The 57,671-nt window shown below is 71.5% G+C and carries 45 protein-coding genes, 3 pseudogenes and 2 riboswitches (2 of these 50 cut by a window edge); of the genes and pseudogenes, 22 read left to right on the top strand and 26 right to left on the bottom strand.

All coding sequences use genetic code 11. From position 1 onward, the window contains the following. From AC4OXY_RS32815 to AC4OXY_RS32785, 7 genes are all read right to left on the bottom strand, one after another. On the bottom strand, nucleotides 1-919 hold the 5' portion of the coding sequence (locus AC4OXY_RS32815; RefSeq protein WP_356034565.1) for an ABC transporter ATP-binding protein. Its footprint begins 179 nt before the window's first position; only the first 919 of its 1,098 coding nucleotides appear in the window; it begins with the start codon at nucleotides 917-919; its stop codon lies beyond the left edge, outside the window. Further along, the gene (locus AC4OXY_RS32810) at nucleotides 916-1,914 is read right to left on the bottom strand and encodes an ABC transporter permease (RefSeq protein WP_356034562.1); all 999 of its coding nucleotides are present in this window, start codon (nucleotides 1,912-1,914) and stop codon (nucleotides 916-918) included. Before AC4OXY_RS32810 ends, AC4OXY_RS32815 begins: the two co-directional genes overlap by 4 nt. Nucleotides 1,915-2,024: 110 nt before the next feature. Then, nucleotides 2,025-3,809, bottom strand: coding sequence for an ABC transporter substrate-binding protein (locus tag AC4OXY_RS32805; protein ID WP_376289381.1), 1,785 nt, complete (start codon nucleotides 3,807-3,809; stop codon nucleotides 2,025-2,027). A 70-nt stretch (nucleotides 3,810-3,879) separates the two neighbouring features. After that, entirely contained in the window at nucleotides 3,880-4,887 is a 1,008-nt protein-coding gene (locus AC4OXY_RS32800) for an ABC transporter permease (RefSeq protein WP_356034557.1), read from the bottom strand. Between the two features lie 273 nt (nucleotides 4,888-5,160). Beyond that, nucleotides 5,161-6,006 carry an enhanced serine sensitivity protein SseB C-terminal domain-containing protein gene (locus tag AC4OXY_RS32795; RefSeq protein ID WP_356034554.1) on the bottom strand — a complete coding sequence of 282 codons (846 nt, stop codon included), beginning with the start codon at nucleotides 6,004-6,006 and terminating at the stop codon, nucleotides 5,161-5,163. A gap of 165 nt (nucleotides 6,007-6,171) precedes the next feature. Continuing rightward, nucleotides 6,172-6,963 (bottom strand): enhanced serine sensitivity protein SseB, encoded by a 792-nt coding sequence (locus AC4OXY_RS32790; RefSeq protein WP_356034551.1) that lies wholly within the window; start codon nucleotides 6,961-6,963, stop codon nucleotides 6,172-6,174. A 67-nt stretch (nucleotides 6,964-7,030) separates the two neighbouring features. Further along, a complete protein-coding gene (locus tag AC4OXY_RS32785) occupies nucleotides 7,031-7,675 on the bottom strand; it encodes an AAA family ATPase (RefSeq protein WP_356034549.1) in 645 nt (214 codons plus the stop codon). 163 nt (nucleotides 7,676-7,838) lie between these two features. After that, nucleotides 7,839-7,935, top strand: a riboswitch (glycine riboswitch). After that, nucleotides 7,936-8,049, top strand: a riboswitch (glycine riboswitch). A gap of 42 nt (nucleotides 8,050-8,091) precedes the next feature. Here AC4OXY_RS32785 and gcvT point away from each other — a divergent pair. From gcvT to AC4OXY_RS32760, 5 genes are all read left to right on the top strand, one after another. After that, nucleotides 8,092-9,219, top strand: a complete 1,128-nt coding sequence (gene gcvT / locus AC4OXY_RS32780) for a glycine cleavage system aminomethyltransferase GcvT (RefSeq protein WP_356034546.1) — start codon at nucleotides 8,092-8,094, stop codon at nucleotides 9,217-9,219. 137 nt (nucleotides 9,220-9,356) lie between these two features. Then, nucleotides 9,357-9,743: a glycine cleavage system protein GcvH gene (gene gcvH / locus AC4OXY_RS32775; protein WP_356034543.1), complete on the top strand. Its 387-nt coding sequence runs from the start codon at nucleotides 9,357-9,359 to the stop codon at nucleotides 9,741-9,743. Between the two features lie 4 nt (nucleotides 9,744-9,747). Further along, nucleotides 9,748-11,013, top strand: a complete 1,266-nt coding sequence (gene glyA, locus AC4OXY_RS32770) for a serine hydroxymethyltransferase (protein WP_376289388.1) — start codon at nucleotides 9,748-9,750, stop codon at nucleotides 11,011-11,013. A 114-nt stretch (nucleotides 11,014-11,127) separates the two neighbouring features. Further along, on the top strand, nucleotides 11,128-12,495 hold the full coding sequence (locus AC4OXY_RS32765) for an L-serine ammonia-lyase (protein WP_491991519.1): 1,368 nt from the start codon (nucleotides 11,128-11,130) through the stop codon (nucleotides 12,493-12,495). Between the two features lie 10 nt (nucleotides 12,496-12,505). Further along, on the top strand, nucleotides 12,506-14,326 hold the full coding sequence (locus AC4OXY_RS32760) for a hypothetical protein (RefSeq protein WP_491991518.1): 1,821 nt from the start codon (nucleotides 12,506-12,508) through the stop codon (nucleotides 14,324-14,326). Between the two features lie 51 nt (nucleotides 14,327-14,377). On the opposite strand, the gene AC4OXY_RS32755 is transcribed toward AC4OXY_RS32760, so the two are convergent. Together AC4OXY_RS32755 and AC4OXY_RS32750 are read right to left on the bottom strand one after the other, a co-directional pair. Continuing rightward, entirely contained in the window at nucleotides 14,378-16,801 is a 2,424-nt protein-coding gene (locus tag AC4OXY_RS32755) for an XRE family transcriptional regulator (RefSeq protein ID WP_491991517.1), read from the bottom strand. A gap of 108 nt (nucleotides 16,802-16,909) precedes the next feature. Then, a pseudogene (locus AC4OXY_RS32750) lies at nucleotides 16,910-17,098 on the bottom strand (SAM-dependent methyltransferase); the annotation flags it as partial. A 205-nt stretch (nucleotides 17,099-17,303) separates the two neighbouring features. Between AC4OXY_RS32750 and AC4OXY_RS32745 the strand changes: the two are divergent. Further along, nucleotides 17,304-17,858, top strand: a complete 555-nt coding sequence (locus AC4OXY_RS32745) for a glycoside hydrolase family 25 protein (RefSeq protein WP_376289394.1) — start codon at nucleotides 17,304-17,306, stop codon at nucleotides 17,856-17,858. A 7-nt stretch (nucleotides 17,859-17,865) separates the two neighbouring features. On the opposite strand, the gene AC4OXY_RS32740 is transcribed toward AC4OXY_RS32745, so the two are convergent. Both AC4OXY_RS32740 and AC4OXY_RS32735 read right to left on the bottom strand, forming a co-directional pair. Beyond that, nucleotides 17,866-18,528: an NADPH-dependent F420 reductase gene (locus AC4OXY_RS32740; protein ID WP_362822414.1), complete on the bottom strand. Its 663-nt coding sequence runs from the start codon at nucleotides 18,526-18,528 to the stop codon at nucleotides 17,866-17,868. Between the two features lie 111 nt (nucleotides 18,529-18,639). Further along, nucleotides 18,640-18,795, bottom strand: a pseudogene (locus tag AC4OXY_RS32735) (zinc-binding dehydrogenase); the annotation flags it as partial. Between the two features lie 23 nt (nucleotides 18,796-18,818). Here AC4OXY_RS32735 and AC4OXY_RS32730 point away from each other — a divergent pair. The 3 genes from AC4OXY_RS32730 to AC4OXY_RS32720 all read left to right on the top strand — a co-directional run bounded on the left by AC4OXY_RS32730 (nucleotide 18,819) and on the right by AC4OXY_RS32720 (nucleotide 20,801). Further along, complete coding sequence (locus AC4OXY_RS32730; protein WP_491991516.1) at nucleotides 18,819-19,637, top strand: AraC family transcriptional regulator; 819 nt, start codon at nucleotides 18,819-18,821, stop codon at nucleotides 19,635-19,637. Nucleotides 19,638-19,860: 223 nt separating this feature from the next. After that, nucleotides 19,861-20,016, top strand: coding sequence for a hypothetical protein (locus AC4OXY_RS32725; RefSeq protein WP_356034523.1), 156 nt, complete (start codon nucleotides 19,861-19,863; stop codon nucleotides 20,014-20,016). Further along, nucleotides 20,013-20,801: an ABC transporter ATP-binding protein gene (locus tag AC4OXY_RS32720; RefSeq protein ID WP_491991515.1), complete on the top strand. Its 789-nt coding sequence runs from the start codon at nucleotides 20,013-20,015 to the stop codon at nucleotides 20,799-20,801. Before AC4OXY_RS32725 ends, AC4OXY_RS32720 begins: the two co-directional genes overlap by 4 nt. Before the next feature lie 47 nt (nucleotides 20,802-20,848). On the opposite strand, the gene AC4OXY_RS32715 is transcribed toward AC4OXY_RS32720, so the two are convergent. The 8 genes from AC4OXY_RS32715 to AC4OXY_RS32680 all read right to left on the bottom strand — a co-directional run bounded on the left by AC4OXY_RS32715 (nucleotide 20,849) and on the right by AC4OXY_RS32680 (nucleotide 28,455). Then, a complete protein-coding gene (locus AC4OXY_RS32715; RefSeq protein ID WP_356034518.1) occupies nucleotides 20,849-21,061 on the bottom strand; it encodes an EF-hand domain-containing protein in 213 nt (70 codons plus the stop codon). Between the two features lie 59 nt (nucleotides 21,062-21,120). After that, nucleotides 21,121-22,023: a MerR family transcriptional regulator gene (locus tag AC4OXY_RS32710; protein WP_491991514.1), complete on the bottom strand. Its 903-nt coding sequence runs from the start codon at nucleotides 22,021-22,023 to the stop codon at nucleotides 21,121-21,123. A gap of 76 nt (nucleotides 22,024-22,099) precedes the next feature. Next, nucleotides 22,100-23,287, bottom strand: coding sequence for a YncE family protein (locus tag AC4OXY_RS32705; protein ID WP_356034512.1), 1,188 nt, complete (start codon nucleotides 23,285-23,287; stop codon nucleotides 22,100-22,102). Further along, nucleotides 23,287-24,105: a polysaccharide deacetylase family protein gene (locus AC4OXY_RS32700; protein WP_402070019.1), complete on the bottom strand. Its 819-nt coding sequence runs from the start codon at nucleotides 24,103-24,105 to the stop codon at nucleotides 23,287-23,289. Before AC4OXY_RS32700 ends, AC4OXY_RS32705 begins: the two co-directional genes overlap by 1 nt. An 85-nt stretch (nucleotides 24,106-24,190) precedes the next feature. Then, a complete protein-coding gene (locus tag AC4OXY_RS32695; protein ID WP_071379738.1) occupies nucleotides 24,191-24,694 on the bottom strand; it encodes an ATP-binding protein in 504 nt (167 codons plus the stop codon). Nucleotides 24,695-25,004: 310 nt separating this feature from the next. After that, nucleotides 25,005-25,772, bottom strand: a complete 768-nt coding sequence (locus AC4OXY_RS32690; protein ID WP_356034507.1) for an enoyl-CoA hydratase/isomerase family protein — start codon at nucleotides 25,770-25,772, stop codon at nucleotides 25,005-25,007. A gap of 79 nt (nucleotides 25,773-25,851) precedes the next feature. Beyond that, a complete protein-coding gene (locus AC4OXY_RS32685; RefSeq protein WP_356034504.1) occupies nucleotides 25,852-27,087 on the bottom strand; it encodes a L,D-transpeptidase in 1,236 nt (411 codons plus the stop codon). A gap of 156 nt (nucleotides 27,088-27,243) precedes the next feature. Then, nucleotides 27,244-28,455, bottom strand: a complete 1,212-nt coding sequence (locus tag AC4OXY_RS32680) for a L,D-transpeptidase (RefSeq protein ID WP_356034501.1) — start codon at nucleotides 28,453-28,455, stop codon at nucleotides 27,244-27,246. 220 nt (nucleotides 28,456-28,675) lie between these two features. Here AC4OXY_RS32680 and glgX point away from each other — a divergent pair, with 220 nt between their 5' ends. Further along, nucleotides 28,676-30,922 (top strand): glycogen debranching protein GlgX, encoded by a 2,247-nt coding sequence (gene glgX / locus AC4OXY_RS32675; protein ID WP_491991513.1) that lies wholly within the window; start codon nucleotides 28,676-28,678, stop codon nucleotides 30,920-30,922. 31 nt (nucleotides 30,923-30,953) lie between these two features. Here the strand turns inward: glgX and AC4OXY_RS32670 are convergent, their stop codons facing one another. The 4 genes from AC4OXY_RS32670 to AC4OXY_RS32655 all read right to left on the bottom strand — a co-directional run bounded on the left by AC4OXY_RS32670 (nucleotide 30,954) and on the right by AC4OXY_RS32655 (nucleotide 34,551). Then, entirely contained in the window at nucleotides 30,954-31,598 is a 645-nt protein-coding gene (locus AC4OXY_RS32670; RefSeq protein ID WP_376289407.1) for a response regulator, read from the bottom strand. Next, entirely contained in the window at nucleotides 31,588-32,838 is a 1,251-nt protein-coding gene (locus AC4OXY_RS32665) for a sensor histidine kinase (protein ID WP_356034495.1), read from the bottom strand. The genes AC4OXY_RS32670 and AC4OXY_RS32665 overlap by 11 nt, the downstream gene beginning before the upstream one ends. A gap of 61 nt (nucleotides 32,839-32,899) precedes the next feature. After that, nucleotides 32,900-33,634, bottom strand: a complete 735-nt coding sequence (locus AC4OXY_RS32660; protein WP_356034492.1) for an ABC transporter permease — start codon at nucleotides 33,632-33,634, stop codon at nucleotides 32,900-32,902. Then, nucleotides 33,631-34,551: an ABC transporter ATP-binding protein gene (locus AC4OXY_RS32655; protein ID WP_491991512.1), complete on the bottom strand. Its 921-nt coding sequence runs from the start codon at nucleotides 34,549-34,551 to the stop codon at nucleotides 33,631-33,633. Before AC4OXY_RS32655 ends, AC4OXY_RS32660 begins: the two co-directional genes overlap by 4 nt. 182 nt (nucleotides 34,552-34,733) lie before the next feature. Here AC4OXY_RS32655 and AC4OXY_RS32650 point away from each other — a divergent pair, with 182 nt between their 5' ends. The 8 genes and pseudogenes from AC4OXY_RS32650 to AC4OXY_RS32615 form a co-directional block, all read left to right on the top strand. Continuing rightward, complete coding sequence (locus tag AC4OXY_RS32650) at nucleotides 34,734-37,145, top strand: ABC transporter transmembrane domain-containing protein (RefSeq protein WP_491991511.1); 2,412 nt, start codon at nucleotides 34,734-34,736, stop codon at nucleotides 37,143-37,145. After that, nucleotides 37,142-39,037, top strand: coding sequence for an ABC transporter ATP-binding protein (locus AC4OXY_RS32645; protein ID WP_491991510.1), 1,896 nt, complete (start codon nucleotides 37,142-37,144; stop codon nucleotides 39,035-39,037). Before AC4OXY_RS32650 ends, AC4OXY_RS32645 begins: the two co-directional genes overlap by 4 nt. A gap of 27 nt (nucleotides 39,038-39,064) precedes the next feature. Then, nucleotides 39,065-40,849, top strand: a complete 1,785-nt coding sequence (locus AC4OXY_RS32640; RefSeq protein ID WP_491991509.1) for an ABC transporter transmembrane domain-containing protein — start codon at nucleotides 39,065-39,067, stop codon at nucleotides 40,847-40,849. Continuing rightward, nucleotides 40,846-42,612: an ABC transporter ATP-binding protein gene (locus AC4OXY_RS32635; protein WP_491991508.1), complete on the top strand. Its 1,767-nt coding sequence runs from the start codon at nucleotides 40,846-40,848 to the stop codon at nucleotides 42,610-42,612. The genes AC4OXY_RS32640 and AC4OXY_RS32635 overlap by 4 nt, the downstream gene beginning before the upstream one ends. 281 nt (nucleotides 42,613-42,893) lie before the next feature. Beyond that, nucleotides 42,894-44,957 carry a M4 family metallopeptidase gene (locus tag AC4OXY_RS32630; RefSeq protein ID WP_491991507.1) on the top strand — a complete coding sequence of 688 codons (2,064 nt, stop codon included), beginning with the start codon at nucleotides 42,894-42,896 and terminating at the stop codon, nucleotides 44,955-44,957. A 251-nt stretch (nucleotides 44,958-45,208) separates the two neighbouring features. After that, nucleotides 45,209-46,858 carry a M4 family metallopeptidase gene (locus tag AC4OXY_RS32625; protein WP_356034474.1) on the top strand — a complete coding sequence of 550 codons (1,650 nt, stop codon included), beginning with the start codon at nucleotides 45,209-45,211 and terminating at the stop codon, nucleotides 46,856-46,858. 71 nt (nucleotides 46,859-46,929) lie between these two features. Continuing rightward, nucleotides 46,930-47,451, top strand: coding sequence for a DUF1990 domain-containing protein (locus tag AC4OXY_RS32620; RefSeq protein ID WP_356034471.1), 522 nt, complete (start codon nucleotides 46,930-46,932; stop codon nucleotides 47,449-47,451). Nucleotides 47,452-47,570: 119 nt separating this feature from the next. Further along, a pseudogene (locus tag AC4OXY_RS32615) lies at nucleotides 47,571-47,720 on the top strand (DUF6881 domain-containing protein); the annotation flags it as partial. A gap of 226 nt (nucleotides 47,721-47,946) precedes the next feature. On the opposite strand, the gene AC4OXY_RS32610 reads toward AC4OXY_RS32615, so the two are convergent. After that, the gene (locus AC4OXY_RS32610) at nucleotides 47,947-48,831 is read right to left on the bottom strand and encodes a hypothetical protein (RefSeq protein ID WP_356034468.1); all 885 of its coding nucleotides are present in this window, start codon (nucleotides 48,829-48,831) and stop codon (nucleotides 47,947-47,949) included. Beyond that, complete coding sequence (locus tag AC4OXY_RS32605; protein ID WP_491991506.1) at nucleotides 48,831-49,241, bottom strand: ATP-binding protein; 411 nt, start codon at nucleotides 49,239-49,241, stop codon at nucleotides 48,831-48,833. The genes AC4OXY_RS32610 and AC4OXY_RS32605 overlap by 1 nt, the downstream gene beginning before the upstream one ends. Nucleotides 49,242-49,421: 180 nt before the next feature. Here AC4OXY_RS32605 and AC4OXY_RS32600 point away from each other — a divergent pair, with 180 nt between their 5' ends. After that, the gene (locus AC4OXY_RS32600) at nucleotides 49,422-50,255 is read left to right on the top strand and encodes a helix-turn-helix domain-containing protein (protein ID WP_356034462.1); all 834 of its coding nucleotides are present in this window, start codon (nucleotides 49,422-49,424) and stop codon (nucleotides 50,253-50,255) included. Nucleotides 50,256-50,263: 8 nt separating this feature from the next. Next, the gene (locus AC4OXY_RS32595) at nucleotides 50,264-50,440 is read left to right on the top strand and encodes a DUF397 domain-containing protein (protein WP_356034460.1); all 177 of its coding nucleotides are present in this window, start codon (nucleotides 50,264-50,266) and stop codon (nucleotides 50,438-50,440) included. A 9-nt stretch (nucleotides 50,441-50,449) separates the two neighbouring features. Here the strand turns inward: AC4OXY_RS32595 and glgP are convergent, their stop codons facing one another. Beyond that, a complete protein-coding gene (gene glgP / locus AC4OXY_RS32590; protein WP_356034596.1) occupies nucleotides 50,450-53,068 on the bottom strand; it encodes an alpha-glucan family phosphorylase in 2,619 nt (872 codons plus the stop codon). 1,043 nt (nucleotides 53,069-54,111) lie between these two features. On the opposite strand from glgP, the gene AC4OXY_RS32585 reads away from it, so the two are divergent. Together AC4OXY_RS32585 and treS are read left to right on the top strand one after the other, a co-directional pair. Beyond that, a complete protein-coding gene (locus AC4OXY_RS32585) occupies nucleotides 54,112-56,205 on the top strand; it encodes an alpha-1,4-glucan--maltose-1-phosphate maltosyltransferase (RefSeq protein WP_491991505.1) in 2,094 nt (697 codons plus the stop codon). Continuing rightward, a protein-coding gene (treS, locus tag AC4OXY_RS32580; RefSeq protein ID WP_362818827.1) for a maltose alpha-D-glucosyltransferase crosses the window boundary here: on the top strand, nucleotides 56,202-57,671 show its 5' portion. The gene runs 249 nt beyond the window's last position; the window shows 1,470 of its 1,719 coding nt (coding positions 1-1,470); the start codon lies at nucleotides 56,202-56,204; its stop codon lies off the right edge, out of view. Before AC4OXY_RS32585 ends, treS begins: the two co-directional genes overlap by 4 nt.

Here is a 57,671-nt window from a genome sequence, read left to right as displayed (position 1 = left end):
TGTTGATCAGCGAGGGCGGGGAGCCCTTGACCGGGATGAGACGCTCCTGCTGGTCGCGGTCCAGACGCGGCATCGAACCGAGCAGACCCCAGGTGTAGGGGTGGCGGGGCTCGTAGAACACCTTCTCGGCCGGACCGCGCTCCACGCAGCGGCCGCCGTACATCACCAGGATGTCGTCGGCCAGTTCGGCGACGACGCCCAGGTCGTGGGTGATGATGATGACCGCGGAGCCGAACTCCTTCTGCAGATCGCGGATCAGGTCCAGGATCTGCGCCTGGACCGTCACGTCGAGCGCGGTGGTCGGCTCGTCCGCGATGAGCAGCTCGGGGTTGTTCACCAGCGACATGGCGATCATGGCGCGCTGGCGCATACCGCCGGAGAACTCGTGCGGGTAGCTGTTCACCCGCTTGTCCGGCTGCGGGATGCCCACCCGGTCGAGCATCTCGACCGCGCGCTTCTTCGCGGTCTTCTTGTCGACGTCGTGGTGGATCCGGTACGCCTCCACGATCTGCGCGCCGATCGTGTAGTACGGGTGCAGCGCCGACAGCGGATCCTGGAAGATCATCGCCATGTCGCGGCCGCGCAGCTTGCGCACGTGGTCGGGGTCGGCGGACAGCAGCTCGGTGCCGTTCAGCCAGATCTCGCCGGAGATCTGCGCCTTGCGCTTGCCGTACTGGCCGGCGGTGTGCAGGCCCATGATGCCGAGCGAGGTCACGGACTTGCCGGAGCCCGACTCGCCCACGATGCCGAGGGTCTTGCCCTTCTCCAGCTGGAAGCTGAGGCCGTCGACGGACTTCACCAGACCGTCGTCGGTCGGGAAGTGCACCTTCAGGTCGCGCACTTCGAGGAAGGAGGTCGGCGCGGGCGAGGCCTCCGTGGGCTCGCCCACGGCTGCTCCGGTCTTGCTGAGTTCGGTCATGCGAGCCTCACTCGGGGGTCGATCACGGCGTACAGCACATCGACCGCGAGGTTGGCGATGAGCACCGCGAGGGAGGTGATCAGGGTGACGCCCAGGATGATCGGCAGATCCTGGTTCTTGATGGCGGTCAGCACGGCCTGGCCGAGGCCGGGGATGCTGAACGTGGTCTCGGTGAGGATCGCGCCGCCGATCAGGGCGCCGAGGTCCATGCCGAGCATGGTCAGGATCGGGGTCATCGTCGAGCGCATGGCGTGCTTGCCGATGACGACCTGCTCCTTGAGGCCCTTGGCGCGGGCGGTGCGGATGTAGTCCTCACCGAGGATCTCCAGCATGGTGGCCCTGGTGATACGGGCGTACATCGCCGCGTACAGGAAGGCGAGGGTGATCCAGGGCAGGATCATGCCGCCCAGCCAGCCGGAGAAGCTGTCGCTGATCGAGACGTACTGGCCGTTGATCCAGTTCAGTCCGTAGCTGAAGATCGCCAGCGAGAGCAGACCCGTGAAGTAGATCGGCAGCGAGACACCGCTGAGGGCGACGACCATCGCGCCGCGGTCCCACAGGCTGCCCCGCTTGAGGGCGGAGAGCACACCCGCGGCGACACCGAAGACCAGCCACAGCACGGCGGCACCGAGCGCGAGACCCAGGGTCACCGGGAAGCGGTCGGTCAGCACCGGCCAGACGGCCTGCTCACTGCGGAAGGAGTAGCCGAAGCACGGCGCGGCACAGTGGGTGACATCGCCGCCGGCCGCGTAGGTGCGGCCCACGAATATGCCCTTGAAGAAGTGCCAGACCTGCGAGTAGATCGGATCGCTCAGACCCAGCTTCTCGCGCACCGCCTCGACGGCGTGCGGGTCCGCCTGCTTGCCCACGAAGCTCGTGGCGATGTCCACGCCCGCCCACTTGGGGACGAGGAAGAAGATGCTGAAGACCACCAGGATGATGACCACCAGCATCACTACGGCGGCGAACAGCCGCCTGATGAGGTAAGCGAGCACAGCTAACGGCCCGCCGCGGACCGCGGGCCCCCGGAGATCTTCCGGAGGGCCCGCGGCTCGCCGCGCCGGCCTTCACCTGCCTTTCGTGCCGTTCGGCGGGTGTGCCGGGACTACTTCGTGGACTTCAGGCCGAGGTTGACGAAGTCGTAGTAACCGCTGTACGCGTTCGTCGTGTACACGTTGCCCAGACGCGAGGAGCGGATGTTGAGCAGCCGCTCGAAGGTGAAGGGCAGGTAGTACGCGCCCTCCATCACCTTGTGGTTGATCTCCGTGGAGATCTGCGTCTTCTTCGCCTCGTCCAGCGTGGTGGTGTACTGGTCGAAGAGCCCGTCGATCGTCTTGTCCTTGATCAGGGCGTAGTTGTTGTTACCGCTCTGCAGGATGTACTTGCTGTCCCACAGCGGGATGCCGTAGCCCTGGACGGTCGGGAAGTCCGGACCCCAGCCCATGATGATGATGCCGAGCTTCTTCTTCTCGACGTTCGACGGGGAGCCGATGATGCCCGGGCTCTGCGAGCCGTCGTACTGGTAGATGTCGGCGTTGATGCCGACCTTCTTCAGCGCGGCCTGCAGGGACTCGGCGGTGGCGACTTCCTGCGCCTTGTTGTTGCGGACGGCGATGGTGGTCGAGAAGCCGTTCGGCTGACCGCAGGCCTTGAGCTCCTGCTTGGCCAGGTTGACGTTGCCGTTCTTGTTGGCACCGGAGATCTGGTACGGGTCGTACTTCTGGCCCTCGCCACCGGCGACCGACGGCGGGAGCATGTTGGTGCCGATGTCACCACCGGCGATCGGGCCACCGCGGGCGGTCTGCAGCGACACGTGGTCGGCGGCGTAGATCACGGCCTTGCGGCAGTGGAGGTTGTCGAACGGCTTGACGCTCTGCGGGAAGACCGCGTAGCGGATGAAGCCGGAGACCGGGTTGTCCAGGTTGTCCTTGTGCTGCTTCAGGGCGATCTGGCGGCCCTGCGGGCCAAGGCCGGTCTGCGAGGCGTCGATGTCGTAGTCGCCGTCGATCAGGCGCTGGTCCGAGTCGGCCTGGTTGGTGGAGATGTCCAGGGTGATCTTGTCCGGGTACGCCTTGCGGACCGGGTCCGAGGACGCCTTCCAGTTGGTGTTGCGGACCAGGACCAGGTTCTTGCCCGGGCTGTACGACTGGAACTTGTACGGGCCGGAGGAGAACGGGTGCAGGCCGTACTTGGACTTGGTGTCCATGTCCTGGCGGACCGGCGAGGCCGTGGTCATCGCCAGCACCTGGAGGAAGTCCGAGTTGGCCGTCGGCAGGTGGAAGACGATCGTCTTCGCGTCCGGCGTGTCGATCGCCTTCAGGCCCAGGTGGTCCTTCGAGGTGTCCTTGTACGGACCCTTGTAGGTGTTGTTCGGGTCCAGCATCTGCTGGAGGTAGACCGGACCGCCGGACAGCACGTCCTGCGCCCAGGAGCGCTCGATGCCGTACTTGATGTCCTGGGAGGTGATGGCCTTGCCGTCCTCCCAGGTGATCCCGTCACGCAGCGTGAAGGTGTAGGTCTTGCCGTCGGCCGAGACCTTGCCCGCGTCGGTGGCGAGGTCCGGGGTGAGCTTCGCGCCCTCGGCACCCGGCTCCGTCTTGTAGGTGAGCAGCTGACGGCTGTAGTAGCGGGAGAAGTCCCACATGAAGCCGTAGTAGCCGCGCGTGGTGTCCCACGAGTCGGCGTCCTGCGTGCTCACGAACTTCAGGGTGCCGCCCTTCTTGACCTGGTCGGCCTGGGCAACCTTGTTGTTCGCCGCGTCGAAGCCGGCCGCGCCGTTCTTCGAGCTGCCGTTGCCTCCGCCACACGCCGCCGTGGTCAGCAGCCCGGCGACCACTGCGGCAGCGGCAAGGGCCTGCTTGCGCCGCCCTGAGGTGCGTTGGGTAGTCACGATCTCGGATCCTCCGGAATTGATGAGAGACCCCGTGGCTGAGCTCACGGGATGCTTGGGGTACGGCACTTCAGCGGGAGCCCTTCGGGTCGAGCGCGTCCCGCACGCCGTCGCCGAAGAGGTTGAAGGCAAGAACCGTGATGAAGATCGCCACGCCCGGGATCACCATGTACATGGGGTCCGAGTCGTAGTAGTCGATCGCACTCGACAGCATCTGCCCCCAGGAGGACGTGGGCGGCTTGACGCCCACGCCCAGGAAGCTGAGCGCCGCCTCGGTGAGGATGTTCGTGGGGATCATCATCGTCGTGTACACGATGATGGGCGCGACGAGGTTGGGCAGCAGCTCCTTGAAGAGGATGTAGAACTGCCCGGCGCCGAGCGAGCGGGCCGCCTCGACGTACTCGCGCTCACGCAGCGAGAGCGTCTGGCCGCGGACCACCCGGCCGATGTACGGCCAGCCGAAGAAACCGATGACCAGGATCATCACGAACACCCGCACGCCCGTGCCGGTGAGTCCCAGCATCTGGTTGGGCATGACGGAGACCAGCGCGATGATGAACAGCAGCTGCGGGAAGGCGAGCAGGCCGTCCATGACCCGGCTGATCAGGGAGTCCACCCAGCCGCCGAAGAAGCCCGCCAGGACGCCGAGGACCGTGCCCAGGATGACGGCGACCACGGCGGACAGGAAGCCGACGAGAAGCGAGATCTGCGCGCCGTAGAGGATGCGGGCGAAGATGTCGCGGCCGTTGACCGGCTCCACGCCGAGCAGGTGGTCACCGCCGATGCCGCCCAGTGAGCCCTTGGGGGTGCTGAACAGCGGGTCGATCAGGTCCTGGTGGTAGACGTCCGGGTCCTGGCCGACCAGGCTCGTGATGACGGGCGCGAGCAGCGCGATCACGATGAGGAGCAGCACCACGACGCCGCCCGCCAGGGCGAGTTTGTCCCGCTTCAGGCGCTCCCAGGCGATCCGTCCCAGGGAGCGGCCCTGAACGGCCTTCGCGTCCGCGGCGGCGACCGCCGCTTCCTCGGCCGCACCGGGCGCCGCTTCCGCGGCCGGCTCGTGCAATGGTGCCGTCATTAGGCTGGGACCCCTCTCAACCGGTGGTAACCGGCCCGCACTTGCCGCTGGTAGCGGCATCATTCAGTCCGTCGTACACACAGGGGCGAGCCCCTTGAAGGGGGAGTCTTCAATGCCCGCGCGACAAGCCGCCAGCCTTGGCAGCGAATGGATGCGTAACCGTGATGCAAGCAGGCGTTTCCTGTTATGCGGACAGTTAGTCGCAGCAAGCGGACGGTGAGCGGAGGTCGCCCGGGGCGGGTTGGCGGCCGTACGGCGAGGTCGGCGGCGGGGTCAGTAGCCGCCGGGCACCGGCGGATAGCCGTAGCCGGGAGCAGGGGCCTGCGGCTGGGGCGGTGACTGGAGCTGCGGCTGGGGCTGGGGGTGCGCCGGGGGTACGGCGGCGTGGGCGTCGCGGTCGTAGAACGGGCGGGCGTTGGCCCGCATCCACATCACGACCGGGTCGTAGTCGTCGGTCATCGCGACCGTCGACACCGGCAGGCCCTCGGGGACCGCGCCGACGGACTGCTGCATCATCGCGCGCACCGAGTCGACCGCGGCCGGGGAGGTGTCGTACACGTCCAGGCCGATCACGAGGTACGGCGCCCCGAGCGCGGGCTGCACCCAGGCGCGGCGCAGGGAGCGCAGGGCCGGGGTGCGGTGGGCGTTCTGCGCGAGCAGGGCGTAGAACTGCGGGACCTCGATGCCGGGTTCGTCGACCCGGAGCGGGCCGGCGGGCTGGCGGTCCAGGCCCGTGGCGATGCGGCGCAGGTCCAGCCAGGGGATGCCGACGCCGCCGCCCGGGGCGTGCGGGTTGACCCACAGGCCGTAGTGGTCCGGGTAGAGGGTGCGGGCCACGTCGAGCCCGTCCACGACCTCGTAGGAGCGGTTCCAGCCGCTGGCCGACAGTTCCTGGGCGGAGGTGACGCAGGGGGCGTAGGGGAGGCCGTCGACCTCCATCGTCCCGTACTGGGCGTCCGGGGAGCCGGCCTGGCCGTGCCACAGCAGCATCCAGATCTGGCCGGAGGAGGGGGTGGCGAGGGCACGCAGCAGGGCCTCGTAGGCGTCGTAGCGTCCGGGCGTGACCTGGCGCAGCGTGTGTTCGACGCTACCGAGGCCGCCGCTGTGGCTCGCGCTCACCTTGTCGTGCCCTTCTGTTTTCCGTGCCCCGTGTGTGGAGACAGCTTAAGCGCCTGCCGGGGTGCCGCTTCGGGTTCGTTCGCGGGTGCGGGTGCGTTGCGGTTTCTCGCGCCCGCGCGGCGGAGCCGCATATCGGACACAGTCCCGCGCCCCCTTGGGGCGCCTTCAGTGGCCGTACTGATAGAAGGGCCTGACATTCCCCCGCAGCCATTCCGCCACCGGGTCGTCCGTGACGTCCAGGAGGACCAGGCTGACCGGCCAGGCGACCGGGATCCTGCCCAGGGCGCGGCCCAGGGCCTCCATCGGGAGGGTGCGCAGGTCGCCCTCCCACCGGGAGAGCTCCACGCCCACGAACATCACCGGGTCGTCCGTCTCGACGGCGGCCAGGCAGCGGCGGGCGGTGCGGACCACGCCGGTCTCGGCGAACTCGGCGGACGCGGCGGCGAGGAAGTCGACCGGGTCGTCCTGCCAGTCGGGCTCGAAGAGGCGGACCCGGCCGCCGGTGTCCGGGCCGTCGAGGGGGGTACGGCCGGCGCGGCACAGCTCGGCCACGGCGGCCGGCGGGAGCGGGATGCCGACCAGCGCGTCCGGGTTCACCGCGATGCCGACCTGCGCGGGCAGGCCCCGGGCGAACTCGACGGCCGGGGCGATGGTGTACCCCATGTGGGAGCCGGCCGCCTGGCGCAGCTGCTCCTCCGAGCTGAAGACGGGCACGTAGGCCTGGCCGTCGATCTCCAGCGTGGGCAGGTCCAGCGGGCCGCTGCCCGGGCCGCCGCCGTTGGGCAGCGGGATCCACAGGAAGCTGCGGCCGAGGACCTCGATGATCCGGCCGGCCGCGGTGGGCACGCCGAGGGAGGCCGCGAGCACCTCCTCCAACTCGTTGCCGGGCCAACCGCCGTGCGGGTGGGGGTGCGCCTGTGCCGGGAAGTCCGCGGGAATGTCCGCCGGGAAGTCCATCTGCCTACCGCCTGCTGGGAACCACTGCTGTGACCATGAAGGCTAGCGGGTTGCTGTGACCGTCCCCTCACCGTGGGAACGCGATCCGGCGCAGGGCGTCCGCCGCGGGGCGGTCCAGCAGGGTCGCCGAGCCGACGCCCGCCGGCAGCGCGCCCCGCTCGACGGCGGCGAGCAGCCGGGCCGTCGTACGGCGGTGGCGGGTGAAGGCGTAGCGGGAGACGCCCCGGCCGCGCTCGCGCTGGCCCTCGCGGGCCGTGCCGGGGGTGACGTCCAGCAGGAGCAGGTGCAGGGTGCCGCCGCGGCGGCGGGCCTCGCGGGCGAGCCAGCCGCGCACCCAGCTCCGGGTGCCGCAGTCGTGCACGACGACGCCCTCGCCGGTGCGCAGGGCGCGGCGCAGGCGCGCGTAGTGGGCGAGGCGGACCAGGGGGCGGTAGAGCGCGTAGGGGAGGAAGCCGGGCAGGCGGGCGGCCCAGCGGTCGCGGGTGTCCTGGGAGTCGATCCGGCGGCCGGGGACCGCGCGGCGCATCAGCGTGGACTTGCCGCTGCCGGGCAGTCCCGTGATCACCACCAGGTCCTCGGCGCGGAAGAGCAGGGCGTGCGGGCCGCGGCCGGCCCGGTCGCGCAGGTCCCGGACGACCGGGGCCGGGGCGCGGCGCTGCTTCGGCACCGCGACGCCGCTGGTGACGGTGGCGTACACCGGGGTCCTGTTCACCGTGTCGGTCCTCCCCTGTCGGTTCAGTAACAGCTCTGCCCGTGAAACGTAAAGAGAAGGTAATGGACCGAGGTCGGCAGTACGGTCCGCGTGCTGCCACAGGCCGGTTACAAAAGCCCGCTCGGCGTGCAATGATGTGGCCGCCAACTGCATACCGGCCGCTTGAATCCGCGCGGGAGAGTCCCCAGCCGCTGCGCTGGGGCGCCGAAGGAGCAAGTCCCTCCCTTGAATCTCTCAGGCCCCGTTACCGCGCGGGCGAGGCACATCTGAAAAGCGGGCCGCTGCCGGCAGTGGCTCCACCCACGGTGCAAGCCGTGATCGTCCCCGTGGCGGTCGTGGCGAACCTCTCAGGTTCCGATGACAGATGGGGAGGAACGTTCCTCGCCCGTTCCGCTGTCCTGGGAGACGACCGACCGATGAGCAGTACCGAACCCACTGAGCTGCGCCATACCGCGCTGGACGAGCTCCATCGCTCGCTCGGTGCGACGATGACCGACTTCGCCGGCTGGGACATGCCCCTGCGCTACGGCTCCGAGCGCGACGAGCACGTCGCGGTGCGGACCCGGGCCGGCCTGTTCGACCTCTCCCACATGGGCGAGATCACGGTGACCGGCGCCGAGGCCGCCGCCCTGCTGAACTTCGCCCTGGTCGGCAACATCGCCTCCGTCGGTGTCGGCCGCGCCCGCTACACCATGATCTGCCGGGCCGACGGCGGCATCCTGGACGACCTGATCGTCTACCGGCTCGCCGAGACCGAGTACCTGGTCGTGGCCAACGCCTCCAACGCCCAGGTGGTGCTGGACGCCCTCACCGAGCGCGCCGCGGGCTTCGACGCCGAGGTCCGCGACGACCGGGACGCCTACGCGCTGATCGCCGTCCAGGGCCCGGAGTCCCCCGGCATCCTGAAGTCGCTCACCGACGCCGACCTGGACGGCCTGAAGTACTACGCCGGCCTGCCCGGCACGGTCGCCGGCGTCCCCGCCCTGATCGCCCGCACCGGCTACACCGGCGAGGACGGCTTCGAGCTGTTCGTGAAGCCCGAGCACGCGGTCGAGCTGTGGCAGGCGCTGACCGAGGCGGGCGAGGGTGTCGGCCTGGTGCCGTGCGGCCTGTCCTGCCGCGACACCCTGCGCCTGGAGGCGGGCATGCCGCTGTACGGGCACGAGCTGAGCACCTCGCTCACCCCCTTCGACGCCGGTCTCGGCCGTGTGGTCAAGTTCGAGAAGGACGGCGACTTCGTCGGGCGCGAGGCGCTCACGCGGGCCGCCGAGCGCGCCGCGTCCGAGCCTCCGCGGGTGCTCGTCGGGCTGATCGCCGAGGGCCGCCGCGTCCCGCGCGCCGGGTACGCCGTCGTCGCCGGCGGCCGGGTGATCGGCGAGGTCACCTCCGGCGCCCCCTCCCCCACCCTGGGCAAGCCGATCGCCATGGCCTACGTCGACGCGGCCCACGCGGCGCCCGGCGCCGAGGGCGTCGGCGTGGACATCCGCGGCAGCCACGAGCCGTACGAGGTCGTGGCACTGCCGTTCTACAAGCGCCAGAAGTAGAGACTGGGCGCGGTCGCGTCCCCCGCGGGCCCGATTCCGTGGCGGGTACGTGACCCTGCGCACAGTTGCCCGCTCACCAGCGGTTTCCGCAGTCCCCCCTTCATCAGCACTCCCGCGCGTACAGGAGAATTCAGGCCATGAAGAACCCCCAGCAGCTGCGCTACAGCAAGGAGCACGAGTGGCTGTCGCCCGCCGAGGACGGCGTCGCGACGGTCGGCATCACCGAGTTCGCGGCCAACGCGCTCGGCGATGTGGTCTACGCCCAGCTCCCCGAGGTCGGCGCCACCGTGACCGCGGGTGACTCCTGCGGCGAACTGGAGTCGACCAAGTCGGTCTCCGACCTGTACTCCCCGGTCACCGGTGAGGTCGTCGAGGCCAACCAGGACGTCGTCGACGACCCGGCGCTGGTGAACTCGGCCCCCTTCGAGGGCGGCTGGCTCTTCAAGGTCCGCGTCTCGGCCGAGCCGGCGGACCTGATGAGCGCCGACGAGTACACGGCCTTCAGCGCCGGCGAGGAGTCCTGACCGTATGACTGTCCTGAACACTCCCCTGCACGAGCTGGACCCGGAGATCGCCGCCGCGGTCGACGCGGAACTCGGCCGCCAGCAGTCCACGCTGGAGATGATCGCCTCCGAGAACTTCGCGCCGCTCGCGGTGATGGAGGCACAGGGCTCGGTCCTCACCAACAAGTACGCCGAGGGCTACCCCGGCCGCCGCTACTACGGCGGCTGCGAGCACGTCGACGTCGCCGAGCAGATCGCCATCGACCGGGTCAAGGAGCTGTTCGGCGCCGAGTACGCCAACGTCCAGCCCCACTCCGGCGCCTCCGCCAACCAGGCGGCCCTGTTCGCCCTCGCCCAGCCCGGGGACACCATCCTCGGCCTGGACCTGGCGCACGGCGGCCACCTGACCCACGGCATGCGCCTGAACTTCTCCGGCAAGCAGTTCAACGTGGTCGCCTACCACGTGGACCCGCAGACCGGTCTGGTCGACATGGCCGAGCTGGAGAAGCTCGCCAAGGAGCACCGCCCGAAGGTGATCATCGCCGGCTGGTCGGCGTACCCGCGTCAGCTGGACTTCGCCGAGTTCCGCCGGATCGCCGACGAGGTCGAGGCGTACCTGTGGGTCGACATGGCGCACTTCGCCGGTCTGGTCGCGGCCGGGCTGCACCCGAACCCGGTCGAGCACGCGGACGTGGTCACCTCGACCACCCACAAGACGCTCGGCGGCCCGCGCGGCGGCATCATCCTCGCCAAGAAGGACTTCGCGAAGAAGCTGAACTCCTCGGTCTTCCCGGGCTTCCAGGGCGGCCCCCTGGAGCACGTGATCGCGGCCAAGGCGGTGTCCTTCAAGGTCGCCGCCTCGGAGGACTTCAAGGAGCGCCAGCGCCGTACGGTGGAGGGTGCCCGCATCCTCGCCGAGCGCCTGACCGCGGCGGACGCCCGCGAGGCCGGGGTGAACGTGCTCTCCGGCGGTACGGACGTGCACCTGATCCTCGTCGACCTGCGCGCGTCCGAGCTGGACGGCCAGCAGGCCGAGGACCGGCTCCACGAGGTCGGCATCACGGTCAACCGCAACGCGGTCCCGAACGACCCGCGCCCCCCGATGGTCACCTCGGGCCTGCGGATCGGCACGCCCGCCCTCGCGACCCGCGGCTTCACGGCCGAGGACTTCGCCGAGGTCGCCGACGTGATCGCGGAGGCACTCAAGCCGTCCTACGACGCTCAGGCCCTGAAGGCGCGCGTGCAGGCGCTCGCCGACAAGCACCCGCTGTACCCGGGTCTGAACAAGTAAGACACCTTTTGCAGGGCACCGCGCACACTGGAGTACGTACCCGCGTACCGGCGTGTGCGGTGCCCGCCATCCTGTACCACCGTTTTCGCTCCACCCCGTCTTGAGGAGTCGTCCGTGGCCATCTCGGTCTTCGACCTGTTCTCGATCGGCATCGGCCCGTCCAGCTCCCACACGGTCGGCCCGATGCGCGCGGCGCGCATGTTCGCCCGCCGGCTGCGCAACGAGGACGTGCTGTCCTCGGTCGCCTCGCTGCGCTGCGAGCTGTACGGCTCGCTCGGCGCGACCGGCCACGGCCACGGCACGCCGAAGGCGGTGCTGCTCGGCCTGGAGGGCGCCTCGCCGCGCACGGTGGACGTGGAGTCGGCCGACGACCGGGTGACGGCGATCAAGGCGGCGGGCCGGCTGAGCCTGCTCGGCGAGCACGAGATCCCGTTCTCCTTCGACGACGACCTGGTCCTGCACCGCCGCAAGGCCCTGCCGTACCACGCCAACGGCATGACGATGTGGGCCTACGACGCCGAGGGCGCGGAGCTCCTGTCGAAGACGTACTACTCGGTCGGCGGCGGCTTCGTCGTGGACGAGGACGCGGTCGGCGCGGACCGGATCGTGCTGGACGACGCGGTCCTGAAGTACCCCTTCCGCACCGGCGACGAACTCCTCCGCCTCACGAAGGAGACCGGCCTGTCGATCTCCTCCCTGATGCTGGAGAACGAGCGGGCCTGGCGGACCGAGGACGAGATCCGCGCGGGTCTGCTGGAGATATGGCGGGTGATGCGCGAGTGCGTCGGGCGCGGCATGTCCCGCGAGGGCATCCTGCCCGGCGGCCTCAAGGTCCGCCGCCGCGCGGCCGTCTCCGCCCGCCAACTGCGCGCCGAGGGCGACCCGTTGGCGCACGCGATGGAGTGGATCACGCTCTACGCGATGGCCGTGAACGAGGAGAACGCGGCCGGCGGCCGGGTCGTGACCGCCCCGACCAACGGCGCGGCGGGCATCATCCCGGCGGTGCTGCACTACTACATCGACTTCGTCCCGGGCGCCGACGAGGACGGCGTGGTCCGCTTCCTCCTCGCCGCCGGCGCGATCGGCATGCTCTTCAAGGAGAACGCCTCCATCTCCGGCGCCGAGGTCGGCTGCCAGGGCGAGGTCGGCTCCGCCTGCTCCATGGCCGCGGGCGCGCTGGCGGAGGTGCTCGGCGGCAGCCCGGAGCAGGTCGAGAACGCGGCCGAGATCGGCATGGAGCACAACCTCGGCCTGACCTGCGACCCGGTCGGCGGCCTGGTCCAGATCCCGTGCATCGAGCGCAACGGCATGGCCGCGGTGAAGGCGGTCACGGCGGCCAAGATGGCGATGCGCGGCGACGGCTCCCACAAGGTGTCCCTGGACAAGGTCATCAAGACCATGAAGGACACCGGCGCGGACATGTCCGTGAAGTACAAGGAGACGGCGCGGGGCGGACTTGCGGTGAACATCATCGAGTGCTGAGGTAAACCGCGTGACGGGTGGGGCGGCAGCGGGTGGAGTGACGGACGGGGCGGCGCGGATACGGGTGCGGGTGCCGGTGGGGGCGGACGCGGAGCGCTGGGTCACCCGGGTCGGCTGCCGCCGGGTCCTGTTCGTCGTGCACAACGTGACGTCGGCGACGCGTCTGCTGGACGTCCTCCCGCTGTTCTCCGGCGACCTGCGCGTGCAGATGTTCGCCACCTGCACGGGCTCGTCCCCGTTCCTGGCCGGGGTGCCCGAGCTGCTGGCGCGGGCGGGGCTGCCGGTCCTGCCGTGGGAGCAGGCCAAGGAGACCCCGTTCGACCTGGCCGTGTCCGCCAGCTACGGCGGTGAACTGGCCGCCGTACAGGCCAAGTTGGCCGTGCTGTCGCACGGGGTGGGGTACAATAAGAGGCTCGCAACACCGGACAACACCGGACAACACCGGACAACACCGGTCTTCGGGCTGTCGCCCGACTGGCTCCTCGCCGACGGGAGTCCCCTCGCCGACGCCACCGTCCTCTCCCACCCGGAACAGCTGGACCGGCTGCGCTCGGCCTGTCCCGAGGCGGCGCCCACGGCGGTCCTCGCCGGTGACCCCTGCTACGACCGCATCCTCGCCGCACTCCCCCAACGCGCCCTCTACCGCCGGGCGTTGGGCGTCGGCCCCGGTCAGCGGCTGATCGTCGTCAGCTCCACCTGGGCGGCCCGCTCCCTCTTCGGCGGAGCCGCCGAGCCGGCGGCGGACGACCTGCTGCCCTGGCTGCTGTCCCGCCTCGCGGCGGAACTGCCCGCCGACGACTACCGGACCGTCGCGGTCCTGCATCCGAACATCTGGTACGGCCACGGGCCCGGCCAGGTCCGCGCCTGGCTGGACAACGCCCGGCGGGCCGGCCTCGACGCGATCGACCCCCTCGACGGCTGGCGCCAGGCCCTGATCGCCGCCGACTGCGTCCTCGGCGACCACTCCAGCGTCACCTACTACGCCGCCTCCCTCGGCATCCCCGTCCTCCTCGGCGCGTTCCCCCAGCAGGACCTCGACCCGCTCTCCCCGGTCGCCGCCCTCGGCCGTACGGCTGCGCGCCTCGTGCGCCGGGGCAGCCTGCGCGCCCAGATCGAGGACACCGTCGCCGCGCACGATCCCGCCCGGTACAAGGAGCTCGCGGAGCAGACCAGTTCGGCACCGGGAGAGTCGGCCGCCCTGCTGCGGCGCCTGTTCTACGGCCTCATGGAGCTGGCCGAGCCCGAGGGGCACCCGGCGCTGCTCGACCCGCTGCCGCTGCCGCCGTACCTGCCCGCCCGTCGTACCGCCCCGGTCCGCGTGCTCTCGGGCGGCCTCGGCACGGATCCGCCGCAGGTCCGCGTCGCCCGGTACGCCGTCGCCGGTGCCGGGCCCGACCCGTCGGACGCCCCGGACATGCGCTGGGACTGCGCGCACACGGTGGTCGACGAGGAGACCCGGGAGGCCGGCCGGCTGCGCGTCGCCGACGTCGTCGTACGGTACGCGGCAGGGGACGACCCGCGGCTCGGGCCGCCGGCCGCCTGGACGGCGGAGGCGCTCGACCGCTACCCGTACTGCGGACTGGCCGCCTACGTCGACGGGCCGGACCGCTGCGTCGTCCGCACCCGCGCGGGCGACCTCGTGCGGCTGGCCGCCACCGCGGGCCCCGACGGACGGGCCGACCTGTGCGATCCCGCCGCCTACGCCTCCGCGCTCCACGCCTGGCTCACCGACGGCCGGACCCTGGCCGACGCCCTGCCCGCGATCACCGTCCGCACGGGCGGGGCGGCACACCGCGTCACCGTGGCGCCCCTCGGCCGGGGAGCACCGTGAGCCGGATCCGGGATCCGGGCCTCCGCGTCGCCGGGCCGCGCGGCTCGGGGCTCAGGCCGTCAGTTCCGTCAGGCGGGCCCGGACACGGGTCAGGCCGAGCTGGTCCTCGTTGGCCTCGTAGCGTGCGGCGGCGGTGCGCAGGTCCTCCGCCTCCTGCTCCGGGCGTCCCGCCAGGCCGTGGCAGCGGGCGCGTGCCTCCAGGGCGTCGGCCAGCTGAAGCCCGGCGCCCGCCTCGGTCATCGCCGTGACGGCCGCGTCCAGGCAGACACGCGCCTGCTCCGCGTCGCCGGCGTCGAGGTGCGCGTCACCCAGACTCATGTAGACGCGGCCCGCGTTGTAGGTGTCGCCGCCGCCCGGCAGTCGGCGGAACCGGGCGAGGGCGTCGTTCAACCGGGCGACGGCGGCCGGGAATTGACGCTGCCTGGTCTGGGCGCGGCCGATGTGGTGGGCCAGCAGGGCCGTGGCGCGCGGCACGTCCGCCCATCCGTCCTGCCCCGGGCCGATCCGGCGCAGGACCTCCTGCGCCTCCTCGAAACACGCCTGCGCCGCCGCGAACTCCCACTGCTTGAGCCGGAGCAGTCCCAGCGACTCGACGGCGGTCGCCTCGCCCCGGTGGTGGCCACAGGCCCGGTCGGCGTCCCTGGCCCGCGTGAGGGCGTGCTCCGCGTCCGCCGGCCGGCCCGACCCCATGTAGCCGAAGGCGAGTTGGGCCCACATACGGCCGACGGACCGCGGATCGCCGAACTCCTGCGCCACGTGGCGTCCGGCGGCCTCGACCCCGAGGAGGTGCGTGTCGATCCACTGCGCGTGGTAGCCGAGCAGCAGGTGCAGGCCCCACAGGGCCTCGCACAGCTGCCAGACCAGGTCGTCGAAGCCGTGGTGGGCCGCGGCCCGGACGACGGCCGCGAGGTTCTCCCGCTCGGCGCGCAGCTCGGCCAGCGCGCGCTTGCCGTCGGCGCGGTCGCGGTGTTCCGGCAGGACGAGCCCCCGGTACGCGGGGCCGAGCCGCCAGCGCAGCGGCATGACCCGGAAGTCCGCGCCCGCCGCGAAGCGCAGGTGCGCGACCGCGACCCGGCGGACGGCGGCCGCCATCCGCGCGGGTCCGTCCTCGGCCTCCGCCAGCGCGTGGGCGTGCGCCCGGGTCAGGTCGTGGAACCGGTAGCGCTCCTCCCCGACCTCTTCCAGCAGATGCACCCGGGCCAGCTCCTCCAGCAGCCCGCGCGCCTCGTCCTCGTGGACGGCGGCGGCGTGCGCGGCGGTGCGGACGGTCACGGTCGGCCACGGCCACACCGCGAGCGCGCGGTAGAACGCGGCGCAGCCGGGGGTGAGTTCGGCGTAGGCGGCGTCCTGGACGAGCCGGACGGGATCGGCCGTTGCCGCCCGGTCCTCTTCACGCACGGCGGTGCCCGCCCGGTCGTTCCCCTGGTCCACACGGCCGCGGCCGGACAGCTGCTGGGCGACCCGCTCCCAGGTCAGCTGGTGCCGGACGGCGAGGCCGGCGCCCGTGGTGCACAGCGCGAGGGGGATCCCGCCCGTGCCGTCGGCCACGGCCCGCACCACGGCGTCGGGCGCGGCGGGGCGGTCACGGCCGGCGACCCGCCGGACCAGCGTCATCGCGTCCTCGGCCGACAGCGGCCCCAGCGGATACGGCCGGGCGCCGTGCTCGGCCACGAGCCGCCCGGGGCGGTACCGGCTCGTCACCAGGACGAGGCACTGCGGCGAGGCCGGGAGCAGCGGGATGACCTGGGCGTCGTCGTGGGCGTTGTCCAGGACGACGACCAGGCGGCGGTCGGCGGTGCAGTCGCGGTAGAGATCGCGCTGGCGCGCCTCGTCGCCCGGCACCAGGGCGCGCGGCACCCCGAGCCGCTCCAGGAACCACGCGAGCACGTCGGACGGCTGGAGCGCCGTTCCGGCCGAGGCGCCTTTCAGGTCCGCGAACAGCACCCCGCCGGGAAACCGCTCGCGCAGCTCCGTCGCGCAGTGCACGGCGGCGGCGGTCTTGCCGATGCCGCCCGGCCCGGTGAGCACGGCGACGGCGGGCGCGCCGGGCGTCCGCTCCTCGTCGTCGAGCAGGGCCGTCAGCCAGGCGAGCACCTCCGTGCGGTCGGTGAACACCGCCGTCGTCGGCGGCAGCATCTGCGGGCGCGAGGCACCGTGCGCCACGGCGGGTACGGTGCGCGGCGAGAGCCACGCGGCCTCGCGGACCCAGTCCGTGACCTCGCGGGCGAACTCCGGTGATCTGCGGGCGAGTTCGAGCAGCTGCCGCGCCGCCGCCGTCTGCTCGGACTCGGTGCCGGGGAAGGTGGGCGGGGCGGGGAGCCGCGAACCAGCCGCCGCAGACCCCGAGTTGTCACCGGAGCGGCCCCGGCTCAGCAGGTCGCAGAGCCGCTCGGAGAGCCGTCTGCCCGCTTCACCGCTGGCTCCGGAGACGGCACCCGAAGCGACCGTGCCGACCGCCGAGAGTGCCATGCTCATCAACGCTTCCACTCCGGAACTCCCCCCAACTCGCCGTTGCCGTCATCGTATCGACGCGCGGGCGCGGCGGACGGGGGCGACAGGCGGGGACGGCGGGCGGTGGGTGCACGTGGTGGCCACCAGCAGGTCCTCCCCCGTCGACAGGCGCAGGCCGTCCGGGCGGCCGGTGAAGTACCGCTCGGCGAGGGAGGCGCCCGAGACGTGCCGGGCCTCCTTGAACCCGGCCTCGCGGGCCAGGCTCAGCATCTCCTCGGGGGTGTAGAAGCTGCGGAACGGCGTGCCCGCACTCCGCGCGCCCCCGCCCGTCTGGCGCTGTTGGCCGGGGACCACGCGAGCATCATCACCTCGGACTGGCCGGCGAAGCCGGCGTCGGTCCTCAGTTCGGTCGTCGCCCGGAGCCGACTTCCGCCTCGTGGAGCGGATCGCGCGTGCCATCGTGGGGCATCACTCAACCAGCACCTCCAACTCCTTACCCCCATCGGCACTTCGAGGAGTCCCCCACATGCTCCACGGCATCGATGTCAGCGCGTTCCAGTCGTCCTCGTACGACACGAGCGGCCTCTCCTTCGCCTTCATCAAGGCGACGGAGGGCCGCACGTACACCAACCCCCACACCGCCGCCCAGACGAAGACCGCCCGGGACGCCGGACTGGTCGTGGGCTTCTACCACTTCCTGTGGCCGGGCAACCTCGCCGCCCAGGCCGAACACTTCGTGACCGCCGCTCCCTCCAGGGCGGGCGACATCCTCGCCGTCGACTGGGAGACCACGGGCGACGGCACCCACGCGAGCAGCGCGGAGAAGGACACCTTCCTCAAGAAGGTGAAGTCCCTGCGCCCGAACCACCGGGTGATCCTCTACTGCAACCGCGATTTCTGGCTGAACATCGACGACACGTCCTACGCGGCTGACGGGCTGTGGATCGCCGACTACGTCACCGCCGGCCACCCTCGCGTCCAGGCCCACTGGCGCTTCCACCAGTACACCAGTGACCCGCACGACAAGGACGTGGCCGACTTCTCGTCGAAGGCCGCGCTGAAGAGCTGGGCGGAGGCCTGAGCGGCGGTCAGCCGCGGAAGCCCGCCGGGCGTTCCGGGGAGGCCTCGGCGAGGGCCTTGGTGACGGCTTCGGTGCCGGCCTGGAGGCCGTAGACCGGGGTGTCCGGCTGCTGGCGCCAGGAGTCGTCGATGCCGCCCGCGTCCACCGTGTCGAAGCCGAGCTCGTCGATCAGGGCGCGGACCCTGGCCTTGGCGGCCGCGTCGTCGCCCGCGACCGGGAGGGCCATGCGGTCGGGGGCACCGGCCGGGCGGGGGCGGTCCAGGATGTCCTGGGCGTAGGTGCCGTTGAAGGCCTTGATCACCGGGTGGCCGAGGTGCTGTTCGGTCCAGCGGCTCTCGGTCAGGCCGTCGTCCTCGATCGCCGCGATGCGGCCGTCGCGCTGCTGCGGGTAGTAGTTGCCGGTGTCGATCACCGCCACGTCCTTCGCCGCGCCGTCCAGCACGCCCGAGGGGAGGTTCGGGATCGCCTTCAGCGGGATCGTGACGACCACCACCTCGGCGTCCCGGGCCGCCTCCTCGACCCGGACCGCGCTCGCGCCCGTCTCCTCGGCCAGTTCCTTCAGGGTCTCGGGGCCGCGGGAGTTGGCCACGGAGACGTCGTGGCCGAGGGCGGTGAGCCTGCGGGTGAGGTTGCCGCCGATGTTTCCCGCGCCGATGATGCCGATCTTCATGTCAGGCCCTCCGGGGTCGTCTCGTTTCATGCATGTGCATGCTTCGGGTATCCCCGACAACCTCTTCGGTCCCGGCGCTATTCCGCGCCTCCGGCATTCGTGTGAACCGCCTCAGACGCGTACGACGATCTTGCCCGTGTGGCGGTTCGACTCCATCAAGCGGTGTGCGTCCCCGATGCGGTCCAGGCCGTCGTACACCTCGGCGATCACCGGCCGGAGAGTGCCGTCGGTGAGGCCCGAGCCGACGTAGTGGGCGGCACGGCGGCGAACTCGCTGACTACAGTGGGGCCATGGACGTGCTCAGCGACGTCGTCGCCGCGATGCGCACCGGGCAGCCGCACTCCTCGCGCCGGTACAAGTACGCGCTGGGTCCCGGCGATGTCGTCTTCCTGGCGTACGGGCAGGCGCACAGCCTGTCCGGCGCGCTCGACGTCCCGCTGCGGGAGATACGGATGCAGCCCGACGGCACCTGGGGCGGCTGGCCGCAGGAGACGCGGGAGGGACACCCGGACGCGGTCACGCTGTGCGGGTTCTACCGGCTGGACCGCGAGCGCTCCCACCGGCTGCTGGCCGAGCTGCCGCAGATCGTGCATCTGCCCCCCACGGCCGGCGGGCACCGCGCGCTGCGGGCGGCGGTGGAGCTGCTCGGGACGGAGCTGGAGGAGCAGCGGCCGGGCACCGACGCGATCGTGACCTCGCTGCTGGACACCCTGCTGCTGTTCATCCTGCGGGCCTGGTGGGAGAGCGAGCGTGCGGCGGGGCGGGCGCGGGGCTGGGCCGGGGCGCTGGCCGATCCGGCGGTCGCGGCGGCGCTGCGCGCGATCCACGGCGATCCGGCGCACCCCTGGACGGTGGCGGAGCTGGGCACCGCCGGCGGGCTGTCCCGGGCGGCCTTCGCGCGCCGGTTCACGGCGCTGGTGGGCGAGCCGCCGCTGACGTACCTGACCTGGTGGCGGATGACCACAGCGGGCCGGCTGCTGTGCCACGACGACCTGTCCCTGCGCCAGATCGCAGAACGCACCGGCTACACCTCGGAGTTCGCCTTCGCCAAGGCCTTCAAGCAGGAGTACGGCACCGCAGCGGGCCACTACCGCAGGACCGCCCCCTGACCCCGTTCCCGCCCCTTCCTGCGGCACCCGCCGGGACGGACACCAGGGCGCGGGCGGCCGGGTCGGGCTCGGCTCCTGGTCCGCGCACCGGGAGGAGCCCGGGGCGCACCGGTTCACGGGTACCCTGACCGCCGGTGGCGGCTGCGCGGGCACCGGGGACACGCCCCTCGCGGCCGTCACGGACGCGCTCGCGGGCGCCGGACACTCGGTGGAGGTGCTGGACGTGGTGGAGCAACCGGACCTGGACGGCGAGGCGGTCGCCCGCGCCGAGTGCCGGGGCGGCGACCGGATCCGGCGGGGCGCGGGCCGGGACGCCTGCGGTCTCGCGGCCTCGGCACGGGCCGTGCCGTGCGCGGTGGACCGGGCGGTGGTCCGGTGAGCGAGGTGCTGCGCGCGGAGGGCGTCGATCTCGTCCGGGACGGGCGGCCGATCCTCCGGGAAGTCTCGCTGACGGTCCGGGCCGGGGAGCACTGGGCGCTGCTCGGGGCCAACGGCGCGGGAAAGTCGACCCTGTTGGGGCTGCTCGGGGCGGTGACGCATCCGAGCCGGGGCACGGTGGAGGTGCTCGGGAGCCGGCTGGGCCGGGTCGATCTGCGGGAGCTGCGGGCGCAGGTGGGGCACGTCAATCCACGCCATCCGCTGTCCTCGCCGCTGACGGTACGGGACGTGGTGCTGACCGGGGTGACGAACTCGATCGAGCTGCTCCCGCGCTGGCGGCCGAGCCTGGAGCAGGAGGAGCGGGCCGAGGCGCTGACGGCCACGCTGGGGCTCGCGGCGCTGCGGGACGCCCGCTGGCCCACGCTCTCGCAGGGCCAGCGCGGGCGGACGCTGATCGCGCGGGCGCTGATGCCCGAGCCCCGGCTGCTGCTCCTGGACGAGCCGGCGACCGGTCTGGATCTGCCGGGCCGGGAGCAGCTGATCGAGGCGCTGGAGGAGCTGCGGTCGGCCCGGCCGCGGCTGGCGACCGTCCTCGTCACACATCACCTGGAGGAGCTGCCGTCGGGCACCACGCACGCGGTGCTGCTGCGCGACGGGCGGGTGCTGGCCTCGGGGCCGGTCGAGGAGGTCCTCACCGGCGACCAGATCGGCAAGTGCTTCGACCTTCCGCTCACGCTGCAGCGTCACGACGGCCGCTGGAGCGTGCGGATCCGGCGCACCGCATGACGCAGGGGGCGCCCCGGCCGGTACGGCCGTGGCACCCCCCGGGCGGGTCACTTGTCCAGGTAGGCCCAGAACTCGTCGAACGACAGGACCTTGTCGCCGTTGAGGTCGCGCTGCTTGATGATGGACTCCGCCACGGACTCGGTGACGTTCCAGTCGCCGGCCTCGGCCAGCGCGTGCTTGAACTCGGCAGCGGTGATGAATCCGTCTCCGTTCGCGTCGATCCGCTCGAACTGCTTGCGTGCTTCCTCGATGTCCGCCACCGATCCGCCCCTTTTGCTCGTGTTTCTGTTGCCGTGCTGGCGTACTGACGCTGGTCAGATTAACGGGCCGCGCGAGCACGCAGCGCGGTGACCACCCAGGCGAAGTCCTCGGCGTGCGGCGGGGCGGGCTGCCGGTTCACGATGGAGACGAGTTCGCGGTACCGGGCGACGCGGTCGTTGAACCCCACGGCCATGCGTTCCAGTACGGCTTCCCGGTCGGCGTCCCCGAACAGCTCCGTCAGGACCTCGTCGGCCTCGGGCGCGGTGGGCTCGACGCCCCGCTCGCGCGCCGGGGCCACCAGGTCCACCAGCCGCTTGGCGAACCACAGGGACCGTCCGCGCGGCTGCCGGTCCGCGGCGTTGAACTCCATCGCGCGCCGCATCTGCGCCCGGAACTCCGGGTCCTGGAGCATCTCGGCCAGTTCCACCCAGGCGTCGACCTCCTCCGGTGTGGGGTCCTCCGCGAGGTGGACGGCCGTCTGCCGGATCCGCTCCTGCACGTCCGGGTCCACCGCGTCGAGCCCGTGGAGCGTCTCGTCCACGAACTCCTGCATGATCCGTTGTCGCTGCGCCGCCGACAGTCGCGCCAGCTTGTTCATCAGGGTCATCTCCTTGGCCGTCGAGCCTCGTCGGGCGACCGTCGACAGCACGGCCCGGGTCACCTTCAGCGCCCTGATCTGCGCGTCCAGCGCCGCCACATGGGCGGCCGCGACCTCCGCCACCGTGCGCTCCCCGGCCAGCACCCTGCGTACGTCCGCCAGGCCCAGCCCCAGCTCGCGCAGGGTCCGGATGAGCTCCAGGCGGGCGACGCCCTCGCTGTCGTACAGCCGGTAGCCGCCCGGGGAGCGGGTCACCGGGGTGAGCACGCCCTCGTCGGACCAGTAACGGATGGTGCGCACGGTCAGCCCGGTGGCCCGGGCCAGCTCGCCGATGGTGAGGAGTCCGGTGCCGTCGTCGGTCATGTCCGGGAGTCTGGGCCTTCCAGCGGGTGGAGACTCAAGGGGTGCGGCGCGGTCTGTGCGTCGGAGCGTTCGGTGCTCAGCGGAAGACGCCCGTGTGGCCGAGGGAGTAGCGGCCGGGCTGGGGGTAGACCGCGAGGCCGTGCGGGCCGCTGCCGACCTTGATGCGGGCCAGCTGCTCACCGGTCCGCGTGTCGATGGCGTACACCTCGGAGTTGTAGCGGCCGGACAGCCACAGCACCTTGCCGTCGGCCGAGACACCGCCCATGTCGGGGCTGCCGCCCTGAGGCAGCCGCCACTTCTTGGTGAGCTTGTCCTGGGCGAAGTCGAAGACGGAGATCGTGCCCTCGCCCCGGTTGGAGATGTACATCTCGCGGGAGTCGCGGCTGACGTAGAGGCCGTGGCAGCCCTTGCCGGTGTAGAGGAAGCGGGGCTCGTCGAAGGTGTCGCCGTCCAGGATCCACAGTCCGTTCGCGACCATGTCGGCGATGTAGAACAGCTTGCCGTCCGGGGAGATCTTGACGTCCTGCGGCATCGAGCCGCGCTGCGGCAGCCTCCGCTGGTCGACGACCTCCATCCGCGCGGTGTCGACCTTCAGGATCTCTCCGCTGAACTCGCAGGAGACGATGAAGTAGCGGCCGTCCGGGGAGAAGTCGGCGTGGTTGACGCCGTAGCACTTGACCGGCAGCGTCTTGACGACCTTCATGGTGTGCGCGTCGCGGAAGACCAGCGCGCGGTCCATGGAGGCCATGACGACGGCGTACTTGCCGTCGGGCGTGAAGTACAGGTTGTACGGGTCGTGCACCGCGAGCGACTTGCCCGCCTTGCCGGTCTTCGGGTCGATCGGGGTGAGGCTGTTGCCGAGGTCGTTGTTGACCCAGAGGGTCTTCAGGTCCCAGGACGGCACGACGTGCTGGGGCTGGCGGCCGACCGGGATCGTGTCGATGACCTTGTAGGTCGCGGGGTCGATGACGGTGACGGTGTTGGAGTTGGTGTTGGGGACGTACACCCGGGACGGGAAGTCCTTGACGACCGGGGAGAGCTGGTTCGGGCGGTCGGCGGCGTAGAGGTCGTCCGGGTTGTCGACCGCGGGCATCCCGGGGAGCACGTCCACCCGCTTCTGGTCCACCTGTGGCCGGGCGGGCGCCTTGCTGCCGAGAGCCTGGTCGCCCCCCTTCGAGGAGCCGGAGCTGCACGCGGACAGCAGGGACAGGGCGGTCAGGGCGGCACCGGCGGCCAGCAGCCGGGCGGCTTTCGTGATGCGCATCAGCTCAGCAGCTCCGTGGTGGTGACCGCGCGCAGTCCGCGGCGGTCGAGTTCGTGGAGGACGTCGGGCAGAGCGGTGACGGTGTCCGGGTACCCGAAGTGCATGCTCACCACCGACCCCTTCTTCACGTCGGCGAGAACCTTGCGGGTGACGGCGGCGGCGCCGGGGCGGGTGTAGTCGAGCGAGTCGACGTCGTACGACAGCACGTGCGGGTACCCGGCCTCGCGGGCGAGCCGGACGACCAGCGCCGACGCGGTGGGCGAGCGGGAGGGGCGGAACCAGGTGCCGATGGATCCGGTGAGCCGCTTCAGCCGGTCCGCGCAGTCGGTGATCTCCTTGCGGGCGTCCGCCTCGGCCATCTCGTTGACGGAGATGTGCCGTTGGGTGTGGTTGCCGAGGTCGTGGCCGCCGTCGAGGATCCGGCGGGCGATGTCGGGGTGTTCGTCCAGCCAGGTGCCGACGGCGAGCACGGTGAGGCGGGCGCCGTGCTGCTCCGCCGTGTCCAGCAGGGAGTGGGCGATGCCCGGATCCCCCTGGCCGTGGAAGGTGAGGGCGACCTGGGGACGGGTGCGCGGGCCGTGGGCGATCTGGGCGGGCAGGCCGGGATAGGCGCGGGGAGCGGGGGCGGCCCGGGCGCCGGCCGAGGGACGGCTCGTGGCGTGGGCGTCGGAGGGGGAGGCGGTGGGGGACCCGGGGTCCGGGGTGGCGGCCGGGGCGGTCTTACCGGCACCGCAACCGGCGGCGAGCGCACCGCCGGTGACGAGTCCGGCGCCCGCACGCAGCACCCCGCGTCGGTTGGTCGTGGTCACCCGCACCATTTAAGGGCGGGGAGGTAAGAAAAGCACCGATTAGCCCGATTGAGGGATGATTTCGGGTCGCGGTCGCCTCGGCGCAAGACGCCGGCTACCGGTCGGACACCCGCATCTCGAACCAGGTGGTCTTGCCGCGCGGGAGCAGGTCCACGCCCCACCGGTCGGAGAGCTTGTCCACCAGGAAGAGGCCGCGGCCGCTGACGTCCAGGTCCTGAACCGGCATCAGACAGGGCAGCCCGCGCGAGGGATCGCGGACCTCGACCCGGATCCAGCCGGGGCGGCGGCGCATCCGCAGGCCGAAGACCCGGGCGCCGGTGTGCCGTACGGCGTTGCCGACGAGTTCGGACACGAGTAAGACGGCGTCCTCGGTGATCTTGGGGGTCAGCCGCCAGGTCCGCAGGACGACGACCTGGGTGAGCCGGCGGGCGGTGGCCGCGGATTCCGGGCGGGACGGCAGCGGGACCTCCGCCTCCGTCGGGTTCCCGAACAGTTCGAGCGCCTTGAGCGCCTGTTCGTCCTCGACCCCGGGCGACCAGCGTGCCGCGGCAGCACGACCGTGTCCCCGCGGCTGTTCGATGCCCTCCAGCCCCGCCATGCCCCCATGATGGCCGTCCGGAGGCGTCTTGGGGGCCGTTCCGGCGGAATACGCCCCCTGCACGCCCCCACTCCCACCCCTGCGCTTGGCATATGCCGACGACACGTCGACGTCCGGTGCGACTCGGTTGACCTGCGCGGACGGCTCACTTCCGGGCAATCGACAGGCTCCCTCGACGGCACAGGCTTAAGGTCGCCTTAAGGCTCCCATAAACCGCCCCATCGAGGGACCCGGATGAGACGACGCGTCAATTGCAAGGGGCACAGCGGGAGTTGCGACCGAAGTTACCCGGAAGTTCACACGCTGACGCTCAGCGGAACTTGGCCTTGCCCGGGCCCTCCTCCACGAAGCTGCGCATGCCGGTCTCGCGGTCCTCGGTGGCGAACAGGCCCGCGAACCAGTTCCGTTCGACGGCGAGCCCGGTGTCGATGCCGGTCTCCAGGCCGGTGTCCACGGACTCCTTCGCCGCGCGCAGCGCGATCGCCGGCCCCTGGGCGAGCCTCGCGGCCCAGGCGTGCGCCTGCTCGTACACCTCGGCGGCCGGCACGACCCGGTCCACCAGGCCGATCGCGAGGGCCTCGTCGGCCCTGACCTGACGGCCCGTGAAGATGAGGTCCTTGGCCTTGGAGGGGCCGACCAGCCGGGGCAGGCGCTGGGTGCCGCCGGCGCCCGGGATCAGACCGAGCAGGATCTCGGGCTGGCCGAGCTTGGCGTTGTCGGCGGCGATGCGGAAGTCCGCGCACAGGGCCAGTTCGCAGCCGCCGCCGAGGGCGTAGCCGGTGACGGCCGCGACGACGGGCTTGGGGATGCGGGCGACGGCCGTGAAGGCGTCCTGGAGGCCACGGGAGCGCTGGATCATCGCGGCGTGATCCATGTTCTGCATCTCCTTGATGTCCGCGCCCGCCGCGAACACCCGCTCGCCGCCGTAGATCACCACGGCGCGCACGTCGTCGCGGCGCGTGACCTCCTCGGCGAGTTCCTTCAGCCGGTCCTGGGTGGCGACGTCCAGCGCGTTCATCGGCGGACGGTCGAGGCGCAGCGTGCCGACGCCTTCGGCGACTTCGAGATTCACGGTCATGCAGGCAGGTTAACGGGGACTAACGGCGGCGGGCCCGGTGCCGTAGGTCACAGCACCGGGCCCGTCCGTCAAAGCGGGCTCACTTCGTCCAGTCCGCCCACGACATGTTCCAGCCGTTGAAGCCGTTGGCCGGGTCCACCGTGCGTTCGTTCGCGTGCTGGACGACCACCACGTCGCCGATGAGCGAGTGGTTGAAGAACCAGGCCGCAGGGGTGGAGCTGTCGTAGCCGCCCTGCACGTCACGCAGGCCGATGCAGCCGTGGCTGGCGTTGTAGTTGCCGAAGGCGTCGCCGCCCCAGTAGTTGCCGTGCGCGAAGGTGCCGGAGCCGGTCAGGCGCATGGCGTGCGGGACGTCCTTGATGTCGTACTGCTTGCCGTAGCCCACCGTCTCGCTGTCCATGCGGGTCTCGGTGAGCTTCTCGCTGATGACCATCTGGCCGTTCCAGGTGTCGTAGCCGGGCTTGCCGGTGGTGACCGGGAGGGTCCTGACGACCTTTCCGTCCTGGGTGATCTTCATCGTGTGCTTCTCGGCGTCCACGACGGAGACCTGGTTGCGGCCGATCGTGAACGTCACGGTCTTGTGCTGCTTGCCGTAGACGCCGGAGCGGCCCTCGACACCGTCGAGGTTCAGGTCGACGGTGACCTTCGTGCCTTCCTTCCAGTACTTCTCGGGGCGGAAGTCGAGGCGGTCGTTGCCGAACCAGTGGCCCTCGACGTCGACCGCGGGCTGCGTCGTGATCTTGATGGACTTCTCGACGGCCTGCGGGTCGGTGATGCCCCGGGTGAAGTTGACGGAGAACGGCATGCCCACGCCGACGGTGGAGCCGTCCTCGGGGGTGAAGGTGCCGAGGAAGGTGTTCTTCGGGGTGAGGGTGGTGAAGGTGGAGTCCTCGGCGCTCTCGCGGCCCTCGGAGTCCTTCGCGACCGCGTGCACCGTGTACGTGGTGGCCGCGGCCAGGTGGGTCGACGGCGTCCAGGACGCGCCCCCGCCGCCGATGCTGCCGTCGACCTTCGCGCCCTTGGCGTCCTTGACGGTCACCTCGGTCAGCTTGCCCTTGGCGACGTCGACCTTCAGCGCGCCGCTGGTGTCGACGCCGGTGGCGCCCGACTTGGGCGATATCGTGACGGCCGCCGCCGACTGCTGCTTGCCCTGCTGGGTGCTGGAGCCCTTGCCGTCGGCCCCCGCCCCCTTGCCACCGCCCCCGCCGCACGCGGCGAGCGACAGCACCAGGGCGCCGGATATCAGCGCCCATCCCGTGTTCCTACGGCCTCGCCGTCCCGCCGTCGACGCCCCCGATATGGGCCGCACGTTCAAGTCGTCTCCCCTCGCCGGACCTGGTCAGGCCCGCTCCCCACCACACTGGTGCGCGCATATTAACCGCCTGGTTTTGAGCTCGGTGTCAGGCGAATGTCACCGTTCCGTCGCAACTTCCGCCCGCACCCCCGCCCGTATCGAAAACCCCTCCCCCGGTTACTTCACCGCGCTGCCCGCATTCCACTCCTGCCAGGTCATGTTCCAGCCGCCGAGGCCGTTGTCCGCGGCCACCGTCCTGTCCCGGCTGCCCACGACCTCCACGACGTCACCGATGAGGCTGCGGTCGAAGAACCAGCCCGCGGGCGTGGCCGAACTGCCGCCCTTGACGTCCCTGAGCCCCACGCACCCGTGGCTGACGTTGACGTGCCCGGGGGCGTCCGGCGACCAGTAGTTGCCGTGCAGATAGGTGCCGGAGGCGGTGAGCTTCATGGCGTGCGGGACGTCGGGGATGTCGTACTCGCCGCCGAAGCCGACCGTGCGGCTGTTCATGCGGGTGACGTCCTGCATGTCCATCACCACCATCTTGCCGTTGTACGTCGGGTTGCGCGGGCCGCCCGCCGTGATCGGCACGGTGGCGAGGAGCTGGCCGTCGCGCCGTACCTCCATGGTGTGCCTCGCCGCGTCCACCAGGGAGACCTGGCTGCGGCCGACGGTGAAGGCGAAGGTCTTGTGCTGCAGCCCGTAGACGCCGGGCGCCCCCTGGACGTCGCGCAGGTCCAGCCCGACGGTGACCTGGGTGCCGGGCTTCCAGTAGCGCTCCGGACGGAAGTCCAGGCGGCTGCCCCCGAACCAGTGCGGGCGGATCTCGACGGGCGGCCGAGCGCTGACCCGGACGGCGCGTTCGACGGCGGCCCGGTCGGCGATCTCCCGGCTGAAGGCGAGCGAAACGATCATGCCGGTGCCGACGACGGCCCGGTTCTCGGGGGTGACGTAGGCGATGAACCGCTCGGCGGGGACGAGGGTGGTGAAGGTGGTGTGCCGGGCCGAGCGGCGGTCGTCCGCGTCCCGCGCCACCACGTCGACCGTGTACCGGGCGGCGAGCGCGAGCCGGTCGTCGTCGGGCCGCCAGGTCCGTCCGTCGGCGCTGACGCGCCCGGGGACCGGGAAGTCCTGCGCGTCCTGCTCCCTGACGACGGTCACCTTCTCCAGCCGCCCGTCCGGCACCCGGATCCGCAGCCGCTCGCCGGGGCGGACGCCCGTGACGGCGTCGTCGGGGCTGACGCGGATGACGTCCTGCGGTGCCCGGGGCTTGTCGTACGCCCCGAGCGGTCCGGAGCCCCCGGAGCAGCCCGCCAGCAGTGCCGCCCATGTCAGTACCGCGGCCAGCGCGGCTCCCGCGCGCCGTGCGCGTCCTTGTACGTGCCTCACGCGGGACTCAACGACCGGGCCCGCTCGGGGGAAACGTGAGTGCGACGCACGCACTGGGCAGAAGAGAGGGAAGGACGACACGTTGGGGAGCCTCCCCGGAGGGGGACCCCAGCCCGGACATGAGCCGCACGGGGGCGCAGCCGTGCCGGAGGGCCGAGCGGGATGCTCTTCGGCCGGTGGACCGCGCGCCGTCCCCCGGGCTGAAAGAGGGGGCCGACAGGTGACGAGCGCAGCGGAGCGGCGGGCACCGGCCGGGCAGCCGGCCGTCGGGACGGGGCAGCAGCCGTCCGTGCTGAACGGCGTCCGGCACGCCGCGGCGCCGGCCCCGGTGGTCTGGCCGGGCGCGCCGACCCCGCTCGGAGCCCGGTTCCGGACCGGCCCGGACGGGGTCGCGGGCACCAACTTCGCGCTGTGGGCGGGCGGGGCGGAGGCGGTCCGGGTGTGCCTGTTCGACGAGGGCGGCCGCGAGACCCAGGTCCGGCTGACCGAGCTGACGCACGAGATATGGCACGGCTTCGTGCCGGGCGTGATGCCGGGCCAGCGCTACGGCTACCGGGTGGACGGCCGCTGGGACCCGTGGACCGGCGCCCGCTGGAACCCGGCCAAGCTGCTGCTGGACCCGTACGCACGGGCGGTGGACGGCGAGTTCGGGCTACCGCCCGAGGTGTACGGGCACGTCCGGGACTGGCCCGAGCAGTACGTCGCCGACACCGTGCGCGACGAGCGGGACTCGGCGCCGTACGTGCCGAAGGGCGTCGTCGTCGACGATGACGACGACTGGGAGGACGACCGGCGGCCGAAGACCCCGTGGGCCGACTCCGTCCTCTACGAGCTGCACGTGCGGGGCTTCACCAAGCTGCACCCGGGGATCCCCGAGGAACTGCGCGGCACCTACGCCGGGTTGGCGCACCCCGCCGCGATCGAGCACCTGACCAGGCTGGGCGTGACGGCCGTGGAGCTGCTCCCCGTCCACCAGTTCGCGCACGAGGACCACCTGCTGCGCCGGGGCCTCGTCAACTACTGGGGCTACAACTCCATCGGCTACTTCGCCCCGCACGCCGGCTACGCGGCCACCGGGACGACGGGCCAGCAGGTCGGCGAGTTCAAGCGGATGGTGCGCGCGCTGCACGCGGCCGGCATCGAGGTGATCCTCGACGTGGTCTACAACCACACCGCCGAGGCGGGCGAGTTGGGGCCGACGCTCTCCCTGAAGGGCATCGACAACCGCGGCTACTACCGGCTCCAGGGCGACGCCCGCCGCTACGCCGACTACACCGGCTGCGGCAACACGCTGCACGTCGTCCAGCCCCAGGTGCTGCGGCTGATCACCGACTCGCTGCGCTACTGGGTGACCGAGATGGGCGTCGACGGCTTCCGCTTCGACCTCGCGGCGGCGCTGGCCCGCTCGATGCACGACGTCGACATGCTCTCCCCGTTCCTGGCGGTCATCGCCCAGGACCCTGTGCTGCACCGGGTGAAGCTGATCGCCGAGCCGTGGGACATCGGCTCGGGCGGCTACCAGGTCGGCGCCTTCCCGCCCCTGTGGACGGAGTGGAACGACCGCTACCGCGACGCGGTCCGGGACTTCTGGCGCCAGGCCCTGCCGGACGTACGGGAGATGGGCTACCGCCTGTCCGGCTCCAGCGACCTGTACGCCTGGGGCGGCCGCCGCCCGTACGCCTCGGTCAACTTCGTCACCGCGCACGACGGGTTCACGCTGCGCGACCTGGTGTCGTACGAGCGCAAGCACAACGAGGCCAACGGCGAGGACAACCGCGACGGCACCGACGACAACCGCTCCTGGAACTGCGGCGTGGAGGGCGAGACGCCGGACGAGCGGGTACGGTCGCTGCGCCGCCGCCAGCTCCGCAACCTCCTGACGACCCTGCTCCTGTCCACCGGTGTGCCGATGCTGGTCGCCGGCGACGAACTCGGCCGCACCCAGGGCGGCAACAACAACGCCTACTGCCAGGACAACGAGATCGGCTGGCTGGACTGGTCGCTGACGGCCGAACCGGGCTGGCGGGCGCTGACCGACCTGACCGCCCGCCTGATCGCCCTGCGCCACCGGCACCCGGTGCTGCACCGCCGCGCCTTCTTCTCCGGCCGCGCGCACTCGGCGGACGGGCTGCGCGACCTCGCCTGGTTCACCCCGCGGGGCACGGAGATGACCGAGGCCGACTGGTACGCCCCCGCGGCCACGCTCGGCATGTACCTCTCCGGCCGGGACATCCCGGGCCGCGACGAGCGGGGGGCGCCGGTCGTGGACGACAGCTTCCTCGCGGTGCTCCACGCGGGCGAGGACCCGACCGCCTTCGTGCTGCCGGGCCCGCCGTGGGCGCGGCGGTACGAGGTGCTCGTGGACACCGACCGCGAGGACCAGGCGGAGCCGCCGGGCACGGTGCATCCGGCGGGGGCGCGGATCACGGTGCCGGGGCGGTCCGTGCTGCTGCTGAGGGTGGTCTGAGGGGCCCGGGCCCGTGAGCGGGCGGGCCGGCTCAGCCCAGGATTCCCCGGTCGTACCCCGTCGCCACCGCCGCCGCGCGGTCGTTGACGCCCAGCTTGGCGTACAGGTGGGTGAGGTGGGTCTTCACCGTGGCCTCGCTGATGAAGAGTTCGCGGGCGATCTCACGGTTCGACGTGCCCTTGGCGACCAGGGCCAGGACCTCGCGTTCACGGGCCGACAGCGGCTCGCCGGACGGGGCGCGGGGGGTGCGGACCGCGTGGACCAGACGGGAGGCGACCGCCGGGGAGAGGACCGTACGGCCCTCGGCGGCGGCCCGCACGCCGGTGAACAGCTCGTCGCGCGGGGCGTCCTTCAGCAGGTAGCCGGTCGCGCCCGCCTCGATCGCGGGGAGGGTGTCGGAGTCGGTGTCGTAGGTGGTGAGGACCAGCACCTTGGCGCGGGCGCCCAGGCGGGTCAGCTCGCGGATCGCGTCCACGCCCGAGCCGCCCGGCATCCGCAGGTCCATCAGGATCACGTCCGGGTCCAGGGCGGCGGCCCGCGCCACCGCCTCGACGCCGTTCGCGGCCTCCCCGAGCACGCGGAAGCCCGGCGCCGACTCGAACATGCCGCGCAGGCCGTCGCGGACGACCGGGTGGTCGTCCACGATGAGCAGGGAAATCACGGTCTCAGCGGTCATCGCCGACCAACGGTACGCGAGCCGACACCGCCGTGCCGTGCCCGGGCTCGGACTCCACCGTCAGGGCGCCCGCGATGCGCTCGGCGCGGGCCCGCATGCCGTCCAGACCGAAGCCGCCGGCGCGGGAGCGGGCCGGTACGGCGGCCGGGTCGAAGCCCGTGCCGTCGTCGCGTATGTCGAGGGTGACCTCGTCGCCCATGAAGGAGAGGGTGACCCCGACCCGGGTCGCGCCGGCGTGCCGGGCCGCGTTGGACAGCGCCTCCTGGGCGATGCGCAGCAGCGTCGCCGAGACCTCGTCGTGCAGCTGCTCGGTGGTGCCGGTGACCGTGAACTCGGCCCGCGCGCCGGTGCGTTCGCCCCACTCCGCGACCGTCTTCTTCAGCGCCTCGGGCAGTCCACCGTCCGTGAGCTCCACCGGCGCCAGGTTGTGCACCGACCGGCGGGCCTCGCCGAGGCTGTGCCGGGCCAGTGTGGCGGCGCGCTCCAGATGGGTGCGGGCGGTGGTCAGGTCGGGGGCGTTCGCGACGACCTGGAGCTGCGCGATGATCCCGGTCAGGCCCTGGGCGATGGTGTCGTGGATCTCGGCGGCGAGCCGGCGCCGCTCGTCGGCCACGCCCGCCTCCCGCGCCTGGACGAGGAGTTGGGCGTGCAGGGCGGCGTTCTCGTCGAGGGCCTGCTGCAGCGCCGTGTTGGTGCGCTCCAGCTCGGCGATGGTGTCGGCCTGGACACTGAGCCGGGCCTGCTCCTGCTCGGCGAACCGGGTGAACACGCTGACCATCCCCATGTTGACGCCCAGCACGAGGAAGAAGCCGAGCCACATGACCAGCCCGTGCGGCGGCCAGCCGCCCACCTCGCTGCCGGCCATGGTGACGGCGGTCAGGAAGAGACCCGGCAGCACCAGCCGGCGCGGCAGCTCCCGGCCGGCGGTGTAGTAGCCGCTCACGGCGTAGAAGGCGAAGAACGGGTTGGCCCAGGTCAGCACGAAGGCGATGGCCCAGCGCAGGAGGTAGAGGGACACACCCGTCCGGCTCGGGCCCGGCCGCGTCCGCTTCACCCTGCCCCAGTACAACTGCAGCACGACGGCCACGGGCACGAGTGCGGTGCAGACGATCATTCCGGTCCGGTCCATGCCGACCGGGTGGGCGGAGATCGCCGCCGCGACGACACCGGCGGCCAGCAGTGCCCAGGGCCCCCAGGTGTCGAACGACGCCCGGGGCGGCTGCTGCACGGTGCTCGTCATGGCCCCAGTGTCCGGCACGGCCCGGCTCCTTCCTCCACGTCCACCGCGGTGGAACGCCCGCTCACTCCCAGCGGAACCAGCGCGCGGCGGCGCCGGTCAGCAGCAGCGTCCACGCCGCGAGCACCCCGAGGTGCCCCCAGGCCGGCCAGCCCCCGGAGGCGGCCTGGTCCAGGGCGCGGGCCGCCGCGCCGAACGGGGTCAGCTCGACCACCCGGGCCAGCGCGTGCGGCATGGACCGCACCGGGATCCACACGCCCGCGCAGAACATCATCGGGAACAGCACCATCGACCCGATCGCACCGGCGATCCTCGTCGTCCGGGAGAGCGCCGAGACCACGCTGCCGAGCGCGAGGGCGGCCGCCGCCGCGAGCAGCAGGGCCAGCAGATAGCCGGCCGGCTGCCGGGGCAGCGTCACGCCGAAGGCCACCCGGCCGACCGCGAGGGCGAGCACCGCCGAGGCCAGCGCGGCCACGCCCTGCACGGCCATCTGTGCCGCCAGCAGGGCCGCGGGGCGGACCGGCGTGACGGACATGCGGCGCAGGATGCCGCGCTCCCGGTAGCCGGTGAGGACCTGCGGCAGCCCCTGCGCCCCGGACATGATCAGGGCGATCAGTACGGCGATGGGCACGTAGACGTCGACCGGCCGCAGCCCGCCCATCGACGCGTCGGCCCGACGGAACGAGGGGATGGAGCCGAGGATCGCCAGCAGCAGCGAGGGGAACAGGAAGATCCAGAAGAGGGCGGCCGGTTCCCGGCGGAACAACCGGAACTCGGTACGCAGCACGGCGGTGTTCACGCGGCTTCCTCCTCGGCGGGGCCCGCGGTCAGGTCCAGGAATGCGTCGTCCAACGTGGCGTCGACGACCCGTAGTTGGCGGGCGGTGATGTGATGGCGGGCGAGCAGGGTGATGACGGCGTTCACGGTCTCGTCGGTGCCGGACAGGGTGATCCGCTCGCCCTTGCGCTCGACCGAGGCGAGCGCGGGCAGCGCGGCGAGCTCACGCTCGTCCAGCGGCGCGGACGGGCTGAAGCTGATGACCGTGGCGCCCGCCGAGCGGCGGATGAGCCCGGCAGGGGTGTCCAGCGCGGCGATCCGTCCCCGGTCGATGACGGCGATCCGGTCGCACAGCCGCTGCGCCTCCGCCATGAAGTGGGTGACCAGCAGCACGGTGACCCCGCTCGCGCGGACTTCCTCGATCAGTTGCCAGGTGTCGCGCCGGGCGCGCGGGTCCAGACCGGTGGTCAGCTCGTCCAGCACCACGACCCGGGGCCCGCCGACGAGCGCCAGCGCGATGAACAGCCGCTGCTGCTGACCGCCGGACAGCTTGCCGAACCGGGTGCCCAACTTCTCGGTCAGACCGAGGCGTTCGGCGAGGGGGCGCCAGTCGGCGGGGTGCGGGTAGAAGGCGGCGTAGAGCTCCAGCGCCTCGCGCACGGTGAGCTTGGCCTGGAGTTCGCTCTGCTGGAGCTGGGCGCCGAGCACCCGCGCGACCTCCGCGTGGTCGGCGACGGGATCGTGGCCGAGGACCCGGATCCGGCCGCCGTCCGGGACCCGCAGGCCCTCGACGCACTCCACGGTGGTGGTCTTGCCGGCGCCGTTGGGGCCGAGGATCCCGAAGATCTCGCCCTCTTCGACGGTGAAGGAGACACCGTCGACCACGGCGCGGCCGCCGTACGACTTGCGCAGATCGGTGACTTCGATGACGGATGGCATGCTCCGAGGATTCCGGCCGGGCCCCCGGTGGCACATCGGCCGGCCCGCTCGAAGTCGCATCCGCCGATCGGTTGATGCCGCCCTACGACTCCTCGCCCGCGCCGGTCGTAGGACCAGCGACGGAGCCGGGTCCGGCCGAAACTCGGTGGGCGATGTCGGTGCCGGTCCGTACGCTCGCGGTGATGTCCACGACACGTGCAACCACCGAGGACCGATCGGCCGTCCGCACGCTGCTGCGGCTGTGGCCGTACGTACGCCCCGTGCGCGCACGGCTGTTCACGGCCGCGTTCGTCGCCGTCGTGGCCTCCTGTACGGGACTGGTGATCCCGCTCGTCCTGAAGTGGATGGTCGACGGGCCGGTCGCCGACCGCGACCCGGGCGGGGTCTGGCTGGGTGCCCTGTACCTGTTCCTGCTGGGCGTCGCGGAGGCGCTGCTGTTCGGTCTGCGCCGGTGGCTGGTGGCCCGTCCGCTGTCGCGTGTGGAGGCGCGGATGCGGGCGGGGCTGTACGGGCGGCTGCAACGGCTGCCGGTGGCCTTCCACGACCGCTGGGCCTCGGGCCAGCTGCTGTCCCGGGGCACCACGGATCTGATGCTGCTGCGCCAGTTCCTCGCCTTCCCGCTGACGTTCCTTCTGGTCAATGGCGTGACCATCCTGGTCGGCGTGGTGATCATGCTGGCGCAGGACTGGGTGCTGGGCCTCGTCATCCTCGGCCCCACGATCCCGGTGATGTGGACCTGCGCGGTCTTCGAGCGGCGGTACGCCACGGTGGCCCGGGCGGCGCAGGACCAGGTCGGCGATCTGACGACGGTGGTCGAGGAGAGCGTGCTCGGCATCCGCGTCGTCAAGGGCTTCGGCCGCCACCGCAGCCAGGCGCACGCCTTCCGCGAACTGGCGCTCACGCTGCGCGGCACCGAGCTGCGCAAGGCCCGGCTGCTGGCCGTCATCTGGGGCGTCATCGTGACCCTGCCCGAGCTGGCGATCGGGGCGGCGCTGGTGCTGGGAGTGGTACGGGTGTCCGACGGGGGCCTGTCGGCGGGCACCCTGGTCGCCTTCCTGAGCACGGCACTCGCCCTGCGCTGGCCGGTGGACTCGATCGGCTTCCTGCTGGCCATGAGCCAGGAGGCGGCAACGGCGACGGAACGCTATTTCGAGGCGATGGACGAGCCCCCGGAGGAGGACCTGCCAACGGGGCGCGGACAGCGCCCGGCAGCGGGTCGCGCAGAGCGCTCGACCAGCGGGCGCGGGGAAGGCTCGGTATCGGGGCGCTGGGAAGGCTCGGCGCCGGGGCACGGAGAGAGCCCGGGCCCCGGACACGGGGACAAGTCGACCACCGGACACGGGAAGAGCCCGGACCCCGGACACGGGGACAACTCGACCGCCGGACACGGGAAGGGCCCGGCCCCCGGAGCCAAGCAGAGCTCAACCGCCCCGCGCGAAGGGGACTCGGCAGCCGCACTCGGGGACGACCTGGCCGCCCGACGCAAGGAGGACCCGGCAACCCGGCACGGGAAGAGCTCAGCAGCCGGACACGGCGAGGACTCGGCAGCCGGACTCCCGAACGCCCTGACCGCCCCACGCGCAGAGGACTCGGCAACCGGACTTCCGGACGACCTGGCCGCCCGACGCAAGGAGAACCCGGCCCCCGGACACGGGAACAACTCGACCGCCGGACGCGGGAAGAGCCCGGACCCCGGAGCCGAGGACAGCTCAACCGCCCCACCCGCAGAGGACTCGACCACCGGACTCCCGGACAACCTGGCCGACCGGCGCGAGGAGAGCCCGGCCCCCGCACGCCGGGATGCCCGACCGGGACCGCACCGCGGTGGTGCCGGGCTGCGGTTCGAGAACGTCCGGTTCCGGTACCCCGACGCCTCCCCCGACTCGCCGCCCCTCCTCACCGGCGTCGACCTGCACATCCGCCCCGGCGAGTCCATGGCCCTGGTCGGCGCGACCGGGAGTGGGAAGACGACGCTCACCGCGCTCGTGCCGCGACTGCACGAGGTCACCTCGGGGCGGATCACCCTCGACGGCGTCGACATCACCGAGATGCCCCGCGAGGAGCTGCGCGCCAAGGTCGCCGTGGCCTTCGAGGAGCCCACGCTCTTCTCCACGAGCGTCGGCGAGAACGTCCTCATGGGTGCCCGGCCGGACGCGGGCGAGCCGGAGTTGGAGCGGGCGCTGGAGGTGGCGCAGGCCGCCGGTTTCGTGCACGCCCTCCCGCAGGGCACCGGCACCCGGGTCGGCGAGCAGGGCCTCAGCCTGTCCGGAGGCCAGCGTCAGCGCCTCGCGCTGGCCCGCGCGGTCGTCGGCCGACCGGACTTCCTGGTCCTGGACGACCCGCTGTCCGCCCTCGACGTGCACACGGAGGCGGCCGTCGAGGCCGCGCTGCGCCACGTCCTCGCCGACACCACCGCCCTGATCGTGGCCCACCGCCCCTCCACGGTGCTGCTCGCCGACCGGGTCGCCCTGCTCTCGGGCGGCCGGATCGCCGCCGTCGGCACGCACCACGAACTGCTGCGCACCAACGCCGAGTACGCGCATCTGATGTCCGGGACATCCGGGCACTTCAGGGATACGGAGGAATCCCGTTGACCACCACGACCGCCTCCACCCCCACCTCCGACGACGACGAACTCCCCGATCCCCGGCAACAGCCGGCCGGACAGGGCACCGGTCAGGGGGCCGACGGCGCGGACGACGCCTTCGACCGGGACGTCCTGCCCACCGCGCCCGGCGCCACCGCCGCCCTGCTGCGCTCACTGCTCGCGCCCCTGAAGGGCAGGGCGGTACTGACCACGGTCCTGCTGCTGCTCCAGCAGGCGGCCGTACAGGCGGGCCCGCTGATCGTGGCGTACGCCATCGACAGCGCCGTACCCGCGTTCCGTGCCCACCACCACGGCCCGCTGATCGCGGTGGCCGTCGGCTGTCTGCTGTGCGCGCTGCTCTCCGGCGCCCTCCAGGCCGCGTTCATCGAGACGTCCGCGCGGGTCAGCCAGGACGTGCTGCTGGACCTGCGCGGCCGGATCTTCCGGCACGCGCAGGCACTGAGCGTCGACTTCCACGAGCGCTACACCTCGGGCCGGCTGATCTCCCGCTCCACGACGGACGTCGAGTCGCTGCGCGAGCTGCTGAACGACGGACTCCAGGAGCTGGTGACCGTCGTGCTGTCCTTCGTCTACATCTCCGCGCTGCTGCTGTGGCTGGACCTCGGCCTGGGCGCGCTCGCGCTGGCCTCCCTCGCGCCGCTGTACCTGCTCGTGCGCGTGTACCAGCGGCGGGCGGGGCGGGTGTACCGGGCGCGGTCCACGGCCATCGCGGCGGTGATCGTGAAGTTCGTGGAGACGATGAACGGCATCCGCCCGGTGCGCGCCTTCCGCCGGGAGGCCGTGAACGACGCCGAGTTCGCCGTGCTGAACCGGCGGCACGAGCGGACGAACGGCGACGCGCTGCTGGAGATGGCCCGCTATGTGGTCGGCTCCCGGCTGGTGGCCAACACGGCGGTGGCGGGGATCGTGCTGTGGGGCGCCTACCGGGTGGCGACGGGCTCGCTGGAGCTGGGCGTGCTGGCGGCGGCGGTCCTCTACCTCCGACGCCTCTACGACCCCATCGACCGGCTCGGCATGTTCCTCAACGCCTACCAGTCGGCCGCGGCCTCCCTGGAGAAGATCGCCGGCCTGCTGGCCCAGACCCCGTCGGTGCCCGAGCCGGCGGCGCCCCGTGAACTCCCGCCGCCGAAGGGCGACTTGCCGGGGCGCGAGGTCGTCTTCGAAGCGGTCAGCTTCGGCTACCGCACCGGCGGCGAGGTGCTGCCCCGTTTCGATCTGACCCTCCCGGCCGGACAGACGGTCGCCGTGGTCGGTTCCACGGGCGCGGGCAAGTCCACCCTCGCCAAGCTCCTGGCCCGCTTCTACGACCCCTCCGGCGGCCGTGTCCTGCTCGACGGCGTGGACCTGCGGGAACTGCCCATGCGCGAGCTGCGGCGCGGGGTGGTCATGGTGACCCAGGAGGCGTTCCTGTTCTCCGGGACGGTCGCGGAGAACATCGCCATCGGCCGGTCCGACGCCACCCGCGAGGAGATCGAGCGGGCCGCGAAGGCGATCGGCGCGCACGAGTTCATCAGCGCGCTGCCCGACGGCTACGACACCGACGTGCGCAAGCGCGGCGGCCGCATCTCGGCCGGTCAGCGCCAACTGGTCGGCTTCGCACGGGCGTTGCTCGCCGACCCGGCGGTGCTGATCCTGGACGAGGCGACCAGTTCCCTGGACATCCCGGGCGAGCGGGCGGTGCAGCGGGCGATGACGACGGTGCTGCGGGGCCGTACGGCGGTGGTGATCGCCCACCGCCTGTCGACGGTCGAGATCGCGGACCGGGTCCTGGTCATGGAGCACGGCCGCATCGTCGAGGACGGCACTCCGGCCGACCTCGTCGCGGGCACGGGCCGCTTCGCGGACCTGCACAGGACCTGGCGGGACAGCCTGGCCTAGGCCCAGGGCTACGCGAACGGGGGACGGATGATCGACGCGTACGAGGAACCGGGGGTGCCCGACACCCGCAGCGGCTGGCGGTATCTGTGCTGGCTGGTGTGGCGGCAGCGGGGGCGGTCGCTGGCCGGGGCCTCGCTGGCCAGCGTGTGGATGGTGCTGCTGGCCGCGCAGCCGTACATGATGGCGCGGGCCGTGGACGACGGGCTGGTGCCGGGGCGGCTGGGGGTGCTGGCCGCGTGGACGGGGGCGATGTTCGTGCTGGGCGCGGGCAACGCCTGGCTGAGCATCATGCGGCACCGCACCATGACCCGGGTGCGGATGGACGCCAACTTCCGCACGGTGAAGGTGGTCGTGGGGCATGTGGTGCGGCTCGGGGCCGCGCTGCCGCGCCGGGCGGGGGCCGGGGAGGTCGTGACCATCGGCGTCGGCGACGTACAGGTCATCGCGCAGTCGCTCACCGCCGTCGGGCCGGGCGTCGGCTCGGCCGTGGTGTACGTGGTGGTCGCCGGGCTGCTGTTCGCCGTCTCGGCGCCGCTCGCCGCCGTCGTCCTGCTCGGGCTGCCGGTGCTCGCGCTGGTCACCGGGCCGCTGACGCTGCGTCTGCAGCACGCGGAGAGCGAGTACCGGGAGCGGCAGGGCGTGCTGACCGCCCGCATCGGGGACCTCGCGGGCGGCCTGCGCGTCCTCAACGGGCTGGGCGGGAAGTCGCTGTTCGCCGACGGTTTCCGGACGGATTCGCAGGCGCTGCGCGCGCAGGGGTACCGGGTGGGCGCGGTGGCCAGCTGGGTGCAGGCGCTCGGCGTCGGGCTGCCCACCCTGTTCCTCGCCGTCGTCACCTGGCTCGGTGCCCGGCTGACGGCCCAGGGGCACATCAGCATCGGCCAGTTGGTGTCGGTGTACGGCTACGTCGCGGTGCTGATCGGGCCGGTGGCGTTCATGGTGCAGATGGTCTACGAGCTGAACCGTGGCGTGGTGGCCGCGCGCCGGGTCGTACGGCTGCTGCGCCTTGCGCCGGATCCGGACGAGGGCACGCGGCGCGCGCCCGCGGAACCGGCCGAGCTGCACGACCCGGTGTCCGGGGTGCGGATCGCGCCGGGCCGGCTGACCGCGCTGGCCGCCGCCCGGCCCGCCGAGGCCGCCGCCGTGGTCGACCGGCTCGGCCGGTTCGGCCCGACCGACGTCACCTGGGGCGGGGTGCGGCTGGACGCGATCCCGCTGGCCGACGTACGCGCGCGTGTGCTGGTCGCGGACAACGAGGCCGACCTGTTCGCGGGGCCGCTGCGGGAGGTCGTGGCCGCCGGGGGCGCGGCCGGGGAGGCGGCGCTGCGGCGGGCGCTGTACGCCGCAGCGGCCGAGGACGTCGTACGCGGGCTGCCGGAGGGGGCCGACTCGGCCGTCGCCGGGCAGGGCCGCAGTCTCTCCGGTGGCCAGCGTCAACGGGTGCGGCTGGTCAGGGCGTTGCTCGCCGACCCGGAGGTGCTGCTCGCCGTGGAGCCGACCTCGGCGCTGGACGCGCACACGGAGGCGACGGTGGCCGAGCGGCTGCGGGCGGCGCGCGAGGGACGTACGACGGTGGTGACGTCGACCTCGCCGCTGCTGCTGGACCGCGCGGACACGGTGGTGTTCCTGGCCGACGGGAAGGTCGCGGCGCGCGGCCCGCACCGGCGGCTGCTGGCCGAGGAACCGGAGTACCGGGCCCTGGTCGCCCGGGACGTCGAGGCCGAGAACCCAGAGAACACAGAGAACACAGAGGACACAGAGGATGCCGGGAACGCGGCGGATGTCACCGACACGGAAGGGGTTGCGGGGTGACGGCGGGCGTGCCGGGTGAGGGGCTGCTGCCGGTCGCGGACCGCGGGCAGGTGCGGCGGGCCGCGGTGCGGCTGGTGCGGGCCGACGGGCGGGCGTTCGCCGCCGCGGTGCTGCTCAACGCGCTGGCGGCCGGGGCGGGACTGGTCGGGCCGTGGCTGGTCGGGCGCATCGTCGACGAGGTGCGCGCCGGGCACGGGGTCGGGGCGGTGGACCGGCTCGCGCTGTGGATCCTGCTGTGTTCGCTCGCGCAGCTGCTGCTGGCCCGCTGGGCGCGGTACGTGGGCTACCGGTTCGGGGAGCGGACGCTGGCCCGGGTGCGCGAGGAGTACGTCGAGCGGGTGCTGGCGCTGCCCGCGGCCGTGGTGGAGCGGGCCGGTACGGGTGACCTGACGGCGCGGGGCACGGCGGACGTGGCGACGGTCGGCAGCACGCTGCGGGACGTCGGTCCGGAACTGCTCGTCAACTCCGTGCAGGCGCTGTTCGTGCTGGGCGCGGTGTTCGCGCTGGACCCGCTGTTCGGGGCGTTCGGGGTGCTCGGTCTGACCCCGGTCTGGCTGGCGCTGCGCTGGTATCTGCGGCGGGCCCGGGACGGCTATCTCGCCGAGGGCGCGGCGACGTCCGAGGTGGCGGAGATCGTCGCCTCGACGGCGGCCGGGGCCCGCACCGTCGAGGCGTTCCGGCTGCGGCAGCGGCGGGTCACGGCCGGCCGGGACGCGCTGGAGACGTCCCGCCGGGCCCGCTTCCACACGCTGTTCCTGCGCACGGTGTTCTTCCCGGCGGTCGAGATCACGTACACCGTGCCCGTGGCGGGGATCCTGCTGCTGGGCGGCTGGCTGCACGAGCGGGGCTCGGTCGGGGTGGGCGCGGTGGTGGCGGCGGCGCTGTACCTGCGGCAGTTCACCGAGCCGCTGGACCAGATCCTGATGCGGGTGGAGCAACTGCAGAGCAGCGGTGCCTCGTTCGCGCGCGTGGAGGGGCTGGCGCGGGCGCCCCGCTCGGACGCCGGTGCGGGCTCGCCGGTGCCGGTGGACGACCGTATCGACGTGCGGGACGTGCGGTACGCCTACGAGTGCGGCGGCGAGGTGCTGCGCGGGGTGGACCTGACGGTGCGGCCCGGGGAGCGGCTCGCGGTGGTGGGGCCCTCCGGGGCCGGCAAGACGACGCTGAGCCGGCTGCTCGCGGGCATCGACCGGCCCGGGTCCGGGGCGGTGACGGTGGGCGGGGTGCCGGTCGCCGATCTGGAGCCGGAGCTGCTGCGCCGCCAGGTGGTGCTGGTGACGCAGGAGCACCATGTGTTCCTCGGCACGGTCCGGGACAACCTCCTGATCGCCGAACCGCAGGCCACGGACGGCGACCTGTGGGCGGCGCTGGCGGCGGTGGGCGCCGACGAGTGGGTGCGCGACCTGCCGGCCGGCCTCGACACCCGGCTGGGCACGGGCGGCACGGCCACCGACGGCTCGCAGGCGCAGCAACTCGCCCTGGCCCGTGTGGTGCTGGCCGACCCGCACACCCTGATCCTGGACGAGGCGACGGCCCTGCTGGACCCCACCACGGCCCGCCACACCGAGCGCGCCCTCGCCGCCGTCCTGGAGGGCCGCACGGTCATCGCCATCGCGCACCGCCTGCACACCGCCCACGACGCCGACCGCGTGGCGGTCATGGAGGACGGCCGCCTCACGGAACTGGGGACGCACGAGGAGCTGGTGGCGGCGGGCGGGGCGTACGCGGCGCTGTGGCGGACCTGGCACGGGGACGCCCGCTGAGGGACGCGTCCGGCCCAACGGTCCGCATACCGGACTTGAACAACCGGTCAACGGACCGTTTCCGGCCAAGTTTGTGACGCGGTCCTGACAGACACACCGATCCCCTGCCACTCTTCCCTGGCCGACTCACAGCAACCCCACCACTGCACGCGCACGCTCGCGAGCCGGCCCGCACGACCCCGCACCTCGTTTCGCGCACGTCCTGTTCTGCCCGGACGCCCCGACCTCTCGTCCGGTCTCCCCTGGCCGCACGACCTGCGGCCACGCAGAAGGAGTCAGTGTTGAGACGCAATTCCTCTCGCGGACGCACCTCCCACACCCCGCAGTCCCGCACCGCGCACCGCCGCAGCGCCACCCTCGCCCTCGCCGGTGCCGCCGCGCTGATCGCCGCCGCCGTCCAGACGGGCGCGGCCAGTGCCGCTCCGGCGGCCGGCCCGCGGCCCGTCAAGGCGAACCCGGCGCACACGGCGCTCAGGCTCTCGCCCTCGCAGCGCGCCGAGTTGCTGCGCGACGCCGACGCCACCAAGGCCGCCACGGCGCGCTCGATCGGCCTCGGCAGCCAGGAGAAACTGGTCGTCAAGGACGTCGTGAAGGACGCCGACGGCACGCTGCACACCCGCTACGAGCGGACGTACGCCGGTCTGCCCGTCCTCGGCGGCGACCTGGTGGTGGACACGAACAAGTCCCGCAAGACCATGGACGTCATCCGTGCCACGCACGCCACGGTGAAGGTCTCCGGCCTCACCCCGAAGGTGTCCCGGGCCGCGGCCGAGAAGCAGGCCGTGCAGCGGGCGAAGGCGCGCGGCGGCACGAAGTCGGCCGCCTCCAGCGCCCGCACGGTGATCTGGGCCGCCACGGGCAGGCCCGTCCTCGCCTACGAGACGATCGTGGGCGGCCTCCAGGACGACGGCACCCCGAACCAGCTGCACGTCATCACCGACGCCACCACCGGCAAGAAGCTCTACGAGTACCAGGGCATCGAGACCGGCGTCGGCAACACCCGGTACAGCGGGCAGGTCACGCTGACCACGGCCCAGTCGGGCTCGACGTACACGCTGACCGACAACTCGCGCGGCGGCCACAAGACGTACAACCTGGGCGGCGGCAGCGACGGCACCGGCACGCTGTTCTCGCAGAACAACGACACCTGGGGCGACGGAACCACGTCGAACGCGGCCACCGCGGGCGCCGACGCGGCCTACGGCGCGCAGGAGACCTGGGACTTCTACAAGAACACCTTCGGCCGCAGCGGCATCAAGAACGACGGCGTCGGCGCCTACTCCCGCGTGCACTACGGCGATTCGTACGTGAACGCGTTCTGGGACGACAGCTGCTTCTGCATGACCTACGGCGACGGCCAGAACAACGCCGACCCGCTGACCTCGCTCGACGTGGCCGGCCACGAGATGAGCCACGGCGTCACCGCCAACACCGCGGGCCTGAACTACAGCGACGAGTCCGGCGGCCTGAACGAGGCGACCAGCGACATCATGGGCACCGGCGTGGAGTTCTACGCCAACAACGCCTCCGACCCCGGTGACTACCTCATCGGCGAGAAGATCAACATCAACGGCGACGGCACCCCGCTGCGCTACATGGACCAGCCCAGCAAGGACGGCAGCTCGGCGGACAGCTGGTCCTCCTCGGTCGGCGGCCTGGACGTCCACTACTCCTCCGGCGTCGCGAACCACTTCTTCTACCTCCTGTCGGAGGGCAGCGGCGCCAAGACGGTCAACGGCGTGAACTACAACTCGCCGACCTCGGACGGGCTTCCGGTGACCGGAATCGGCCGGGACAAGGCGCTCCAGATCTGGTATCGGGCGCTGACCACCAAGTTCACCTCCACCACCAACTACGCCGACGCCCGCACCGGCACCCTCGCGGCGGCCGGCGAGCTGTACGGCACCTCCGGCGCGGAGTACGCGGCGGTCGAGGACGCCTGGGCGGCCGTCAACGTCGGTTCGCGCTCCGGCGGCGGGGGCGGTGGCGGCACCGGCTCGACGTACGACAACCACACACAGATGGCGATCCCGGACAACGGTCCGGCCATCACCTCGGCCATCACCGTCTCCGACCGCAGCGGGAACGCGCCGGGCAACCTCCAGGTGAACGTCGACATCACGCACACGTGGCGCGGCGACCTGGTCATCGACCTCGTCGGCCCGTCGGGCAAGACGTACCGGCTGAAGAACTTCAGCTCCTCCGACTCGGCCCACAACGTCAAGGCGACGTACACGGTGAACGCGGCGGCCGAAACGGCCGACGGGACATGGAAATTGAAGGTGCAGGATCAAGCCAGTCAGGACACGGGCACGCTCAACGACTGGAAGCTGATCTTCCCGTAAGCCGCACGTCAGGACCCTTGCACCACGGGGCTGTTCGAGGGGTCGCCCCCCTCGAACAGCCCGGGTTCACACGCCTGAAATGTTTCCCGAGCGGTCATTTTCCAGCCAACATCACTTCAGGGTCCTGACATGTACGCATCCTTGATGTCACTCTCTCTCCACCCGCCGCAGCAGCACAGCAACTTCACAACCCCACACAGCCGGGCCAGTAACCCCACGCTGCCCGGACTCCCCACCTGAAGGAGCTTTGAGTGAGCCCCCTCTACGCGCGTCACAAGCGCACCACTCTGGCCATCGCCACCGCTGTCGCCGCCGGAGCCCTGCTCTCCACCGGGCTGACCACCACCGCCTCCGCCCAGCCCACCGCCCACCAGTCGGCCGCCGCCCCCGCCGCGCTGTCCGCCACGGCCCACGCCTCCCTGATGCAGAAGGCGCAGGACACCGCCGCCACGACCGCGCAGGCGATAGGCCTCGGCGCCAAGGAGAAGCTGGTCGTCAAGGACGTCGTCAAGGACGCCGACGGCACGGTCCACACCCGCTACGAGCGGACGTACGCCGGCCTCCCCGTCCTCGGCGGCGACCTGGTCGTCCACACCGCCAAGTCGGGCAGGACCGAGGGCGTCACCAAGGCGACCAGGGCGACCATCAAGGTGGCCTCGCTCACGCCGAAGATCACCCCCGCCAGGGCCGCGCAGCAGGCGGTGTCCGCCGCCAGGACGCTCGGCTCCGCCAAGTCCGCCGCGGACGGCGCGCGCAAGGTGATCTGGGCGGCGAACGGCACGCCCGTCCTCGCCTACGAGACGATCGTGGGCGGCCTCCAGGACGACGGCACCCCGAACCAGCTGCACGTCATCACCGACGCCACCACCGGCAAGAAGCTCTTCGAGTACCAGGGCGTCGAGAACGCGACCGGCACCGGCAAGACGCTGTACTCGGGCACCGTCAGCCTGACCACGACCCAGTCGGGCTCGTCGTACAACCTGACCGACGCCTCGCGCGGCGGCCACAAGACCTACAACCTGGCCCGCAAGACGTCCGGCACCGGCACCCTGGTCAGCAACTCGACCAACACCTTCGGCACCGGCACCGCCTCCACCTCCTCCTCCGACCAGACCGCGGCCGCCGACGCCGCCTACGGCGCGCAGGAGACCTGGGACTACTACAAGAACACCTTCGGCCGCAGCGGCATCAAGAACGACGGCAAGGCCGCCTACTCCCGCGTCCACTACGGCAGCTCGTACGTGAACGCCTTCTGGGACGACAGCTGCTTCTGCATGACCTACGGCGACGGTGAGGGCAACGCCGACCCGCTGACCTCGCTCGACGTGGCCGGCCACGAGATGACCCACGGCGTCACCGCCAACACCGCGGGCCTCGACTACAGCGGCGAGTCCGGCGGCCTGAACGAGGCGACCTCGGACATCCTCGGCGGCGTCGGCGTGGAGTTCTACGCCAACAACGCCAAGGACCCCGGTGACTACCTCATCGGCGAGAAGATCAACATCAACGGCGACGGCACCCCGCTGCGCTACATGGACCAGCCCAGCAAGGACGGCAGCTCGGCGGACTCCTGGTCCTCCTCGGTCGGCAACCTGGACGTCCACTACTCCTCCGGCGTCGCGAACCACTTCTTCTACCTCCTGTCGGAGGGCAGCGGCGCCAAGACGGTCAACGGGGTCTCGTACAATTCCCCGACCTCCAACGGCTCCAAGGTCACCGGCATCGGCCGGGACAAGGCGCTCCAGATCTGGTACAAGGCGCTGACCACGTACTTCACCTCGACCACGGACTACAAGGCCGCCCGCGCGGGCACCCTGAGCGCGGCCAAGGACCTGTACGGCTCCGGCAGCACCGAGTACAACACGGTGGCCGCGGCCTGGTCGGCGGTCAACGTCAGCTGAACCAGCCGTAGTTGAACTTCAGGCGGCACCCGGTGGGAGAACCCCCCGGGTGCCGCCTACCCTTGTGACCCATGTCCTCGGCGCCCTTCACCTACGAACCCGTCGGCGCGACCCGCGACGACCTGACGTACTGCCCGCCCGGCTTCCACCCCCTCTTCGTACGCACCCGCCTCGGCGAGGGTGCGAAGCTCTTCGAGCGGGCGGCCGAGGCGGTCCTCACCTGGGAGATGCACCGCGCGATGGGCGTGGGCATCGACACCACCGCCGACCGCGCGACCCCCGGCGCGGACGTCACCGTCACCCTGGCCGGCCTCCTGAAAGCCCCCTGCCGCATCATCTGGACGACCGAGGAACCCCGCCGCGCCGGCTGGGCCTACGGCACCCTCGAAGACCACCCCGAATGCGGCGAGGAAGCCTTCCTCGTCGACCGCACCGGCGACGGCACGGTCTGGCTGACCGTGGCCGCCTTCAGCAAACCCGCCAAGTGGTACGCGAAGGCCGGCGGCCCGGCGACCCGGGTCCTGCAACACGCGTACGCACGGCGGTGCGGGGCGGTGCTGAAGAAGCTGTGTGCGGGGTTGTCGGAGGAGTAGAGAACCCGCCAACTCGGGGGTGCTGGATTCCGTGCCGCGTTGCCGCTGACAGCACGTGAATGTGATGATCCGAGGCATGTCCGAGCACGGGAACGCCGTCGACTCCTGACGAATTCCACGAGTCCGCAGAAATTGGCCTGAGTGAAATTCCAGTAGGCACAATTGAGGACGTGGCGAGCCAGCCGGAATTTTCCGCCACTTTGATCAGTGGCGAAGAGTTTGAGCAGGCCTGGCAAAGCGCTTCATGGTCGATGCCTACCGGATCCTGATGCAGACCGAAGAGCGCCGCAGCTCACCATTCCATTCCGGTGACCGGATGCCGCAGAGGCCAGCGGGCGACCGCACTTCCGGGCCCCTCGCTCTTTCCCCGAGCTGGAGCGAGGTGGGTCAAGGGTCGGTCGGAGGCCGATCGCCGGAGGCGACGCGAAGCACCCTTGACGCACCTGGCGGAGGCACGGAACTTACGGGGAGGCGAGTGGCCTAACGGTCACTTGCTCACTCGTCGGCGAACAACTCCATCGCGTCCGTGGCGTGTACGGCGCGCTGGGCCCATGCCTCCAGCTGGTCGAGGTCCGTGCAGGCTTGGACTCGTTCACGGACGGAGTCGGGCACCGGGACGTCACGCCATTCCAAAACGCGAAGGACCATCTCGGCCTTGGCCTCAGCCCGGCCCTGTTCCCGGCCTTCCTCGCGGACCTGTTCGGCCAGCGGGTGTCGCCAGAAGTACTGGATCGCCGTCATCAGGTCCCTCCACATCTGCTTCGCCTGGGGGTCGGCCAGGCAAGAGTCGACGAACTGCACGAAGACTGCGGCCGTGTCCGGGTCAATGGTCCGCAGAGCGGCGGCCAGGGACTCCAGTATGGCCTCAGCCTGCGGGCCACGCCCGTGTGTCATGGCCGAGAGCACCGCAAGAGGGACGTCCTTCTCCGCCTGCCGCTCGTCCGCGATCACCGGCACGTTGTCCGGACCGAGGACCAGGGGCCGTACCGTCAGCGAATGCCAGTCCCGGAACCCGAAGCGGATCGGACGCGAGGCCCAGTCGGCGGTCCTGCTGCTCTGGGTGATGACGATGAGCACCGGCTCGCAGCGGTACTTCTCGTACAGGTAGCTCAGGTAGTACGGCCAGCTGCCCCGCTTGCGCTCGTCCACCTTCCCCTGCGACTCCACCACCAGCAGGTACGTGCCCTCGTCCGTCTCCGCCCGCAGCAGCGTGTCCACGCGGCGCTCGACCGGTTCGATCTCAGTGAGGTCCACGTTCAGCGCCGCGATCTCCCTCGGTTCAGGGAAGGGCACGTGCAGGACCTTCTGTAACGCCTTCGTCAGCAGCGTCGGATCCTTCTGAAAGATCCGGTGCAGCGCCTCATGCGACGAGCCGACCATCACGCGACCCCCAGCTCACACCACACGTACTTGCCCCGGTTCCCGAACCGTGCCGTCGGCTGCCACCCCCAGTACTCCGCGCACGCCTTCACCAGCCCCAGCCCGCGTCCGTCCTCCAGCTCCGCCACCTGCTCCAGCAGACGCGGCGGGTCCGGCGGCGCGGGGTCGGTGTCCCACGCCGCGATCCACACCATCCCCTCCGGGGTTCGGCGGACCCTCAGTGCGGCCGGCCCCTTGGTGTGCCGTACCGCGTTCGACACCAGCTCCGCCGCCAGCAGTTCCGCCGTGTCCACCAGGCCGATCAACCCGTGCAGGGTCAGGATCAGACGCAGGGTGCGGCGACAGACGGTCACGGCTCTGAGGTCGTTCGGGATGTACAGCGTGTAGTCCCATGACTCGTTTTCGGACATGCGTCATCAACTCCAGTGAGGCGAAGGGGATTCCGCGCGCGGTGGCCTGCCGCAGCCGTCATGGCACGACGGAGCGGTGCGCTTCCGCTGTGTGTGCGCTACGTCACCGACGGTAGGGGTAGCCTGTTACCCGTGGCAAGCTGATCGCGTGATCCGCCCCCGAAAGAGCAGGAGCAACTCATGGTCCAGAGGCGCGAACCAACGGCACGTCAGTTGCGCCTGGGGCTCGAACTGCGCAGGCTCCGTGAGGCGGCCGGACTCACAGCCATCCAAGCGGCAGCACTACTCGGGATGAACAGGGCTCAGATCAGCCACATCGAGTCGGGGCTCATCGGGGTGAGCGAGGATCGGCTGCGTCGACTCGCCTCCCATTACGCCTGTACGGACGGTGAGTTCGTCGAGGCTCTGGTCGAGATAGCCACTGACAGGACACGCGGCTGGTGGGAGGGGTACCGGGGGCTCCTCCCCACGTCCTTCCTGGACCTGTCCGAGCTGGAGTACCACGCCCGGTTCCTGCGCCACGTGGCAATCCTGTACGTGCCGGGCCTGCTGCAGACGGAGGACTACGCCCGTGCCGTCTTCTCGTCGAGGTTGCCTGAACTCACCGAAGAAGAACTTGAGTTGCGCATTCGGCATCGCAAGGAGCGCCAGAGGATCACCATCCCGTACGAGGCCCTGGTCCATGAGGCGGCGCTTCGCATCAAGGTCAGCGACCGCTCCACCTCGAAGGCCCAGCTCACCCGGCTCCTCGGGCTCTCCGAAGCCGACCACGTCACCTTGCGCGTCATCCCGTTCGACCTGGATGGTTTTGCCGCGTCAAGCGGGATGACGTACGTCGGTAGCTCCCTGCCCCAGCTGGACACGGTGGTGCGGGACGCGCCGCACGGCGCAGTCTTCATCGATGCCGAGGCTCAGCTCAACATCTATCGAACGCGCTTCCGTATGGTGGAGGCCGTATCACTCGAACCGGTCGAGTCACGTGACTTCATCCACCGACTGGCAAAGGAGCTGTGAGGCATCCCATGGACACCTGGCGGAAGTCTTCCTACTCGGGCGAGGGCGACGGCAACGAGTGCGTGGAGATTGCCAACTCCCGCACCCACATAACCATCCGCGACTCCAAGGACCCGGCCGTCGGCACCCTCACCCTCCCGGCCGGATCCTTTGCCCTGTTCATCGAAGCCCTGAAGAAGGCCTGAGCGCCCGGCCTACCGCAACAACACCCCCGCCCCCTCCACCACCTCGCCCGGCGGCACCGCCACCAGGCCCGGTTCGGCGGCCGAGGCGAGCAAGCGGTGGGTGGGGAGGATGCGGACCGTGTAGCCGTACGGGCCCGTGCGGTCCAGGGAGAGGGGGCCCTCGTACAGCAGCCGGCCCTCCAGGTCCGGGGCTCCCGTCGGTTTCAGGGCGACGACCGTGGCGTCCGTGATGTGGTCCTCGGCGTCCACCCGGCCGGAGACCGCCTGGACCTCCACGTCGTCCGGGCTCAACTCGCCCAGGGCGACCCGCACCCGCAGGCCCACGGTCGTGCCCAGCTCCGCCGTGGCCGTCGTCGCCGTCGTCTCGACGTGGTCGACTCCCACCTCGGGCCAGGCCGCCCGCACCCGGGCCTTCCAGGTGGCCAGCTCGCTCGCCGTGTCCGGGGTGAGCGCGCGGTGCGCCTGGGCGGCGGGGGCGTAGAGGCGCTCGACGTATTCGCGGACCATGCGGCCGGCCAGCACCTTCGGGCCCAGCAGGGTGAGGGTCTGGCGGACCATCTGGATCCAGCGGTCGGGCAGGCCGGCGCGGCCGCGTTCGTAGAAGCGCGGGGTCACCCGCTGCTCCAGCAGGTCGTACAGCGCCGCCGCCTCGATGTCGTCGCGGCGGTCGGGGTCCATGCCCACGCCGTCCGCCGTCGGGATGGCCCAGCCGAAGTCCGGCTGGAACCATTCGTCCCACCAGCCGTCCAGCACGGAGAGGTTGAGGCAGCCGTTGAGCGCCGCCTTCATGCCGGAGGTGCCGCACGCCTCCAGGGGGCGGAGGGGGTTGTTGAGCCAGATGTCGCAGCCCGGGTAGAGCTTCTGCGCCATCGCCATGCCGTAGTCGGGCAGGAAGACGATGCGGTGGCGCACGCGCGGGTCGTCGGCGAAGCGGACCAGCTCCTGGACGAGGCGCTTGCCGCTGTCGTCGGCGGGGTGGGCCTTGCCCGCCACGACGATCTGGATCGGGCGCTCCGCATGCAGCAACAGCTCCATCAGGCGGTCACGGTCGCGCAGCATCAGGGTCAGCCGCTTGTACGACGGGACCCGGCGCGCGAAGCCGATGGTCAGGACGTCCGGGTCCAGCACCCCCTCGATCCAGCCCAACTCGGCGTTCCCGGCACCCCGTTGGCGCCACGACGCCCGCAGCCGCTCGCGCACCTCCAGCACCAGCTGTTCGCGCAGGGTGCGGCGCAGCTCCCAGATCTCCTGGTCCGGGATGTCGGCGACGGAGTCCCAGCGGTCCGAGCCGCCCACCGTCAGCGCGTCCTCCGCCCGCTGGGCGCCGACCTCGCGGGCGCCGAGGCGCAGCACCTCCGGCGCCACCCAGGTCGGCGCGTGCACCCCGTTGGTCACCGAGGTGATCGGCACCTCCTCGGCGTCGAATCCCGGCCACAGCCCCGCGAACATCTCCCGGCTGACCTGTCCGTGGAGCAGGGACACGCCGTTGGCCCGCTGAGCCAGTCTGAGCCCCATCACGGCCATGTTGAACAGGTTCGGCTCGCCGCCCGGGTACGTCTCCATGCCCAGCGTCAGGATCCGCTGCACATCGATGCCGGGCAGCTCGGCGTCCGCGCCGAAGTGCCGGGCGACCAGCTCCCGGTCGAAGCGGTCGATGCCGGCCGGGACGGGGGTGTGGGTGGTGAAGACCGTGCCGCCGCGCACGGCCTCCAGCGCGGAGTCGAAGTCCAGTCCGCCCGCGCACAGTTCGGCGATCCGCTCCAGGCCGAGGAAGCCCGCGTGCCCCTCGTTGGTGTGGAAGACCTCCGGCTCCGGGTGCCCGGTGAGGCGGCAGTACGTCCGCACCGCCCGCACACCTCCTATGCCGAGCAGCATCTCCTGGAGCAGCCGGTGCTCGCTGCCGCCGCCGTAGAGCCGGTCGGTCACCCCGCGTTCGCCGAGGTCGTTCTCCTCGACGTCCGAGTCGAGCATCAGCAGCGGCACCCGGCCCACCTGGGCCAGCCAGATCCGGGCGTGCAGCGCCCTGGCGCCGGGCAGCGCGAGCGAGAGCCGCGCGGGGGTGCCGTCGGGCTCCTTGAGCTGGGTGAGGGGCAGCTCGTTGGGGTCGAGCACCGGGTAGTGCTCCTGCTGCCAGCCGTCGCGGGACAGGGTCTGCCGGAAGTACCCGTGCCGGTAGAGGAGACCGACACCGATCAGGGGTACGCCGAGGTCGCTGGCGGCCTTGAGATGGTCGCCGGCGAGGATGCCGAGGCCGCCGGAGTACTGGGGCAGCGCGGCCGTGATGCCGAACTCCGGGGAGAAGTAGGCGACGGCGGCGGGCAGCCCGTCCGCCTGCGCCTGGTACCAGCGCTCCCCGGTCAGATAGTCGTCGAGGTCGTCGGCCACGGCGCCGAGCCGACGCAGGAACCGCCGGTCCCCGGCCAGCTGTGCCAGCCGGGCCGGGCGCACCCGGCCCAGCAGCCGTACCGGATCCGCCTGGGCGGCGGCCCAGGCCTCCGGGTCGACGGACTGGAAGAGGTCGCGCGTTTCCGCATGCCAGGACCAGCGCAGATTCCGCGCCAGGTCACTCAGCGGCCGGAGGGGATCGGGGAGAACGGGACGGACGGTGAACCGACGGATCGCCTTCACACTTCCACCTCGGACGCGTCGCGGGGGGAGACGTACGGCGCCGTACGTCTCGTCGTCACTGTCGACGGTAGTGGTTACCGGAGGGTCGGTGGGGACGTCCTCAGGGCGTGGCGGGATCTGTGAACTCCACGTCGCCGGGGAGGACGTGGCCCAGCTGTCGCAGGCCGTACGGTAGCGGGCGCAGGCGTACACGTGCGCGTACCGGGGGCGCTCGGGGTCGTCGTAGTCCTCGTAGCCGGTGGTTCCCCTGCTCCGGGCCGGCGCGTCGCGCACCGATTTCGTGGACGTGTCGAACGGATCCCGGCAGGCGTCGACCGCCGCCACGAGCTGGGCGGACTCGGACTCCCTGAGGAACGCGCCGAACTCGATCGGCAGGCAGTGGCTCCGGAACCGGAGCGAGTCGAGCCGGGCGGCGGGTCCGGTGACGAGAAAGTCCATACCGTCGGCGTGGAAGCCGTGCCCGGACAGGAGCAGCAGAGGGTGGTCGCCCGGCGCCGCCTTGCACACGAAGCGCTCGACCTCGTCCTCGATCGCCTGGGCGAGCAGCCGCAGTTCGTTGGTGATGAACGGCATCGACCGGAAGGAGTGGTCCCGGTACTGGTCCACGCCCACCGGCAGGGCGCGGAACCGCCGGTCTCTCCAGCCCGGTCCGCCTCCGCCGGCGGTCACCGCCGGCCGGCCTCGGGGCCGGCGTCAGCCGGATGCCTCCGGTGCGCTGCGCCCGGCCGCCGACGCCCACGACGACGATCTGTCCGCCGCGAGCCGAAGGACTTGTCCCGCACGTCACCGGGGCCGGACCGTCTCCCGTCGATGACAGGCCTGTTGAGGTGCGTGAAGCGTGGGTTGCCGGGCACCCGGAAAAAAGGGGCCGGTCCGACGGGTGGACATACGCGCGAGTAGTTAACAAAGTGCCGGATTGCCCACCCGAGCAGGATGGGAAGGCTCCTGCGGTACACACCCCACAGGCGCACCACAGCACCTCGCAGGACCCACCTCCCCACATCACTCCGCCCACACCCACGTTGACGCGGACAGGAGCGGTCATGCCCGCCACGCACCAGTCGTCAGGACCACCGTCGAGCAGCAAGGCATCGGCCAAGAAACCCGTGAAGCCCGTGAAACCCCGCGCCGGAAAGGCTTCTTCACCGCCGCCGGCCACCACCCTGGGCCGTATCCCCGTCCTCGACGTACGCCCCGTGGTCCAGCACGGGCGCAGGCCGGCCAAAGCGGTGACCGGTGAGTCGTTCGAGGTGTCTGCCACGGTCTTCCGCGAGGGGCACGACGCCGTCGCGGCGAACGTGGTGCTGCGAGGCCCGAAGGGCCGCCGTGGCCCGTGGACACCGATGCGGGAGCTCGCCCCGGGCACCGACCGCTGGGGTGCCACCGTCACCGCCGGGGCGCCCGGCCGCTGGACGTACACCGTGGAGGCCTGGTCCGACCCGCTGGCCACCTGGCGACACCACGCGAGCGTCAAGATCCCGGCCGGTGTCGACACCGCCCTGGTCCTGGAGGAGGGCGCCCGGCTGTACGAACGTGCCGCCGAGGGCGTCCCGAAGGCCGACCGCCGGCTGGTGCGGAAGGCGGCGGCGGCCCTGCGCGACGAGGCCCTGTCGGTGGGGGACCGGTTGGCGCCGGCGCTGTCCGCGCAGGTGGCGGCGGTGCTGGAGCGGCATCCGCTGCGGGAGCTGGTCACGGCGTCCGAGGCGATGCCGCTGCTGGTGGAGCGGGAGCGGGCGCTGTTCGGGTCGTGGTACGAGTTCTTCCCGCGGTCGGAGGGCACCGCCGAGCAGCCCCACGGCACGTTCCGTACGGCGGCCCGCCGGCTGGAGGCGATCGCCGCGATGGGCTTCGACGTGGTGTACCTCCCGCCGGTCCATCCCATCGGGACGACCTTCCGCAAGGGCCCGAACAACACCCTCGCCGCCGGTCCGGACGACGTCGGGGTGCCGTGGGCGATCGGGTCCCCCGAGGGCGGGCACGACGCCCTGCACCCGGCGCTGGGCACGTTCGAGGACTTCGACCACTTCGTGGGCCGCGCACGGGAGTTGGGGATGGAGGTCGCCCTCGACTTCGCGCTGCAGTGCTCCCCGGACCACCCCTGGGTGGACAAGCACCCCGACTGGTTCCACCACCGGGCCGACGGCACCATCGCCTACGCGGAGAACCCGCCGAAGAAGTACCAGGACATCTACCCCGTCGCCTTCGACGCCGACCTGGACGGCCTGGTCGCCGAGACGGTGCGGATCCTGCGGCACTGGACGGACCACGGGGTGCGGATCTTCCGGGTCGACAACCCGCACACCAAACCCGTCGTGTTCTGGGAACGGGTCATCGCCGAGGTCAACAACACGGACCCGGACGTGATCTTCCTGGCCGAGGCCTTCACCCGCCCCGCGATGATGCACACCCTCGCCCAGATCGGCTTCCAGCAGTCCTACACCTACTTCACCTGGCGCAACACCAAGCACGAACTCACCGAACACCTCACCGAGTTGACCGGCGAGGCCGCCGCGTACATGCGGCCGAACCTCTTCGCCAACACCCCGGACATCCTGCACGCCTACCTCCAGCACGGCGGCCGCCCCGCCTTCGAGGTCCGCGCCGTGCTCGCCGCCACCCTCTCCCCCGCCTGGGGCCTGTACAGCGGCTACGAACTGTGCGAGAACACCCCGCTGAAGGACGGCAGCGAGGAGTACCTCGACTCCGAGAAGTACCAACTCAGGCCCCGCGACTGGGAGTCCGCCGAACGCGAGGGCCGCAGCATCGCCCCCCTCATCACCCGCCTCAACACCGTCCGACGGCAGAATCCGGCGCTGCGCCAACTGCGCGATCTGCACTTCCACCACGCCGACAAGGACGCGGTGATCGCCTACTCGAAGCGGAGCGGGTCGAACACGGTTCTGGTGGTCGCGAACCTCGATCCCCGCCACACCCAGGAGGCCACGGTCTCGTTGGACATGCCGCAACTCGGCCTGGAATGGCACGAGTCCGTGCCGGTGCGCGACGAGCTCACCGGCGAGACCTATCACTGGGGCAGGGCCAACTATGTGCGCCTCGAACCGGGCCTCAGGCCCGCGCACGTCTTCAGCGTCCTGCGACCGTCCACCCCGCAGATCGGAGGGTCACCCACCACATGATCGTCAATGAGCCCGTTCCGGACACCTTCGAGGACACGCCCGCCAAGGACCGTGACCCGGATTGGTTCAAACGCGCCGTCTTCTACGAGGTCCTGGTCCGCTCCTTCCAGGACAGCAACGGCGACGGCATCGGCGACCTGAAAGGTCTGACCGCCAAGCTCGACTATCTGCAATGGCTCGGCGTGGACTGCCTGTGGCTCCCGCCGTTCTTCAAGTCACCGCTGCGGGACGGTGGTTACGACGTCTCGGACTACACGGCCGTCCTGCCCGAGTTCGGCGACCTCGCCGACTTCGTGGAGTTCGTGGACGCCGCCCACCAGCGCGGCATGCGCGTCATCATCGACTTCGTCATGAACCACACCAGCGACCAGCACCCGTGGTTCCAGGAGTCGAGGCGCGACCCGGACGGGCCGTACGGCGACTACTACGTATGGGCCGACGACGACAAGCAGTTCCAGGACGCCCGGATCATCTTCGTCGACACCGAGGCCTCCAACTGGACGTACGACCCCGTACGCAAGCAGTACTACTGGCACCGCTTCTTCTCGCACCAGCCGGATCTGAACTACGAGAACCCGGCGGTGCAGGAGGAGATGATCTCCGCGCTGAAGTTCTGGCTGGATCTCGGCATCGACGGGTTCCGGCTGGACGCCGTGCCGTACCTGTACCAGCAGGAGGGCACCAACTGCGAGAACCTGCCGGCGACCCATGAGTTCCTGAAGCGGGTCCGCAAGGAGATCGACACCCAGTACCCGGACACGGTGCTGCTGGCGGAGGCCAACCAGTGGCCCGAGGACGTGGTCGACTACTTCGGCGACTACGGCACCGGCGGCGACGAGTGCCACATGGCCTTCCACTTCCCCGTCATGCCACGCATCTTCATGGCCGTACGCCGCGAATCGCGCTACCCGGTCTCCGAGATCCTCGCCAAGACCCCCGCGATCCCGTCGAAATGCCAGTGGGGCATCTTCCTGCGCAACCACGACGAGCTCACCCTCGAAATGGTCACCGACGAAGAACGCGACTACATGTGGGCCGAATACGCCAAGGACCCCCGCATGCGCGCCAACATCGGCATCCGCCGCCGCCTCGCTCCCCTCCTCGACAACGACCGCAACCAGATCGAGCTGTTCACCGCCCTGCTGCTCTCCCTGCCCGGCTCACCGATCCTCTACTACGGCGACGAGATCGGCATGGGCGACAACATCTGGCTCGGCGACCGCGACGCCGTCCGCACCCCCATGCAGTGGACCCCCGACCGCAACGCCGGCTTCTCGTCCAGCGACCCCGGGCGGCTCTTCCTGCCGACGATCATGGACCCCGTCTACGGCTACCAGGTCACCAACGTGGAAGCCGCGATGTCCTCGCCGTCGTCGCTGCTGCACTGGACCCGGCGCATGATCGAGATCCGCAAGCAGAACCCCGCCTTCGGACTCGGCTCGTACAACGAGCTCCAGTCCTCCAAC

Source organism: Streptomyces sp. HUAS MG56, assembly GCF_058673395.1.
This window is presented reverse-complemented; position numbering and strand designations above follow the sequence as displayed.

Excerpts from the sequence above, each read along its gene's own strand:
- AC4OXY_RS32800 (WP_356034557.1), bottom strand. The coding sequence starts at position 4,887 with ATGACGGCACCATTGCACGAGCCGGCCGCGGAAGCGGCGCCCGGTGCG.
- AC4OXY_RS32790 (WP_356034551.1), bottom strand. The coding sequence starts at position 6,963 with ATGGACTTCCCGGCGGACATTCCCGCGGACTTCCCGGCACAGGCGCAC.
- gcvT (WP_356034546.1), top strand. The coding sequence starts at position 8,092 with ATGAGCAGTACCGAACCCACTGAGCTGCGCCATACCGCGCTGGACGAG.
- gcvH (WP_356034543.1), top strand. The coding sequence starts at position 9,357 with ATGAAGAACCCCCAGCAGCTGCGCTACAGCAAGGAGCACGAGTGGCTG.
- glyA (WP_376289388.1), top strand. The coding sequence starts at position 9,748 with ATGACTGTCCTGAACACTCCCCTGCACGAGCTGGACCCGGAGATCGCC.
- AC4OXY_RS32755 (WP_491991517.1), bottom strand. The coding sequence starts at position 16,801 with ATGAGCATGGCACTCTCGGCGGTCGGCACGGTCGCTTCGGGTGCCGTC.
- AC4OXY_RS32745 (WP_376289394.1), top strand. The coding sequence starts at position 17,304 with ATGCTCCACGGCATCGATGTCAGCGCGTTCCAGTCGTCCTCGTACGAC.
- AC4OXY_RS32740 (WP_362822414.1), bottom strand. The coding sequence starts at position 18,528 with ATGAAGATCGGCATCATCGGCGCGGGAAACATCGGCGGCAACCTCACC.
- AC4OXY_RS32730 (WP_491991516.1), top strand. The coding sequence starts at position 18,819 with ATGGACGTGCTCAGCGACGTCGTCGCCGCGATGCGCACCGGGCAGCCG.
- AC4OXY_RS32710 (WP_491991514.1), bottom strand. The coding sequence starts at position 22,023 with ATGACCGACGACGGCACCGGACTCCTCACCATCGGCGAGCTGGCCCGG.
- AC4OXY_RS32705 (WP_356034512.1), bottom strand. The coding sequence starts at position 23,287 with ATGCGCATCACGAAAGCCGCCCGGCTGCTGGCCGCCGGTGCCGCCCTG.
- AC4OXY_RS32700 (WP_402070019.1), bottom strand. The coding sequence starts at position 24,105 with ATGGTGCGGGTGACCACGACCAACCGACGCGGGGTGCTGCGTGCGGGC.
- AC4OXY_RS32695 (WP_071379738.1), bottom strand. The coding sequence starts at position 24,694 with ATGGCGGGGCTGGAGGGCATCGAACAGCCGCGGGGACACGGTCGTGCT.
- AC4OXY_RS32690 (WP_356034507.1), bottom strand. The coding sequence starts at position 25,772 with ATGACCGTGAATCTCGAAGTCGCCGAAGGCGTCGGCACGCTGCGCCTC.
- AC4OXY_RS32670 (WP_376289407.1), bottom strand. The coding sequence starts at position 31,598 with ATGACCGCTGAGACCGTGATTTCCCTGCTCATCGTGGACGACCACCCG.
- AC4OXY_RS32665 (WP_356034495.1), bottom strand. The coding sequence starts at position 32,838 with ATGACGAGCACCGTGCAGCAGCCGCCCCGGGCGTCGTTCGACACCTGG.
- AC4OXY_RS32655 (WP_491991512.1), bottom strand. The coding sequence starts at position 34,551 with ATGCCATCCGTCATCGAAGTCACCGATCTGCGCAAGTCGTACGGCGGC.
- AC4OXY_RS32650 (WP_491991511.1), top strand. The coding sequence starts at position 34,734 with ATGTCCACGACACGTGCAACCACCGAGGACCGATCGGCCGTCCGCACG.
- AC4OXY_RS32640 (WP_491991509.1), top strand. The coding sequence starts at position 39,065 with ATGATCGACGCGTACGAGGAACCGGGGGTGCCCGACACCCGCAGCGGC.
- AC4OXY_RS32620 (WP_356034471.1), top strand. The coding sequence starts at position 46,930 with ATGTCCTCGGCGCCCTTCACCTACGAACCCGTCGGCGCGACCCGCGAC.
- AC4OXY_RS32610 (WP_356034468.1), bottom strand. The coding sequence starts at position 48,831 with ATGGTCGGCTCGTCGCATGAGGCGCTGCACCGGATCTTTCAGAAGGAT.
- AC4OXY_RS32605 (WP_491991506.1), bottom strand. The coding sequence starts at position 49,241 with ATGTCCGAAAACGAGTCATGGGACTACACGCTGTACATCCCGAACGAC.
- AC4OXY_RS32600 (WP_356034462.1), top strand. The coding sequence starts at position 49,422 with ATGGTCCAGAGGCGCGAACCAACGGCACGTCAGTTGCGCCTGGGGCTC.
- AC4OXY_RS32595 (WP_356034460.1), top strand. The coding sequence starts at position 50,264 with ATGGACACCTGGCGGAAGTCTTCCTACTCGGGCGAGGGCGACGGCAAC.
- AC4OXY_RS32585 (WP_491991505.1), top strand. The coding sequence starts at position 54,112 with ATGCCCGCCACGCACCAGTCGTCAGGACCACCGTCGAGCAGCAAGGCA.